This window comes from Rahnella sp. PD12R, from assembly GCF_019200965.1.
GTDB classification, from domain to species: domain Bacteria; phylum Pseudomonadota; class Gammaproteobacteria; order Enterobacterales; family Enterobacteriaceae; genus Rahnella; species Rahnella laticis.
On the sequence record NZ_JAHTMS010000009.1, the window covers coordinates 169558 to 225569 of the forward strand.

The 56012-nt window shown below is 50.3% G+C and carries 66 protein-coding genes (2 of these 66 only partly in view); 21 read left to right on the forward strand and 45 right to left on the reverse strand.

From position 1 onward, the window contains the following. Together KWG64_RS18330 and pip are read left to right on the forward strand one after the other, a co-directional pair. Window positions 1-1783, forward strand: the 3' portion of a protein-coding gene (locus KWG64_RS18330) for a S9 family peptidase (protein WP_218522709.1). It extends 257 nt beyond the left edge of the window; 1783 of the gene's 2040 nt are visible here — the last part of the coding sequence; its start codon lies beyond the left edge, outside the window; it ends in the stop codon at window positions 1781-1783. Window positions 1784-2235: 452 nt separating this feature from the next. Further along, window positions 2236-3192 carry a prolyl aminopeptidase gene (pip, locus tag KWG64_RS18335; protein ID WP_195822895.1) on the forward strand — a complete coding sequence of 319 codons (957 nt, stop codon included), beginning with the start codon at window positions 2236-2238 and terminating at the stop codon, window positions 3190-3192. 37 nt (window positions 3193-3229) lie between these two features. On the opposite strand, the gene KWG64_RS18340 is transcribed toward pip, so the two are convergent. Further along, window positions 3230-3460, reverse strand: a complete 231-nt coding sequence (locus KWG64_RS18340) for a DNA polymerase III subunit theta (RefSeq protein WP_152325660.1) — start codon at window positions 3458-3460, stop codon at window positions 3230-3232. 407 nt (window positions 3461-3867) lie between these two features. On the opposite strand from KWG64_RS18340, the gene ftnA reads away from it, so the two are divergent. From ftnA to KWG64_RS18360, 4 genes are all read left to right on the forward strand, one after another. Further along, window positions 3868-4374, forward strand: a complete 507-nt coding sequence (gene ftnA, locus KWG64_RS18345) for a non-heme ferritin (RefSeq protein WP_104922633.1) — start codon at window positions 3868-3870, stop codon at window positions 4372-4374. Between the two features lie 139 nt (window positions 4375-4513). Then, window positions 4514-4900 carry a copper homeostasis periplasmic binding protein CopC gene (copC, locus tag KWG64_RS18350; protein WP_370530261.1) on the forward strand — a complete coding sequence of 129 codons (387 nt, stop codon included), beginning with the start codon at window positions 4514-4516 and terminating at the stop codon, window positions 4898-4900. Between the two features lie 3 nt (window positions 4901-4903). Continuing rightward, window positions 4904-5788, forward strand: a complete 885-nt coding sequence (copD, locus tag KWG64_RS18355) for a copper homeostasis membrane protein CopD (protein WP_218522710.1) — start codon at window positions 4904-4906, stop codon at window positions 5786-5788. Window positions 5789-5825: 37 nt separating this feature from the next. After that, window positions 5826-6161, forward strand: coding sequence for a YebY family protein (locus KWG64_RS18360; protein WP_218522711.1), 336 nt, complete (start codon window positions 5826-5828; stop codon window positions 6159-6161). A 314-nt stretch (window positions 6162-6475) separates the two neighbouring features. On the opposite strand, the gene KWG64_RS18365 is transcribed toward KWG64_RS18360, so the two are convergent. Further along, window positions 6476-7531: a tyrosine-type recombinase/integrase gene (locus KWG64_RS18365; RefSeq protein ID WP_218522712.1), complete on the reverse strand. Its 1056-nt coding sequence runs from the start codon at window positions 7529-7531 to the stop codon at window positions 6476-6478. Window positions 7532-7737: 206 nt separating this feature from the next. Here KWG64_RS18365 and KWG64_RS18370 point away from each other — a divergent pair, with 206 nt between their 5' ends. Beyond that, entirely contained in the window at window positions 7738-8106 is a 369-nt protein-coding gene (locus KWG64_RS18370; protein WP_255562222.1) for a hypothetical protein, read from the forward strand. Between the two features lie 40 nt (window positions 8107-8146). Here KWG64_RS18370 and KWG64_RS18375 read toward each other — a convergent pair whose 3' ends face one another. After that, on the reverse strand, window positions 8147-8368 hold the full coding sequence (locus KWG64_RS18375) for a DNA-binding transcriptional regulator (protein ID WP_013573939.1): 222 nt from the start codon (window positions 8366-8368) through the stop codon (window positions 8147-8149). A gap of 141 nt (window positions 8369-8509) precedes the next feature. Here KWG64_RS18375 and KWG64_RS18380 point away from each other — a divergent pair, with 141 nt between their 5' ends. After that, window positions 8510-8728, forward strand: coding sequence for a hypothetical protein (locus tag KWG64_RS18380; protein ID WP_218522713.1), 219 nt, complete (start codon window positions 8510-8512; stop codon window positions 8726-8728). Here KWG64_RS18380 and KWG64_RS18385 read toward each other — a convergent pair whose 3' ends face one another. From KWG64_RS18385 to KWG64_RS18450, 14 genes are all read right to left on the reverse strand, one after another. Further along, window positions 8729-9868 (reverse strand): phage late control D family protein, encoded by a 1140-nt coding sequence (locus KWG64_RS18385; protein WP_370628721.1) that lies wholly within the window; start codon window positions 9866-9868, stop codon window positions 8729-8731. 8 nt (window positions 9869-9876) lie between these two features. Continuing rightward, window positions 9877-10347 (reverse strand): phage tail protein, encoded by a 471-nt coding sequence (locus KWG64_RS18390; RefSeq protein WP_218522715.1) that lies wholly within the window; start codon window positions 10345-10347, stop codon window positions 9877-9879. A gap of 12 nt (window positions 10348-10359) precedes the next feature. Beyond that, window positions 10360-12834 (reverse strand): phage tail tape measure protein, encoded by a 2475-nt coding sequence (locus tag KWG64_RS18395; RefSeq protein ID WP_218522716.1) that lies wholly within the window; start codon window positions 12832-12834, stop codon window positions 10360-10362. Then, window positions 12827-12946: a GpE family phage tail protein gene (locus KWG64_RS18400; protein ID WP_218522717.1), complete on the reverse strand. Its 120-nt coding sequence runs from the start codon at window positions 12944-12946 to the stop codon at window positions 12827-12829. Before KWG64_RS18400 ends, KWG64_RS18395 begins: the two co-directional genes overlap by 8 nt. 32 nt (window positions 12947-12978) lie before the next feature. Then, window positions 12979-13260 carry a phage tail assembly protein gene (locus tag KWG64_RS18405; protein ID WP_218522718.1) on the reverse strand — a complete coding sequence of 94 codons (282 nt, stop codon included), beginning with the start codon at window positions 13258-13260 and terminating at the stop codon, window positions 12979-12981. A gap of 58 nt (window positions 13261-13318) precedes the next feature. Beyond that, on the reverse strand, window positions 13319-13828 hold the full coding sequence (locus tag KWG64_RS18410) for a phage major tail tube protein (RefSeq protein ID WP_217152439.1): 510 nt from the start codon (window positions 13826-13828) through the stop codon (window positions 13319-13321). A 13-nt stretch (window positions 13829-13841) separates the two neighbouring features. After that, a complete protein-coding gene (locus tag KWG64_RS18415; RefSeq protein WP_218522719.1) occupies window positions 13842-15011 on the reverse strand; it encodes a phage tail sheath protein in 1170 nt (389 codons plus the stop codon). Between the two features lie 160 nt (window positions 15012-15171). Beyond that, the gene (locus KWG64_RS18420; protein WP_167457458.1) at window positions 15172-15312 is read right to left on the reverse strand and encodes a hypothetical protein; all 141 of its coding nucleotides are present in this window, start codon (window positions 15310-15312) and stop codon (window positions 15172-15174) included. 105 nt (window positions 15313-15417) lie between these two features. Then, window positions 15418-15936 (reverse strand): tail fiber assembly protein, encoded by a 519-nt coding sequence (locus tag KWG64_RS18425; RefSeq protein ID WP_112168787.1) that lies wholly within the window; start codon window positions 15934-15936, stop codon window positions 15418-15420. Window position 15937: 1 nt separating this feature from the next. Further along, on the reverse strand, window positions 15938-18223 hold the full coding sequence (locus tag KWG64_RS18430) for a phage tail protein (RefSeq protein WP_218522720.1): 2286 nt from the start codon (window positions 18221-18223) through the stop codon (window positions 15938-15940). Between the two features lie 9 nt (window positions 18224-18232). Then, window positions 18233-18760: a phage tail protein I gene (locus KWG64_RS18435; protein WP_218522721.1), complete on the reverse strand. Its 528-nt coding sequence runs from the start codon at window positions 18758-18760 to the stop codon at window positions 18233-18235. Further along, window positions 18753-19661, reverse strand: coding sequence for a baseplate assembly protein (locus tag KWG64_RS18440; protein WP_218522722.1), 909 nt, complete (start codon window positions 19659-19661; stop codon window positions 18753-18755). The genes KWG64_RS18435 and KWG64_RS18440 overlap by 8 nt, the downstream gene beginning before the upstream one ends. A gap of 3 nt (window positions 19662-19664) precedes the next feature. Further along, window positions 19665-20015, reverse strand: a complete 351-nt coding sequence (locus KWG64_RS18445) for a GPW/gp25 family protein (protein WP_218522723.1) — start codon at window positions 20013-20015, stop codon at window positions 19665-19667. After that, complete coding sequence (locus tag KWG64_RS18450; protein ID WP_218522724.1) at window positions 20012-20653, reverse strand: phage baseplate assembly protein V; 642 nt, start codon at window positions 20651-20653, stop codon at window positions 20012-20014. Before KWG64_RS18450 ends, KWG64_RS18445 begins: the two co-directional genes overlap by 4 nt. 672 nt (window positions 20654-21325) lie before the next feature. Between KWG64_RS18450 and KWG64_RS18455 the strand changes: the two genes are divergently transcribed. Together KWG64_RS18455 and KWG64_RS18460 are read left to right on the forward strand one after the other, a co-directional pair. Next, window positions 21326-23107: a hypothetical protein gene (locus tag KWG64_RS18455; RefSeq protein ID WP_218522725.1), complete on the forward strand. Its 1782-nt coding sequence runs from the start codon at window positions 21326-21328 to the stop codon at window positions 23105-23107. Between the two features lie 91 nt (window positions 23108-23198). Then, window positions 23199-23702: a hypothetical protein gene (locus KWG64_RS18460; RefSeq protein ID WP_218522726.1), complete on the forward strand. Its 504-nt coding sequence runs from the start codon at window positions 23199-23201 to the stop codon at window positions 23700-23702. 123 nt (window positions 23703-23825) lie between these two features. Here KWG64_RS18460 and KWG64_RS18465 read toward each other — a convergent pair whose 3' ends face one another. The 13 genes from KWG64_RS18465 to KWG64_RS18520 form a co-directional block, all read right to left on the reverse strand. After that, entirely contained in the window at window positions 23826-24002 is a 177-nt protein-coding gene (locus tag KWG64_RS18465; RefSeq protein ID WP_218522727.1) for a hypothetical protein, read from the reverse strand. A gap of 117 nt (window positions 24003-24119) precedes the next feature. Further along, window positions 24120-24431: a hypothetical protein gene (locus KWG64_RS18470; RefSeq protein WP_218522728.1), complete on the reverse strand. Its 312-nt coding sequence runs from the start codon at window positions 24429-24431 to the stop codon at window positions 24120-24122. 182 nt (window positions 24432-24613) lie between these two features. Beyond that, window positions 24614-25072 (reverse strand): phage virion morphogenesis protein, encoded by a 459-nt coding sequence (locus KWG64_RS18475; protein ID WP_218522729.1) that lies wholly within the window; start codon window positions 25070-25072, stop codon window positions 24614-24616. After that, window positions 25065-25532 carry a phage tail protein gene (locus tag KWG64_RS18480; protein ID WP_218522730.1) on the reverse strand — a complete coding sequence of 156 codons (468 nt, stop codon included), beginning with the start codon at window positions 25530-25532 and terminating at the stop codon, window positions 25065-25067. Before KWG64_RS18480 ends, KWG64_RS18475 begins: the two co-directional genes overlap by 8 nt. Next, a complete protein-coding gene (gene lysC / locus KWG64_RS18485; RefSeq protein WP_255562223.1) occupies window positions 25495-25734 on the reverse strand; it encodes an Rz1-like lysis system protein LysC in 240 nt (79 codons plus the stop codon). The genes KWG64_RS18480 and lysC overlap by 38 nt, the downstream gene beginning before the upstream one ends. Beyond that, a complete protein-coding gene (gene lysB, locus KWG64_RS25730; protein ID WP_255562224.1) occupies window positions 25628-26053 on the reverse strand; it encodes an Rz-like lysis system protein LysB in 426 nt (141 codons plus the stop codon). The genes lysC and lysB overlap by 107 nt, the downstream gene beginning before the upstream one ends. Next, the gene (locus KWG64_RS18490; protein ID WP_218522732.1) at window positions 26053-26562 is read right to left on the reverse strand and encodes a lysozyme; all 510 of its coding nucleotides are present in this window, start codon (window positions 26560-26562) and stop codon (window positions 26053-26055) included. The genes lysB and KWG64_RS18490 overlap by 1 nt, the downstream gene beginning before the upstream one ends. Beyond that, window positions 26543-26752: a holin gene (locus KWG64_RS18495; RefSeq protein WP_047609759.1), complete on the reverse strand. Its 210-nt coding sequence runs from the start codon at window positions 26750-26752 to the stop codon at window positions 26543-26545. The genes KWG64_RS18490 and KWG64_RS18495 overlap by 20 nt, the downstream gene beginning before the upstream one ends. A gap of 5 nt (window positions 26753-26757) precedes the next feature. Further along, window positions 26758-26961, reverse strand: a complete 204-nt coding sequence (locus tag KWG64_RS18500) for a tail protein X (RefSeq protein ID WP_120506017.1) — start codon at window positions 26959-26961, stop codon at window positions 26758-26760. Beyond that, window positions 26961-27431 (reverse strand): head completion/stabilization protein, encoded by a 471-nt coding sequence (locus KWG64_RS18505; RefSeq protein ID WP_218522733.1) that lies wholly within the window; start codon window positions 27429-27431, stop codon window positions 26961-26963. The genes KWG64_RS18500 and KWG64_RS18505 overlap by 1 nt, the downstream gene beginning before the upstream one ends. Window positions 27432-27526: 95 nt before the next feature. After that, a complete protein-coding gene (gpM, locus tag KWG64_RS18510; protein WP_218522734.1) occupies window positions 27527-28183 on the reverse strand; it encodes a phage terminase small subunit in 657 nt (218 codons plus the stop codon). Window positions 28184-28186: 3 nt separating this feature from the next. Then, on the reverse strand, window positions 28187-29326 hold the full coding sequence (locus KWG64_RS18515) for a phage major capsid protein, P2 family (RefSeq protein WP_218522735.1): 1140 nt from the start codon (window positions 29324-29326) through the stop codon (window positions 28187-28189). Window positions 29327-29361: 35 nt separating this feature from the next. Next, window positions 29362-30210, reverse strand: coding sequence for a GPO family capsid scaffolding protein (locus KWG64_RS18520; RefSeq protein WP_218522736.1), 849 nt, complete (start codon window positions 30208-30210; stop codon window positions 29362-29364). 23 nt (window positions 30211-30233) lie between these two features. Between KWG64_RS18520 and KWG64_RS25735 the strand changes: the two genes are divergently transcribed. The 3 genes from KWG64_RS25735 to KWG64_RS18530 are packed head-to-tail and all read left to right on the forward strand — an operon-like array spanning window position 30234 to window position 33130. Next, on the forward strand, window positions 30234-30356 hold the full coding sequence (locus KWG64_RS25735) for a hypothetical protein (RefSeq protein WP_255562226.1): 123 nt from the start codon (window positions 30234-30236) through the stop codon (window positions 30354-30356). Next, complete coding sequence (locus tag KWG64_RS18525; RefSeq protein ID WP_218522737.1) at window positions 30353-32116, forward strand: terminase ATPase subunit family protein; 1764 nt, start codon at window positions 30353-30355, stop codon at window positions 32114-32116. The genes KWG64_RS25735 and KWG64_RS18525 overlap by 4 nt, the downstream gene beginning before the upstream one ends. After that, the gene (locus KWG64_RS18530; RefSeq protein WP_218522738.1) at window positions 32117-33130 is read left to right on the forward strand and encodes a phage portal protein; all 1014 of its coding nucleotides are present in this window, start codon (window positions 32117-32119) and stop codon (window positions 33128-33130) included. A gap of 21 nt (window positions 33131-33151) precedes the next feature. Here the strand turns inward: KWG64_RS18530 and KWG64_RS18535 are convergent, their stop codons facing one another. The 11 genes from KWG64_RS18535 to KWG64_RS18585 all read right to left on the reverse strand — a co-directional run bounded on the left by KWG64_RS18535 (window position 33152) and on the right by KWG64_RS18585 (window position 41497). Further along, on the reverse strand, window positions 33152-34255 hold the full coding sequence (locus KWG64_RS18535) for a serine/threonine-protein kinase (RefSeq protein WP_218522739.1): 1104 nt from the start codon (window positions 34253-34255) through the stop codon (window positions 33152-33154). After that, window positions 34252-35325, reverse strand: coding sequence for a protein kinase family protein (locus tag KWG64_RS18540; RefSeq protein WP_218522740.1), 1074 nt, complete (start codon window positions 35323-35325; stop codon window positions 34252-34254). Before KWG64_RS18540 ends, KWG64_RS18535 begins: the two co-directional genes overlap by 4 nt. Before the next feature lie 26 nt (window positions 35326-35351). Then, a complete protein-coding gene (locus KWG64_RS18545) occupies window positions 35352-36515 on the reverse strand; it encodes a PP2C family serine/threonine-protein phosphatase (protein WP_218522741.1) in 1164 nt (387 codons plus the stop codon). A 335-nt stretch (window positions 36516-36850) separates the two neighbouring features. Continuing rightward, a complete protein-coding gene (locus KWG64_RS18550; RefSeq protein WP_218522742.1) occupies window positions 36851-37018 on the reverse strand; it encodes a hypothetical protein in 168 nt (55 codons plus the stop codon). A gap of 141 nt (window positions 37019-37159) precedes the next feature. Then, the gene (locus KWG64_RS18555; RefSeq protein ID WP_218522743.1) at window positions 37160-39409 is read right to left on the reverse strand and encodes a replication endonuclease; all 2250 of its coding nucleotides are present in this window, start codon (window positions 39407-39409) and stop codon (window positions 37160-37162) included. 79 nt (window positions 39410-39488) lie between these two features. After that, a complete protein-coding gene (locus tag KWG64_RS18560; protein WP_218522744.1) occupies window positions 39489-39713 on the reverse strand; it encodes a TraR/DksA C4-type zinc finger protein in 225 nt (74 codons plus the stop codon). Between the two features lie 2 nt (window positions 39714-39715). Beyond that, window positions 39716-39994, reverse strand: a complete 279-nt coding sequence (locus tag KWG64_RS18565) for a DUF2732 family protein (RefSeq protein ID WP_255562227.1) — start codon at window positions 39992-39994, stop codon at window positions 39716-39718. Between the two features lie 65 nt (window positions 39995-40059). Next, window positions 40060-40362, reverse strand: a complete 303-nt coding sequence (locus KWG64_RS18570; RefSeq protein ID WP_121020104.1) for a hypothetical protein — start codon at window positions 40360-40362, stop codon at window positions 40060-40062. A 7-nt stretch (window positions 40363-40369) separates the two neighbouring features. Beyond that, the gene (locus tag KWG64_RS18575; protein WP_218522745.1) at window positions 40370-40540 is read right to left on the reverse strand and encodes a phage filamentation protein Fil family protein; all 171 of its coding nucleotides are present in this window, start codon (window positions 40538-40540) and stop codon (window positions 40370-40372) included. Between the two features lie 2 nt (window positions 40541-40542). After that, on the reverse strand, window positions 40543-41049 hold the full coding sequence (locus KWG64_RS18580; protein WP_104922599.1) for a phage regulatory CII family protein: 507 nt from the start codon (window positions 41047-41049) through the stop codon (window positions 40543-40545). A gap of 31 nt (window positions 41050-41080) precedes the next feature. Further along, complete coding sequence (locus KWG64_RS18585; protein ID WP_218522746.1) at window positions 41081-41497, reverse strand: hypothetical protein; 417 nt, start codon at window positions 41495-41497, stop codon at window positions 41081-41083. A gap of 117 nt (window positions 41498-41614) precedes the next feature. Here KWG64_RS18585 and KWG64_RS18590 point away from each other — a divergent pair, with 117 nt between their 5' ends. The 3 genes from KWG64_RS18590 to KWG64_RS18600 are packed head-to-tail and all read left to right on the forward strand — an operon-like array spanning window position 41615 to window position 44344. Next, a complete protein-coding gene (locus KWG64_RS18590) occupies window positions 41615-42481 on the forward strand; it encodes a phage repressor protein CI (RefSeq protein WP_218522747.1) in 867 nt (288 codons plus the stop codon). Between the two features lie 14 nt (window positions 42482-42495). Then, window positions 42496-43122: a hypothetical protein gene (locus KWG64_RS18595; RefSeq protein WP_218522748.1), complete on the forward strand. Its 627-nt coding sequence runs from the start codon at window positions 42496-42498 to the stop codon at window positions 43120-43122. Window positions 43123-43159: 37 nt separating this feature from the next. Next, window positions 43160-44344, forward strand: a complete 1185-nt coding sequence (locus tag KWG64_RS18600) for a hypothetical protein (protein ID WP_218522749.1) — start codon at window positions 43160-43162, stop codon at window positions 44342-44344. Window positions 44345-44585: 241 nt separating this feature from the next. On the opposite strand, the gene KWG64_RS18605 is transcribed toward KWG64_RS18600, so the two are convergent. After that, window positions 44586-45194: a phosphatase PAP2 family protein gene (locus KWG64_RS18605; RefSeq protein ID WP_218522750.1), complete on the reverse strand. Its 609-nt coding sequence runs from the start codon at window positions 45192-45194 to the stop codon at window positions 44586-44588. 264 nt (window positions 45195-45458) lie between these two features. Here KWG64_RS18605 and adhP point away from each other — a divergent pair, with 264 nt between their 5' ends. Continuing rightward, window positions 45459-46472: an alcohol dehydrogenase AdhP gene (adhP, locus tag KWG64_RS18610; protein ID WP_152325665.1), complete on the forward strand. Its 1014-nt coding sequence runs from the start codon at window positions 45459-45461 to the stop codon at window positions 46470-46472. Between the two features lie 337 nt (window positions 46473-46809). On the opposite strand, the gene KWG64_RS18615 is transcribed toward adhP, so the two are convergent. Then, entirely contained in the window at window positions 46810-47991 is a 1182-nt protein-coding gene (locus KWG64_RS18615; protein ID WP_218522751.1) for a M20 aminoacylase family protein, read from the reverse strand. 362 nt (window positions 47992-48353) lie between these two features. Beyond that, window positions 48354-48611: a DUF1883 domain-containing protein gene (locus KWG64_RS18620; RefSeq protein WP_152325668.1), complete on the reverse strand. Its 258-nt coding sequence runs from the start codon at window positions 48609-48611 to the stop codon at window positions 48354-48356. A gap of 516 nt (window positions 48612-49127) precedes the next feature. Between KWG64_RS18620 and KWG64_RS18625 the strand changes: the two genes are divergently transcribed. The 4 genes from KWG64_RS18625 (at window position 49128) to KWG64_RS18640 (ending at window position 55965) form a co-directional block, all read left to right on the forward strand. Beyond that, the gene (locus KWG64_RS18625) at window positions 49128-51890 is read left to right on the forward strand and encodes a WG repeat-containing protein (protein ID WP_218522752.1); all 2763 of its coding nucleotides are present in this window, start codon (window positions 49128-49130) and stop codon (window positions 51888-51890) included. Next, entirely contained in the window at window positions 51890-54730 is a 2841-nt protein-coding gene (locus KWG64_RS18630; RefSeq protein ID WP_218522753.1) for a WG repeat-containing protein, read from the forward strand. The genes KWG64_RS18625 and KWG64_RS18630 overlap by 1 nt, the downstream gene beginning before the upstream one ends. Before the next feature lie 96 nt (window positions 54731-54826). Then, the gene (locus KWG64_RS18635; RefSeq protein ID WP_165056871.1) at window positions 54827-55219 is read left to right on the forward strand and encodes an ASCH domain-containing protein; all 393 of its coding nucleotides are present in this window, start codon (window positions 54827-54829) and stop codon (window positions 55217-55219) included. A 95-nt stretch (window positions 55220-55314) separates the two neighbouring features. Further along, complete coding sequence (locus KWG64_RS18640) at window positions 55315-55965, forward strand: hypothetical protein (RefSeq protein ID WP_218522754.1); 651 nt, start codon at window positions 55315-55317, stop codon at window positions 55963-55965. Window positions 55966-56008: 43 nt separating this feature from the next. Here the strand turns inward: KWG64_RS18640 and KWG64_RS18645 are convergent, their stop codons facing one another. Then, window positions 56009-56012, reverse strand: partial view of a YebV family protein gene (locus tag KWG64_RS18645; protein ID WP_152325673.1) — the end only. The gene runs 239 nt beyond the window's last position; the window shows 4 of its 243 coding nt (coding positions 240-243); its start codon lies off the right edge, out of view; it ends in the stop codon at window positions 56009-56011.

Genomic DNA, 56012 nt, shown 5'->3' on the forward strand with positions numbered 1-56012 from the left:
TTATCAGACCCGCTACGAGCCGGGCAACGAATACGCGATTTATCTGCGTCAGCCCGTCACCGAACATGAAAAATGGCAAACGCTGATCGACGGAAATGAACGCGCCAGCGACGGCGAGTTTTATACGCTGGGCGGTTTAGACATCAGCCCGGACAATAAACTGATGGCCGTGGCCGAAGATTTCCTGTCCCGCCGCCAGTACGACATTCGCATTAAAAAGCTGGATGATGAAACCTGGACTGACGACCTGCTGAAAAACACGTCCGGCAGCAGCGAGTGGGCAAACGATTCTCAGACGCTGTATTACGTCCGTAAGCACAAGAAAACGTTACTGCCGTATCAGGTTTATCGCCACGTTGTTGGCACGGATCCGAAGACGGACAAACTGGTTTACGAAGAAAAAGACGACACGTTTTACGTCGGGCTGGATAAAACCACGTCAGAAAAATACATCCTCATCCACCTGGACAGCACCACGACGTCCGAGATCCTGCTGCTGGATGCCGATGATCCGCAGGCGACGCCGGAAGTGTTCCTGTCGCGCCGTAAAGATCATGAGTACGCGCTCGATCATTATCTGGGCAATTTCTATATCCGTTCGAACAAAGACGGTAAAAACTTCGGTCTGTATAAAAGCGAAAACGGCACCGAAGCGCAGTGGCAGACGCTGATTGCACCACGCATTGAAGTAATGCTCGAAGGTTTTAGTTTATTCCGCGACTGGCTGGTGGTGGAAGAACGCCATCAGGGACTGACGCAGCTGCGCCAGATCCACTGGACCAGCGGTGAGGAAAAATCACTGGCATTTGATGACCCGACGTACACCACCTGGCTGGCGTACAACCCGGAACCGGATACGTCGTTGCTGCGTTACGGCTACTCGTCGATGACCATGCCAAGTTCGCTCTTTGAGCTGGATCTCGACACGCATGATCGTACGTTGCTCAAACAGCAGGAAGTGAAAGATTTTGATGCGACGAATTACCGCAGCGAACGCGTCTGGGTCACAGCGCGCGACGGCGTAAAAGTCCCGGTTTCACTGGTTTACCGCCGTGAATTGTTCAAGCCAAACACCAATCCGTTACTGGTTTACGGCTACGGCTCTTACGGCAGCAGCATGGATCCGGCGTTCAGCGGCAGTCGCCTGAGCCTTCTCGACAGAGGATTTGTTTTCGCACTGGCCCATATCCGTGGCGGCGCAGAACTGGGCCAGCAATGGTATGACGACGGCAAACTGTTTAACAAACTCAACACGTTCCACGATTTCATCGATGTGACAAAAGAACTGGTGGCTGAAGGTTACGGCGACGCAGGGCAGGTTTACGCGATGGGCGGCAGCGCCGGTGGTTTGCTGATGGGCGCGGTGATTAATCAGGCTCCCGATTTGTTCCACGGCATCGTTGCGCAGGTTCCTTTTGTCGACGTTGTCACCACCATGCTCGATGAGTCTATTCCGCTGACGACCGGCGAGTATGACGAGTGGGGTAATCCTAACGACAAAGCGTATTACGACTATATGTTGCAATACAGCCCTTATGATCAGGTGCGTGCGCAGGCTTATCCGCACATGCTGGTGACTACCGGTTTGCATGATTCACAGGTGCAGTACTGGGAACCGGCGAAGTGGGTGGCGAAACTGCGTGATGTCAAAACTGACGACAATCAGCTGCTGATGCACACGGATATGGATTCCGGCCACGGTGGTAAATCTGGCCGCTTCAAGGCTTACGAAGATATCGCGCTGGAATATGCCTTTGTTCTGTCGCTGGCAGCGAAGAACTGATATCGCTTTCGCTAATGAGTTTCTGCCATAAAAAAACCCGCATTCAGCGGGTTTATTCTACGAAGTAATTTTATCAGGCAGCTGCTTTCTTGGCTTTTTTCTCAGCCTTCTTCTCAGCAGGGGTCTTCAGTGGCTTTTTCTTCGCATTTTTTTTGCTATCCATTCCTTTACTCATAATCGCCTCTCTTTAAAGCTGGTGGATTGGGTTGCTCTGCTATTTACTGCCTATTTCGTGTCAGTTGCAAGCAGCTTTGCACGTTTTTCTTCTGTCATCTTCGCAGTTTTCGTTTCGCGGGCAGTCAGCCTGCAGGCGAAATTGCGTGTTAAGTATGCGAACAGCATATGAAATAACGATTTTTGGTCATTACAACTTGTCGTGGCGGAACCGATGCGCTGTTATTAACAGGCGAGCACATCAATCAATACACTGGCCGAATAGAACAGGAAATGTCATGCCAAAATTAAAAGGGTTGTATCCGCCTCTGGAAGCGTATGCCAGCGGCATGCTTGATACGGGCGATGGACACCAGATTTACTGGGAACGCAGCGGAAACCCGGAAGGTAAACCAGCGGTATTTCTACACGGCGGGCCGGGCGGGGGCTGCTCATCGGTTCACCGGCAACTTTTTGATCCCAATGATTATGACGTCATGCTGTTTGACCAGCGTGGTTGCGGGCGTTCAAAACCTCACGCCAGTCTCGACAACAACACGACCTGGCATCTGGTCGAAGACATTGAACGCCTGCGTAAATTAGCGGGTGTCGAAAAATGGCTGGTGTTTGGCGGTTCGTGGGGATCAACGCTCGCACTGGCTTATGCCGAAACGCATCCGGAACATGTCAGTGAACTGGTTCTGCGCGGTATTTTTACGCTGCGTAAACAGGAACTCACCTGGTATTACCAGGATGGCGCATCCCGTTTCTTCCCTGAAAAATGGCAGCGTATTTTGTCGATTTTAGATGATGAAGAACGCAAGGATGTCATAGCCGCTTATCGTGCACGTCTTACCTCGGCAGATCGCGCCGTTCAGCTGGAAGCCGCGAAAATCTGGAGCCTGTGGGAAGGGGAGACTGTGACGCTTCTGCCTGCGGAAGGTTCGTCATCTTTCGGCGAGGATAACTTTGCGCTGGCGTTTGCCCGCATCGAAAACCATTACTTTACGCATCTTGGTTTTCTGGACAGCGACGATCAGCTTTTGCGCAATGTGGAACGCATCCGCCACATTCCCGCCGTTATTGTCCATGGGCGCTACGATATGGCCTGTCAGGTGCAAAACGCCTGGGATCTGGCACAGATCTGGCCGGAAGCGGAACTGCACATCATCGAAGGGGCAGGGCATTCGTTTGACGAGCCTGGGATCCTCGATCAATTGATCCGTACTAACCAGCGTTTCGCCGCCCGGCGTTAACGGCTTCTGTGCTCCCGTTTACCCGCAAAGCCGTCGCTTATTTTTGCTTCGGTTCGTAAGGTAAACGGGAGAATTTATGTGATTCCCCGCGATAAAACATGACCCGTTCACGGAAGTAAGTGCGCAAATGCGCCGGCTGCTCGCGTTCCGCCATCTCAGCTACAACGGGCATATTGTAACGTTCCTTAAAAGCGACGGCTGACGCGGCGAGATCGACGTTAATGCGGTCCATCTCGTCTTTGCTGATTTCGGCCAGATTGATGCTCATTGTTGTTTCCTGCTAAACCATTTCGCCGCATTGTACCCGACACTCTGCGCAGGGTGAATGTTGTCTTTAGAATTTTATTATCCCCCGTGTTGTTGGCGCGATTCCCTGGTGTTAATGAGTAAATAAGAATTATTCCCGAAATCTAAGTGATAATTATATTCAACTGAAAGATTAAAGCAGGATATTTAAATAAGAATGATTCTTTTTAATAACATTCTTTATGTTAATGATTATCATTAATGTATATTTTTATGAAAATAAACTTCATTTAATTCAACGTGTTAATTTATATTGTTGCCTGCATGATTAATAATGTGAATCGGGTGTTTTTATTTTGTATTGATGCGGGCATAATGCGTGTAAATAACCCCATTCATCTGCCTTAATTTATTTTATGGAGCCGCATCATGCTTAAAAAAGAAATGATCGACCAGCTGAACGAACAGCTGAACCTCGAGTTTTACTCTGCCAATTTATATTTGCAGATGAGTGCATGGTGCAGCGATAAAGGCTACGAAGGCGCAGCGGCGTTCCTGAAACAGCACTCCATGGAAGAAATGGATCACATGCATCGCCTGTTCAAATACGTCAGCGATACCGGCGCATTACCTTTGCTGGGTGCGATTGCTGCTCCTCCGGTGGCGTTTGAATCTCTGACCGATTTGTTCAAACAAACCTATGAGCATGAGCAACTGATCACCCAGAAAATCAACGAACTGGCCGATTTGTCCATGACGCTGAAAGACTATTCTTCTTTCAACTTCCTGCAATGGTACGTTGCTGAACAGCATGAAGAAGAAACGTTGTTCAAATCCGTTCTCGATAAACTGGCTCTGGTCAGCAACACTGGTAACGGCCTGTTCTTCGTGGATAAAGACCTGAAGAACATGGTGGCACAGGCTCCGGCAGGCTAATTTTCCTGTCGTTGTGGTTCAAAAAAACGCAGAGTGCTCAGGCCTCTGCGTTTTTTTATGTTTTTTTGACAAACGTTTTGGAGCGGTTTGCGATAAAGTGACGGCGTTATAAATTCATCGTTAAGCAAGCCAAGGAATTATCGTGTTCAAAAAAACCACTTCTCTTTGCCGTGCACTGGCAGTCTCAGCTGTTTTGCTGGGCGGATTTATCTCACAGCAGGCTTCTGCCCACGCACACCTGAAAACAGAAACGCCCGCCGCCGACACCGTTGTCACCGTCAGCCCGTCCGAATTGTCACTGGGTTTTAGCGAAGGTATCGAACCTAATTTCAGCAAAATTACGCTGACCGATGCAGATAAGAATACCGTTAAAGCCGGCGCTATGACGCTCGCCGCGAATGACAAAACTCAGGCGGTTCTCCCGCTTCCGGAAACGCTGAAGCCGGGTAAATACCTGGTAACGTGGAGCGTTGTCTCCGTTGATGGTCATAAAACACACGGTCAGTACAGTTTCACCGTTAAATAAACGATGAGCCTGACTGCCATGTTTGTCCTGTGCCGGTTTGTCCACTTTGCTTCACTGATGCAAATTTTTGGGTTGAGCGTCTTTTGCTCCTTACTGGCACCGCAGGGCTTTTCTGCCGTATTGCTGCGTAAAAATCAGTCTGTGATGATGTGGTCTGGCATTCTGGCGGCGGTGACGTCGGTGGGAATGCTCGCAATTCAGGCCGCGCTGATGGGGAATGGCTGGGGTGACGGGCTGAACCTGAACGTCTGGCTGCTGGTGCTCACTACGTCCTTTGGTGACGTCTGGCGGTGGCATCTGTTACTGACGGCAGCATTATTGCTGGTCATGCTGATGGACTGGTTGCCGGGACGCAACGTGATCATCTTTTTGTGCGCCCTCGGTTTACTGATGAGTCAGGCGCTGATCGGCCATGCGGCGATGCATGACGGCGCGCTGGGGCTGTTACACCGAACTAATCATGTCGTGCATCTGCTCAGCGCGGCTTACTGGTTCGGATGCTTATACCCGCTGCTGACCTGCATGTTATATACGCGACAACCTGCGACGCGCCCTTATGCGATTGCCACGCTTATCCGGTTTTCGGTCTGGGGCCACGCCGCCGTCGCGCTGGTTATCCTGACCGGCATTCTGAATACCGCGATTATTTTGCAGCGCTGGCCGGTCGATATGACCTCGCTTTATCAGCGTCTTCTCGTCATCAAAGTGGCGCTGGTCGGGATCATGTGCGGCGTCGCCATTTTCAACCGTTACCGGCTTGTGCCGTTAATGGGTAAACAGCCGGAGCTGGCCCAGCGCCGTTTCATCATGATGACGTGGCTCGAATGGGGGCTGGCGTTATTGGTTTTACTGGCGGTGAGCTGGTTTGCAACCCTTGCGCCGGGCTGAAAAGCATGAAGAATTTACTATTTACTGAGGAAGAATCATGAGGAAAACACTGTTCGCCTGTGTGTTGCTAACCTTATCTGCCAGCAGTTTTGCGGCGCCGCAGGTCGAAACGATCAGCCGCCTGCAATATGGCAAGGCCTGGGCATTCACGCGTGAAGAAGTCATGCTGCAATGCCGTCCCGGTAACGCGCTGTATGTCATTAACGACAGCACACTGGCGCAATATCCTCTGAACGACGTCGCTAAAGAGCAGGTTAAAAACCGCCAGGTTCAGGCCGTGCCATTGGAGAAAATCTGGCTAGACGACCCGGCTAATCCGGGGCAAAAAATGAGCCTCGCGCCGTTTATCGCCAAAGCCGAGACACTTTGCTGAATCGCCGTGCAGCCGGTAACCGCCTGATGTTAATCCCATTTTTTGCGTATGTTGTCACACAATGAGAATAATACATCATTGTTATTATCACTATGTTTCAAACTGGGTGGAAAATAGTCAGGCCTCGGCTACTCTTTAAGTTGTACGGCTTAACCGCCTGCATTAATGCCAACTTTTAGCGCACGGCTCTCTCCCAAGAGCCATTTCCCTAGACCGAATATAGGAATCGTATTCGGTCTTTTTTTTGCCTGTTTTTCATAACAATCACTTATAGTAAAAACAATCACTTAGGCTGTTTTCACTTACCCTCAATCTTACTCATTTGGATTCTCCATCGCCATTTTATCGCCACTGATTTGAGCCAGCGGATTCAGGTGGATAGCGTCTTCAAGGTGATCCGGAGCAAAGTGCGCGTATCGCATAGTGACCCGGATATCTGAGTGCCCGAGGATGCGTTGCAACACGATGATGTTGCCACCAGCCATCATGAAATGACTGGCGAACGTATGCCGGAGAACATGCGTCATCTGACCTTCCGGCAGCTCGATGCCGGCCAGCCTGATCACCCGATAAAACTGCTTATAGCAGGGCGAGAAGGACGCGCCTTTACGGGCGATCAGTTCGTCATAGAGGGGGCGGGCGAGGGGAACGGTACGGTTCTTTTTACCTTTGGTATTGATGAAAGTGAGTTTAAAGGGGGAAATCTGCGAGCTTTTGATTTTTGCCGCCTCGTTCCAGCGTGCGCCGGTCGATAGGCAGACTTTGACGATTAGCGTTAATTCGTCATTTCCATGCTGTTCACATGCCGCCATGAGCAGCAGAATTTGTTCCTGAGTCAGCCATGCCATTTCACGTTCCGGCTGGTCGAATTCGCGGATATTTTCCAGCGGGTTAGGTAATGACCATTCTCCCAGGCGTTTCAGCTCATTGAACACCGCCCGTAAAAAAGCGTGTTCGCAGTTCACCGTGCCGGTGGAAACTTTACGGGTTGCCAGGCTGGTACTGTAGCCGTTATCAATCTCACCTCGCAGCCGCTGATCACGATAGTGTGCCCAGTCCTTCGGGGTAATCATGCTGGCTATTGGGTCACCCAGTCCCGCGCTGATAATCTTCAGTTTGCCCAGTCGCCCCTTTTTATCATTCAGAGAGCAGCCGTGCAGGCTGTACCAGAGATCGACCAGTTCGCTCAGCTTCCGCCGGTCTTCTTTCTCACCCAGCCAGGGTTTGTTCTTCGCCTGTTCCATGGTGTAAGTCTCAAATGAAACGGCTTCTCCCTTTGAATCGAACTGCCTGCGGCATCGCTTACCTTCACGTCCGTTCGGGTAGCACTCACACAGCCATTTGCCTGTAGACAGCTTTCTTACACTCATCACATTCTCCTTTTTGAGAATGTGAATTTTACTGTATATAAAACCAGTGTAAATGTTTGATTTAGTCAGTCGTATACATGCAATGGCAGCAACCGGTCTATTTGTCTAAGCAGTATCTTTTGGAAAGGTTGCGGCGGAAATCGTGAAATTTTGATTCCAGATTGTTAAGATTGGTCTTAACAGTTTGCTTTCACTATAAGGACTTAATGATGAAGTTTGTTCTGGGATTTGCTGTTTTGGTGCTTCCGTTTGCCGCGAGTGCTGCATTTGTTAACCCGATGGAATTCGACGGTTCCGAAGCGCAGAAACAAGAAGTTATTGAATACATCAAGGCGAAGGTAAAGGCGGATTACTGTGATGGTGCCGTTGATATGTGCCAACCAACAACGCTTCGAATGATGGAAAAGCAAAATCTGACCGCTTTTAAGAATCTGACCAAAGTCAAAAATAAAGAAATACTGAATAAGGTAATCGGGGATTATTGTGAAGGTGCGTTTGATATGTGCACTTATGCGACTCTGGATATGATGTACAAACAAAATCTGAAAGCCAGCGGTGAACAACTTAGCTGGTAATCATTAAAACAAGAAACCCGCCATTGGCGGGTTTCTTGTTTTAATGCATCTGCAAAGATTGTTGCTGATGCTTATCCGGATGCAACTGAACCGCGTGGACGGTGCCTGGTTCAACAATGATGTCGGCGATCGATTCATGCGTTTTGAACGTACAGCTGCAATTGATATTCTGACACTGGTGGTAACGTTCTTTAGTATTGATGCTCAGATAACGGCTGGAACGGGCGTGTGCGGCGTGCTGGCATTTCGGGCAGTGCATCATAACAATCACCATGTAATCATTTTAATCAGTTGCGGTCATTGTATGTTATGGCTGGAAACATACATCTGATATTACAGTGATTTACATATCTTTTTCAGCGTCTTACTCTGCGTATGTCTGGATTATGATTAAGGATTATTTATGCTGATTTATGACGTCTTTGGCCGGTTTCTTGGCGTTAAAAAAACACCGGATGGCTGGCAGGTGTTCCGTGCTGACATGGCCGAAAGAAAGTTTTCTAGGCTCTATGACATCATCATTCCCGATGATATGACCGAGGCTGAAATTCCTGGCTGGCTCGGCGATATATTTCATGAAGCTGCTAGTGAACTCCATCCTGACGTCAAACGGGTCGAATGATCAGCTTTCCGTCGCCTCATAACTCACATCCGACAACAACACCTCCAGATTTAACGTCGTCACAAACCCGCTGCCGCCCAGGCTGTGCGTCACCTTACTGATTATCCAGGGCTGCGCGTCGATCACAGATTTAAATCCGGACACGGCCACCGGCGTCTCAGGGAATAAATCAGCGCGCCCGCGAGCTAGGGAGATCGAGAACTCCGCGACACCGCGCTGGAGTTTGTCCCACTTTGCCTGGGCTGCCCGCATGGCGGCCTTTTGCGTAGCGTAGATGGTAGTGAGGGTAAACACATTGTCTTCGCTGCCCGCCAGGTAATCGCCTTCCTTTGCCTCCGGTGTTTTCTTCACCTTCGCGCTGACCTTCCTGGCCTTCGGATGTTGCAGGGCGCGCAGGTACTGCACTTTCGGTTTCCGCTGCACCTTCACCTTTTTCGGTTTCGGGTCTTTGGTATGCAGCCAGCTTGCCGACACGCCGGTATACGCCCCACGGTCAGCAATATTAAACGTGTGCCCGTCGCCGTCGCTGCGGACAATCGTCATCTGCGGGATAGGCTTCCCGCTGGCCGTCTTTGCCGCCCCTGGTTTGATAAACAGCAGATTGCCGGCCTTGATGGCGACAACCGCGCCGTTCAGCTCCGCCAGGCGGGTAATAAACTTCGCGTCGGTTTCCTGCGTCTGGTCGATATGAGACACCGGCACGCCCCTGAAAGGTTCAGCAATTGCGGGCTTTAGGTTGTTGCGCGCCGCCACGGCAGACACCACCGCCTCCAGCGTCGTATCGTGATACGAGTTGTCGCGGCGGGAATTCAGGCTGCCGCGATAGTCTGCACTGCGGGCGCGGATAGTCAGCGTGTCCGGCGTTCCGCGATGCTCCACCTCATCCACGGTAAAGTCGCCCTTGTTCGTCAGTGCCTGGCCTTTCCAGCCCAGCGCGATATTAATCACCGCACCGCGTGGCGGCATATCCAGCAGGCCGTCGGTGTCGCTCAGCGCGATATCGAGCTGGTCAGCCTCAAAGCCGCGGTTATCCGTGAGCGTCAGCGAAATCAGCCGGTTGCTGACGTCCTGGGTGATGTCTTTGCCGCCGACGGTCACCGTGAAATCCGGTGCAAACTGCGCACCGGCACCGATGGTCATATCCGTAATCACAGCARRCCTCCTAACTGACCGGTTAAACCACYAGCCTGATCCAGCAACCCGTCGGCCTGGGCTTTCATGTCGCCGAACATCGCCGCCAGGGATTCATCSACGCGGGTCAGCGTCAGCGTGAATTCAATCCGGCGGGCGGCACCGTTGGAAAAATGYTCCGTGTGGGTTTCGCTSACGCTGTTCACCACGAACATCCCGTAAATGGTGCCRCTGCCTTCCAGCAACGGCCACGCCTTGCCTTCGTCAGCCATCAGGTTCAGTGCGAGCAGTGACAACTTCCCGCCGGTGATTTCCGGCATCAGTACGCCGGACAGGGTAATTTTCTCCTCATTCACCCCGAGGAACTGCGGCAGCGGRCGCAGGCCGACGCGGTTGTTTACCGGCCAGCGGTAAWCGACATCGCGCTGCAAACTTTGGTAAGGGACGGTYTGCAACTGAAACACAAACARCCCGAGCGTTAACATCATGCGGSRYTCTCCTTAATCGTTATCCATGCGGGAACGYTGCTGYGCRRCGCGGGCGCGGTCACGGGCTTCCAGCTCGGCGCGGATCTGGCGRCTGGTATCCTGGRCACCCAAACCGGCACCGGCGGCAATRGTGTAATTGTGYGTGCTGCGGTCGATRTAGCTGCGCCCGCCGCCGACGGACACCGGYGYATAACCGCCRCCCAGCAGGCCGCCAGGCGGTGGCGTGACCGGCGCGGGRTTRTCCAGCGGATGCGCTTGCGGATCYGCATCGCYRTTTTGTTTCGTGCGCCGGTCAGCTTTGTCKGCTGCYTTATCAATGTCTGCGGATTCATCCTTGATGATGCCGAGCTTCTCCAGCAGCCAGACCACGCTGYYACGCAGCTTATTCGCCACCTGYAACGGKGCGGTCAGKGCGTTAGCGACCAGRTGACCRAACGACACSCCCGCATCTTTACAACTGTTCAGCGTTTCCTGSGTGGATTTMACCGGYTSRATCAGGTCTTTGAACCACTGCCACAAGACTTTGAGCTTGTCCCCAAGCCAGTCAAACACCGGCTKGAGCGGCGCAAACATCTCTTTTACCGGTTCGAACGCAATCCCYARGCCTTCAATGACGCCCGCAAAGAAGGCGCTGATCGGCTCCCAGTAYTTACGGATAAGCAGGGCACCGGCGACAATCGCCACGCCAATCGCSACWATYGGCAGCGTAAGCCCGCCGATCAYCGTCGCAATCGCACCGCCYACSGTGCCGAGGATTGTCCAGAGCACACCGGCAGCGGCGACRATCAGATTRATGCCGCTRATMACCGGACCGGCYACCAGGCCAAACACGCCGAGCGCGCCGATAATCAGCAGCGCACCGCCYGCCACCTTGCCGAGSGTCGCCGCCAGGGCTTTATTGTTCACAATCCACTTATCCAGTTTCAGCACGTAGCCGGTGGCGGTCTGCACCAGRTTGCGCAGKGAWGARTCCTGCTGATCGAACAGGTCAGTSCCGACKGCCTCATARGCWGACTGAAATTCCTTAAAGTCGCCGCCCAGGTTGTCCTGCATSAYCGCCACCAGCGCCTCGGTTTTRCCGTCYGAKGTTTTSARTGCCTGRSTRAGTTTGTCKAGYTTGCCSGAYGWYGCRYCKTCCATCAGCACCRWCGCCGCCGAGCTGGCCTCCTCGCCAAAGAYGGCCTTCATGTACTGCGCYYGCTGYGYATCMCCGAGYTTGTTTTTCKCAAAGCTCTTTTGCATTTCCTTCAGGATGGTAAACARCGGGCGCATGTTGCCTTTGCTGTCCGCCGTCTTCACCTTCAGCTCACCGAGYGCGGCGGCGGCGGTGCCCGTCGGTGCCTGYAAGCGGGTAATGACMGCRCGSSYRCCKGTGCCCGCCATYGAGCCGGTGATTTTGGCATCSGCCAGSGCGGCGGCCATCGCKGCSGTTTCTTCGACGCTGATACCGGCCTGYTTTGCCACCGGYGCGGCRTAGGTCATGGTGTCTGACAGRCCKTCAAAGGTGGCGGCAGACTTATTCATGGCCGTKGAAAGCACRTCACCGATGTGTGACACSGTGTCATTCGTCATGCCAAACGCGGATTTCACGCCCATCAGCAGGGTGGCGTTCTCCTCCATGGTGCGCTTATTCGCCAGGGACAGATTCAGGATGGTCGGCGTCGCCGCCAGAATGCCGTCTTTGTCCGCACCGGATTTGGCRACGATGATTTGCGCGGCGGCAGCATCGTCAGCAGAGGCGGCGGTGTTGTCGCCGAGCTGCCGCGCCTGGGTGYGCAGCGCGGTCATGTCGGCGGAGTCTTTTTCCAGGCCAAGCGTCGCCTGGAGYTCTGAGTTTTTCAGCGCAAAGTCATAGCCGGGCTTGAGCATCCCGGCACCGGCTACCGTGCCCGCCGTCGCWATSSCRACACCSGCMGCMCCYGCKCCGGTCACGCTACCGGCSARYTGTTTACCGGWCTGRTAMCGSCCTTTGACCGCGTTGAGTTTGGCCTGCTGCGCGCTSACSCGTGCCAGGGATTCRCGCTGSCGGTTGAGCTGCGCGGTGGTTTCACTGATRGAGGTTTTCAGGCGGCGTTCWGAYTCRGAMARSGTGCGGGTGCTGATGCCCGCCTGGGTRAGTTCSGTGCGCTGACGCTGCACCGACTGCCGCAGCCCGTTGAACTGGGTCTGCAACTGCGCGGCGGTRCGCTTCGCGGACTCCATSGCCTGCGCCTGGGCACGGGTCGGGTTGGCGGTGTTTTTCAACTGGATAGCCAGCGCCGCCGCTTCCGCTTTGGCRTCTTTGAGTTTCTGGCTGGTTACACCCAGCTGTGCGCTGGATTTSCTGAAACCGTCAATCTTTCCGGCCTGGGCGTTCAGGTCTTTGAGSGYGKTYTGKGARTTKYKRATRTCKCCGGACAGCGCCTTRCTGGCGTTCTCCACCGATTTAAACGGGCGGGTCGCCTGGTCAACCGCCTTTAACAGCACCTCTACTTTTAAATTACTCACTGTCGGCTCCGCTGCGCTGCATGGCCTTATGACGCCACGCGCAAAGCTCGGTCAGCGTCATCRGGTTCAKTTCTGACGGCGGCCAGTGAAARATCACCGCGATRTCCGCCATCAGGTCATCGACCGTCAGGGTCGGGGGAAGTTTTACTGTTCCGATTTCGGCGATAAAAAACCAATCACCTTACCCGCCAGGGCAATCAGGTCGGGCAGGTTCAGGCTTTTGCASTCCTGGGCGGTCAGGTTCGGGGCGGTAATGCGCGGCAGRATKACGGTCAGCGCGTCAACGTCGGCATTCGCCAGCGCCGCCAGGCCAATGCCGCGCAGGTGTCCAGCATTGGGTTTAATGACTTCAACCTGGTTAATCAGCGTGTCGCCGCGTTTGATCGGTTCTTCCAGGATGACGATGTTTTCATTGTGTTCTGACATAGCGGTGTCTCTTATTCAAAGGGAAGTTTTCGCGCCGGAGTCCGGCGCGGGGTACGGGTTACAGGCCGATGTTTTTGCGGTGTTCCGCCACGCGGTCAACGCCGCCGACGATTTCCACCATGTTCACGGTATCGACTTCAATCATGTCTTTGCCGTCAATCACCAGCTTGAAATAGGTGCATTGCGTGGTGATTTTGGTTTCGGTGTCTTCGCCCTGTTTGTACTCGCCGAAATCCATTTCCTTGTGGCGTCCGCGCATCGTGACTTCCACGGCGGAGGTTTCGCCGGTGTCGTCGCGCTGGAAGGAACCGGCAAAGCGCAGCGGTACGGCATCGACCGCGCCCCACTGCTGCAACACCAGTTCATCCAGCCCGCCCACCGTCCACTCAAAGCTCAGCGCATCGTCGTCCAGGCCGAAATCAATGGCGGCGGAACCGGTCATGCCGCCGCCGCGATAGTTCTCCAGCTTGCGAGTCAGCTTTGGCAGCGTCAGCGCGCTGACCATGCCGAGGTAGCTGTTCCCGTCGTTAAACAGGTTCAGGTATTTCAGTTTCTTAGGCAGTGCCATGGTTTAGCGCCTCTTAGCTGTTGATGGCCGTGGCGAACGTCGCCAGGTACTGATCGGTGATGCGCTGACGCAGGGTTAAATCTTCCAGCGGCGGCACCGGCGTATAGTCGTAATCAATGAACAGCTTGCCCGCTTTCAGGGTTTCGACGGTGTTAGCCTCCGCGTCGTACCAGCAGGTGCCGTCGATGATCAGACCGGCGGTTTTCATTTCGCGCAGTTTGGCGTTGATGCCCGCAATCATGTCTTTGATAAGCGTCGGGGTCATTGGCCTGTCCATTGCCCACAGGTGCGCTTCGGCCATGGTGTCCGCCAGCACCTGCGCGGTGCGGGTGTAGTTCTCAAACAGGAAAAGCGGATCGTCAGAGCAGGTGCGCTGCCCCCAGAACTTAAAGCCGCCTTTGCGGATAAGCGTGGTAACGCACGCCTGATTCAGTAGGTCGGCGTCGGTGCCGGTGGTTTGCAAATCCCAGTAGACGCTGGCAGACAGGCCAGTCACGCCGTTGATGCCGACGTTGGACAGAGTTTTATGCCAGCCGGTTTCGGTGTCGATTTTGGCACGCAGGCCGAGGGCATAGGCGGTGGCGGGCGCGATGTCGCTGGCGTTCGTGGTGGTGTTCCAGGCGACGAAATCCGGCCAGATGACCATCAGCTCACGCTGGCTGAAATTCTCGCGGTACTTGATGGCATCGGACACGGTCTTGCAGCCGTAGGCGCTGACATAGCCGAAGGCGCGCAGCTGCTGACAAACGGCACCCAGCGCCGTCGCGACCTCCAGATTATCCAGCCCCGGCACGCCGAGAATGCGCGGCTTCACACCGAGTTCAGTCTGAGCAGACAGCAGGGCTTTCATGCCGGTATACATGCCGGTGGCGTCGGTGCCGCCGATGATGTTCGAGGTGGTTTCCGCCTCGGTGTCACCTTCCGCCACGCGCACAACAACGACAACGGGTTTCGCCTGGTTGGCAATTGCCATCAGTGAGGCGCGGAGTGTGCCGGTTTTACCGGCCTTGCCGGCGGCGGTCAGTACGTTGGTGATAAGCACCGGCGTATCGAGCGGGAACGCGTCGGCGTCCGCATCATCGCTGGTGCAGACCATCCCGATGATGGCGGTGGAAACGGTGGAGATAACGCGGGTGCCGTCATTGATTTCAACAACGCGCACACCGTGATGATAATCAGCCATGGTGTTTTTTCCTGTGATTGGGGTGAGGTCAATCATCGCGTGTTGTGTACGCGCAGGCACGGCGGGCGGGGTGTGTGGGGAATGGCACAACGTGGTGAAGGCCAGATACAAAAAAGCCCCTCGTGGGGGCAGTGGTCAATAGAATTGAAAAGCGGGGGAGTTAATTCTCCAACCCTAATTTTTCAGCCAGCCGGTGCAAAGCGCAAACGGATATCACACCCTCAGCGGCTTGTGAAAATGCCGCCCAGTTTGCCGCGATAAATCCCGCAACCATCTCCGCTTCTTCCTGGTTTAATTCCATTTCATCCTCCTAAAAAGTCTGGGGATATCCTTAGACATATGCGGGATATGTTCAAATAGTTACTACTGATCAATTATCCGTAATTGATCGTTTTCAGCGATCAATTTACTCAGGTACAGCAGGCCAGTCGATATCCGGCGCAGCGGATAAATCCAGGCGATTCAGCGCAACTCGGAATTTCTTCCAGGCTTTCAGGCTCGCCAGTTCCTCGTCGGTGGCGTCGTCAACATCAACCGCATCCTGTAGCGGAGCAATGGCGTCGGCGGCCTGGCTGAGCAACGTATTTTTTTGCTGCGCGGCGACTTCAATCGCAGGCTGTACAAATTTCACGAACTCGCCGTTTGCATAGCTGTAAGGGTGTTCACTGACATCTTCCGGCAGCGCTTCGCGGCTGATTTCGTAAATGCTCACGCCTTCAGATAGGGTGAGAAAGTTTGGGTTATCCGACCAGGTAGAAATAAATCCGTCAGCACCAACGGCAATGAAACAGTTTTCGCCCTGCCATTTTTCATCTCGCAGTTTGTACCAGTCCTGACCCGTTTCATCTTCGAAATACATCACGGGCAGGGGAATGCCTTCCTCTAACACCTGCTTAGAAATTTTGATATTTTTAAATGTGATCATCTTAGTTACCCACCTGACGCCAGCTTCCACTGGCCGTTCTAATCATTAATGCGCGGTAGTATTTCCCCATCATTCGGCAGTCGCCCATATCCGAGCGGATATTTAACCCCGTCATGAAACAACCGGTAGGCGCTTCCCAGTTCTGTTGCGCCGTCCATCCCGCATTCTCCAGCGCCTGGCTGCCGCGCTGCACGTCATAAATAAAGCGAGAGTCCGACCAGGCGCTGGTTGCTAAATAAACCAGCGCATTATTTGATGCACGCCTCATGTAAGGGGCATTTGGGTTATCAGCCTCGAGGCCAACATAGGTGATCCAATCACGGCGAGCATACCCTGACAAATCTTGCTGCGGCGGCGGGAAATTGGTGGTGTATACCTCTCCCATATCAGAAGCATCTACCTGAATTTTGACCTTAGAACCCGTCCAGCCGATATAGACTTTATTGCTCTGCATACCGGCACCGCCGCCTTGCTGAACGGCGGCAAAGTTCCCGACATTCCCCAGCCCGACATTCGAGTTGGTGAGGTTGATGTCTTTGGTGCCGTCAAAGGCTACACCGGCAATCTTCCTGGCGGTGGCGAGTTTGGACGCTGCCACGGCCGTCCCGCCCGCCGGTAACGCGCCGACGTCAGCCGGTGTCGGTTTGTTGGCCTGACAGTAAATTTCATTCCAGGCAGACCATGGACCATCGACACCGTTCCACGCCCCGGTCATAGAGCGGGTGAATTGCCGCCCGTTGTTATTGAAAGCAATTTGCTGCGTCGCATTCGGACCCCAGGTAACGAAAATCACGCCGACAAAATTATTTATCGGATAGCCTTTTTCCGTGGTCGCCGCAGCAGCACCTGGCACGCCGTAATGCCCAAACATACTGCTGCCGCGCAAGGTGTTCGGGGTATCCGTTGCGGTTAAGTTGGTGCGGATTTTAAAGGCCGTGGCAATTTCATCAGACAGCGCCTTTTCACTGGCGGCGCTCTGCGTTGCCGTCCATGCGCCTACGTCTGCGGCCGTCGGTTTATTGTTGGTGCCATACAGAGCAACCCATGGGCGCCATGGTCCATCCTTCCCGTTCCAGTTGGAAGAAAGCCCGCGCACCCAGATGTTGCACGTATCAAAAGTAATAAACATCTGCTGGCAGCCGTAAGCGCTGCCGGTAACAAACAGCGTGCCCGCTTTGGCCTCGGGGTAATTTCTGTCTGCCGTCGCGGATGCGTTGGCGGACTGGTGATAGATCGCCGCCTGAACAGCCGTCAGACTAAATCCCACGGTGTTCAGGTCAGTTGAGCCGAGGGCAGAGTTTGCGGCAACAGAACCGACGGTGCTGGATTGCACCCAGTCACTCCATGGACCATCTGTCCCGTTCCAGACGTTGCTCGATGCGCGCTGCCAACATTTACCGGAAAGGTGTTCGGTGTAACGCTGGATCACGCCGTTAGTGTAGGTACCCGGAAACACTTCCAAAATACCGGCCAGCATTGCAGGGTAGCCGTTGGCTACCGTTGCCTGCGTAGGGGATGTCTGCGAATAAATGCCGAACTTGTCACGCCCAAACGTGTTGATATTGGTGTTGCCGAGATTGGTAGACGATAGTGGCATCCCTCCCACGTCCACCGCCGTCAGAGTTTGGTCTGCGCTTAACGCCTTACCGTTAATTTTGCGCGTGGAAGGTACGCGGGTATTGGCGTTGTCGTTGGCAGCCTTCACCGCTTTTGGCGTGGCGGCCAGCGCTTCGCTGGTACTGCTGACCGAGCTGCTCAGCTGAACAAATCCCTTTGCCGCCGTTGTGCCGTCAGGATGATTGCGCGATTTCTCATGCGCGGCCAGCAGGTCATTCACATACTGCTCAGTAGCCATAATCACCGAGTCGTCGATCAGCAAGCTGATTGCCTCGGTGTTGCTGACCGCAATCACCATGCGCAACGTCTGCGTGCGGCCTGACCCCTCCGCAAGCGTCGGTTTATAGGTGTCCGCCATGTTGCAGACGGCAATCAGCGCGCCGTCGCTGCTGAACAACCCCATTTCGCGCATCCAGAAGCCGCCGACGCTGGCAGACAGCACCGCTTCGGCAATGACCCAGTTTCCGTGCGACGGGTCAAGCTTCAATGAGTTGAGCGGCGTGCGGTAGACCTCTTTCACCAGTTTGGTCTGTGAGGCAACAGGCGTTGTTGCCTTGCCGTTGCCGTCGCCGACGGCCAGCTTAGTGATGTTGATGTCAGTCCCCGCCGCAATGGCCGCCGCGATGCGCGCCTGGCCGAGCGTGGTGACAACGGATTTAAATGTGCTCATATCGTCCTCTTATGCGGGGTAAACGGTCAGCAGCTCGCCGACGTACTGCGCTGCGCCAATGTAAACGTCGCCTTTAATATCCTGGGTGATGGTCAGCCCGATCAGGTGGCGGCTTGCGGGTTTGGCGTCGGCAATCAGCCGCTCCATCTCTAAATACATTTCTTCGGTGATGCCGGTTTCCAGCACGCCGATGTCCAGGCGAAACGTTCCTGGTTCGTCGTTGGTTTCCCACCACTCGGTCACGTTAATCAGGTAGCCGAGCGGCTCCACCACGCGGCGAATAGCACCAATGGTTCCCTTGTGGCAGTGAATGAACCAGGCCGACTGAATCACGCGCCGCTTAGTGGCAACCGGCCAGTGTTCATCCCAGCGGTCAACCGACAGCGCCCAGGCCAGATAGGGCAAGAACTTCACCGGACAGGCCAGCGGATCCCAGAGCTGCCGCAGCGGCACCGGCACGTTTTCAAGCGCGGCGCAGGCGTCGGCGGCGGCCACCTCCAGCGCGGATGAACCGACGGGCAGCAGGCGATCACTCATCGTAGCCACCCACTTTTAAGGTGTAGGCGGTGCAGAATGACGCCTGGGTTTTATCCAGCTCGATGTCGGCCTTCGGGCTTTTCAGCTCCACCCGCTGGACGCCCTCAACGTGCAGCGCGGCGTAAATGGCCGACAGCCGGATGTCGCGGCCTAGCCGGTGCTGCGCGGTGGTGTATGCGATAAGCTTCGCCTCGGCGGCTTCGCGAATGGGTTCGGCTTCGGGACCAGGGAACAGATACAGCACGGCATCAATGGTGTAATTCACGACGGTGGCTGACTGGACGGTCACGCGGTCGGCCACGGGGCGCACGTTTTCATCGTTGAGCGCGGCCTGTACTTTCGCCAGAAGGTCGGCGGGCGCGGTGCCGTTGCCGGTCTGTGCCAGTACGGAAATCGTCACGCAGGCGGGCGACGGACTGATCACCGAAATATCCGCCACGCGCCCGTCGGCAGAGCGCCCGTGATACTCATACGCGCCGACCGGACCCGCCACGCTCAGCCCTTCAAACGCCTGCTGCGCGCGGATACGCAAATCGGCATCGCTTTCCATCACCGCCGCCACGGCGGGCACGCTGACCGTATCCGCAGGGGTGATCGTCAGGCGTTGTACGCTGAACGTCGCCGCGATGTTGTCGAGGTCTGCGTCGGTGGCGTAGGCCAGCATCACGGCCTGCGCCGCCTCGTTAACCCGCTGACGCAGGATCACTTCGCGGTAGGCGTTTTCCTCCAGCAACTTAACAATCGGCTCAGACTCCAGCGTCAGCGTGCGGGCGATGGCGGCCTGCTGGTCTTCGGGGTAAAGCGACGCCAGCGTGGCTTTGCGCTCGGCCAGCAGAATTTCATAATCCAGTACCTCCACCACGTCGGGGGCGGGTAACTGGCTCAGGTCGATAGTTGCCATAATTCAGCTCACTGGAAGGGTTAAGGAGATGGCGGCGGACGTGTCTTTGCGGATGCCGGTGAGTTCAACCACCGCTTTCCCGTCGAACGTCGTTTCAAAGGTGATGCCGGTGAGGCTGACGCGCGGCTCCCACTTAAGGATCGCGCTGTAACAGGCCGCCATGATTTGCAGCCGCAGCGCGGCATTCTGCGGGCGGTCAGTCAGTTCAGACAGCAGTGAACCATAGTCACGGCGCATGACGCGGGAACCGACGGGCGTGCGCAAAATGTCGCTGACCGACTGCTGGATGTGCGCCAGGTCTTCGACTGCGCGCCCGGACACGCGCGCCATGCCGATGTATTTTGCGTTACTCATGACGGCACCTGTGTTTGACCGCCGCCCGTCTGGACACCGCCGTGTTTATGGGTATGCACAACCACGCCGTTTGATGTGATGCTGCCGCCGCTGTGTGTGAGGTTGCCGGTCATGGTGCCCCCCTGTTTAATTTCGATAGTGCCGGTGGTGAGTTTTTTCGTGCAGACCACCTCCGGTGTGTCGAGCGTGATACGGGTTTTCGCCGTGCAGGTGATCAGCGGGGCGGTGACAGCCACCTTATCGGCAGCGTTCACCGTTGCACACTGGATACCGGTTGCCAGCAGCGCGCCGGTTTTGGGTTCGTACTCGATCACCGCACCGTCCGGGAAAGTGATGTGCATGGCATCGGCTGACGCCGATGGCGCAGGGAATTCATCAGAGAAAACGCCGGGCATCACAAAGGCGGTGTCGAGTTCACCGCCCAGGCAGAACAATAAAACCTGCTCACCGGCGGATGGTGCCCACCAGGAACGCGAGCGCCCTGCGCGGGAGGTCAGCCAGTGCAGCCTGTCGGTGATATTGCCGCCGGTGCTCACGCGACAGGTGCCCGCAACTAAATCCACCTCGGCAACGGTGCCAATGCGGATCAGATTGCGCAGCAGGCGCGGAATGTCGTGTTTGGGAATGGATGTATTCATGGATAAAAGAATGCCGCCCTGTCAGGCGGCATACAATTTGAGGCAGGTTGATGGCGGGTGGCACAACGTGGGGATCACTGACTGAGGAGTATTAGCTCAAACTTGAGCTGTCTCAGCTCGTAGGTAGAACATCATCAAATCTGACAGCTTGGTTTGAGCGAGAAGCGGACATATAATTTTTTAGCAACCGCACAGTTTGAAGCTATGCAATAAAGTAAAGATGATTATTTCCGATCTGCTTGACGGCATCACTGAACATTATTTTCGAATGTGCTCTTTCGTCCAGACAGAACAGCACGATTTGCTCGGGGTGTCGCGGGTGGGAAGGACCCTTGCGGCACGACGGACACCATATGTTGTGTGTCGGTCAGATGCCAGAGGCACTAGATATTGATTATCCGCAGATTGGGAGATATGGATATGGGTAATGGACAGAATTACCATAATGTCCAATGTGGGGAAACGGCGCTGCGGGTTAGGGGAATGCTAAACATAAAAAAGCCGCAACAAGTGCGGCTTTTTGAAAGTTTGGCTCTGCACCTTTCCGGGAAGAACCACAGACAAAAGGCCGAGCCGTTTTTTTCAGAATCAATGACTTCGATGATTCAGTCACTGATTAAAATAGGTTAGTATCAGATCATTATAGAGATTTTTACCTGGGATACAAGAAAAATGCGTATAGATACCCGTCTGGAAAGGGAGGGTCTGACAGTTAGACAATTGTTTTTCATAGAGTGTTGGGCCAACCTTAGCCATAAGAATAGTATAGATACTGACCGGGTGGGTTTTAATAATGTATTGAACTCATTACAGGAAATTGATTTTCTATATAAGTTTGGTAATAAATACGGCGGAGATAAAAAGAGAGAGAGAGCTGTTACTGAACTGTTAGAAATATTAAATCAAGATGAGCTGTTAAACAATGAAGCTTTTTCAGGGGTCCATGGGGAAATTTGCGGTCTTTTTCCTAAGTCAGGTTTAATCAAGGACCCAAATAAGAGTCCTGTAGAGCAACAAAAAAAATTATTTAAGAGTTTGTGCAATCAGTTAAGAATAAGTGTCGAGGATAATTATGTTAACTTGATGGTCGAAAAGATAAAAAACATTTTAGACTTACAAGACCCACCTAATGATGATGAGCTCTTGAAGTTATATAATCAAATTAATAACTTAATGAGTGTGCTGTTAACTAAAGGCATGCCGTTAACTGAATGTTATTTGTTGTATAATAATATTCTTTTAAAGGATGACAAAGGGAGTTTCGAAGAACGTTATCAATCGTGGCGGGAGAAACTCACCCAAAATAAATTAATACATCGAGTGGCTTTTGTTCTCGAAAATGAAAATCTATACGACCTAATATCTAATAATGCACAAGACATTGAATTCAATGGTTGTTTATTTACCGCCCACGCAACTGAAAAAGGAAGGCGAATTATTCAAGTTAGAATACATGCTGAGGCCACGACACAGTTATCAGCAAGAGTTAAGGCAAAACAGATATTGGTTGAATCACTAGACGTTATAGCTTACATGATAGGTAAAGGGAATATTGAAATAAAAAACAAGTTTAGTGTAAAAACTGGTTCTGAAGAAGTTAATATAATAAATTATTTTGATGATGAGATACATGTAAATTCAGATAGACTAACAAAGGATGAATTTACGCATTTTATTAAGGCTATGGATTCTTTATATAAAAATGCATCTGTAGATGCAAAAAAGAAAATTAGTTCTGCGTTTCATTTTCTTCGAAATGGAATTGATAATAACTCAAAGGAAAGTAAATTTACATCATATTGGTCAGCTCTTGAATCTTTAACTCTGGGCGTTTCTCAGGAAGACATAAAACATGATGAGCACATCATCCTTTCCGTTGTTCCTTGTGTTGGGCTTGATTATGTTGTAAAACAAATGTTTGCATTAAGAGGTATTATCCGCTATTTGAAAATTGAAAATATTTCAGATGGTGTGAGGGAATATAATTTAAATAGCATCGGCTTAGGTGAACTTTATCGGCTTTTAAAAAATGATAGCATTTCGGATACATTGTCACAGAGTATGTCTAAGTACCCATATGCTTTATTTGTTTTGAATAAGATGATTAATCTTTGCAAGAATCCGGCTGCAATGGGGAGTAAAATAGATAGTCATACTAAAAAGGTAACTTTGCATATACATCGTTTATATATATTGAGGAATTCCATTGTTCATAATGCTGAATCAAATCCTAATATAAACTTTCTTACATCAAACCTTGAGCACTATCTGCGTGGTACAATAAATGCCATGTATTATATGGCTCTTCTTCTTCCTAGTATTTCTTCACCAGAAGAAATATTTATAAGATGTAACTTTATGTTTAAATCGATGCAGGAAAATCTAATTAGGTCTAATGGCAATGGCGGGCCTTGTGATAACGATCTAATTAAATGGCTTGATTTACATAACTGACTGCTAGGTTTTAATTATATAGTGATAATATTTTTGTTGTATTATTTGTCATAAGTATATAAGCGGGGTGATTGATGTGTCGAAAATAAGTATGAAAGAGAATATTCAAATAATTAATGAATTAGTGATCAATGTTCTTGACTCTTCTACTAAGAAAGAAGGGACTTGTTTGTATATGGGGGCATTATTGTTTGCACAAATAAATGATAATTTGAAGATAAAATCAAAGCTTGTAGTCGGAACTTTGACTGTGAGTAATAAACTAGTCTTCTCGCATAAACCTATCCAACCTTTATTGAAATCTGAAAAAGATTTTTCAGGGAAGTGGGATGGGCACGCTTGGGTGGAAGTAGAAGGGATAATAATCGATCCATCAGTTTTTTGGACAATTAACTCTCCAGAAGTATCCCCGGATTTTAGAAAGCTTTTTGAAAAAACGTTTAAAGGAACACCTGACTATTTAATTGGTTCGCGCGTTAACCTAGAGAAAATCGGTGTCTTTTATAAACAGCATGAAGAACTATCGGATGCCGATGCGACACTTTTAATAAAGAGCGGGTTGCAGGCCGGATTTATTGCTGCACCCCGAAACTAGTCCTTGCCTGCTGCACTGGATAGAATCACCAGAACGTACAATGTGGGCGAAGAATTAAATGGGATGTGTAAAAAAGGCCGCTGACGCGGCCTATAGAAATGAGTTAATTATTTGTTTAATTTCTTACATTCTAGATAAACGTACAACTTGGCGGCGTAGCTGCTCACCTCTTTCTTCATGGCGACGATCTTGAACCATACCTCCATCCTCTCGGATAAGGTCACGTTCTTCCCATTGTGATAATGCAGCTTTGGCATCGGCAAGCTGGGTTTCAAGCGATTGAGCTGATTCTTGGTTCATTGGTATGTTCCTCTTTAAATGGAGCTAAATTTTACATCAGTGGATGGACAGAGAGCGCTGTGTGTACAATTGTCTGAGGAATTAAATGAAAGACGTAAATAAGGCCGCATAAGTGGCCTACTCAGGTTCAGGTGGCGGTGTCCATCCTTCCTGGCGTGCGATTACTTGCCATTCAGGTATTCGGGCTTGAATTTTAGGCAGGCAATAACGATAAACCGCATCAAATGGTGCGCCGCTGATAAAATTCCGTGGCTGTTTTCTCACCAATGGTGTTGATAATGTGCTGTGCTCAGTTAACGCAATAATGACAGGGGTTAACAGTTTTTTAAGGTCATCATCTTCAGTTTGATTAACTATCTTTGTGATGTCTGTAAGGTGCTTGGAAGATGGTTTAACTTCATTGAGAGAACTTATTACTTTTCCGTACATTTTAACGAACTCCATATTAAAAAATAAATTTTGCCAAAATTGACTAATGTTTGCGATCGCACTGAACAGAATAACCTGAACGTCCAAAGAGCGCGTAGCTTAATGCCAAAATAAACAGCAGAACACTGCTTTTGGCACAGAGTTGCCCGTCAGATTAGGTTTGGCTCTGTGCCGTAGTTATGTCAGGTCAAGCCTGAGCTAATACGCATTAGCAACTCATCCTCCACAATCTTCAAATCTTCTGCATCCAGTCCAAGCAGCGGGCGCGAAGGATAAGGCGCTTCTTTAGCCCAGACGTTCGGACGGTCTCGCAGGCCGTACTGATGCACTTCAGCCATTTGTTTAACTCTGCTGGTGAACTCCACCACCGCATCATTATTTGAGCCTTTGGCCTTCATGTACTTGGCCGTGCGCAGCTTGCTAAACATCTCACGCTTGAGTCGTCCTTTTTTGCTGCGGAGGATCTGATCCTGTCGTGGGATGAAGGGTTTCCCTTCCGGCGTAACCTGCCGCTTGATGCGCTGCTGTTGGTGTTTGCGCAGACGCTTTGCAATCACTGTCGCCAAAGCTTTTCGGCGCTGGGGTGAAAGCGCTGCAATCAGTGCATCGATACGGTTATCAAATGCGGTCAGCTCACTCATTCCACTGATTCACTAACTCGCCGTGCAGGTACAGTTTACGCGGCCTTTCCACCGGCTCCGGCAGCGGCGGTTCAGGAAAATGCTCAACGTGCAGACCGGCGTCAATCTGTTTGACGATCACACGCTCGGTGAGCTGCAAATGAATAGCGATGTCATAGCTCCCATCATTGAGCATATCGGCCTTAAACGTGTATCCATTCTGCTGTTTTTCCGGCGTCGCCATGATGTCCGGCTGATGCTCACGCAGCCAGGCCAGAATGGGCACCACGATCAGATCGCTGTCCTGGGTAAAGTCGGTGATCAACAGTTCGACCTGATACTGATATTCAAACGACAGCGAACTGGCTAACGTGGAAACGATGCGCCCGTTATCCACAAACATCCTCAGCTGGTCGGGACTGGTTTGCAGCACCGGCACGGCGTCAGTGAGGGCTTTTCGTAGCTGTGCGGGTTTTAACACGGTGTTCCTCCTGGCATTGTTTGACCGCTTCCACCTGGAGGCCGCAGGCTGTCAGCGCGGCCTCCAGGTTTCTGACATCACTGCTTAAATCGCCGTTAGTGGCGGGTGAGCTTGCCGGTATCGGGCAGCTCGTCACCGCCGGACAGCCAAAGTAAATAATCTGCGGCGCTGGCGAAGGCGGGACGGGCGTGCATCCGGCCAATGCCGTCAGGCAGGCGAGCGCTATACCAATCACGCATTTCCTGATTTTCATTGAGTAACCTTTGAATTGTGTATTCACGGACGCGCGCCCGCTGACCGGCCCGCGAAAGCTGCGCGCGCAGGCTTTGCTCCTGGCGTTCCCGCGTCACGGCCTCATCGTTCAGGCGGTGAATGGCGTTGTCGCGGCTTTCGATACCGGCGGAAAGCGTGCCGATGATCCGCTGTGCCTGGTCTGCCTCGTTTTGCAGGCCGCCGATACGCCAGGTTTGCAGCCCCGCCAGCGCGCACGCGGCCAGCATTAACAAAATTAAAATGCGCATCAGACACCCCGCAGGCAGTAGGCAAGCTCATTCGCGCGGCGGCGTTCCAGCCCGGTGATGCGCACGCCGTTCACAAACACCCAGCGCGGCAGTTGTTCGCAGGCTTTTCGCCATTCGCCCTTGTTGATGAAAAACGTCAGGGTGGATTTACACGCCGCCGTCACGCCGACGTTGAACGCAAAGGACGCCACGGCGTCATATACCGGCTGCGGCATGTCGATCGGCATACATCGCGCAATGCCTTGCTCCACCCGCATCACGTCTTCCACCAGATTCACGGCGGCCTGCCGTTCGCTGATGTGCGTTTGCGGTTTCACGCCTGCGGTGTGCCCGATGCCGTTTGTCCAGACGCCCGCGCTGCACTGATAGGCGGACAGGCGGCAGCCTTCAAAATCTGCGATAAGTGCCAGACCGGCGGCGGATGTTTTCAACGTTGGCGTTTGTGGGAGCATTGCGGCAATCGCCAGGACGGCGGCGACGGCGCAGCGTCTAACGATTGATGGCTGCATTAATGTCTCCTCTGACGCCCATAGCTTTCAGCAGTCGGTAAGTTTTGCGCCGGTAGTACCAGTTCACCAGGAAGGTCGCGACGCCGACGGCGGCACCGACTAAAAAGGCAATATCCTGCGGCGACATTGCGCCGAGCCAGGCAAGAAAGGCCGCGACGCAGTAACAGATAAACGAGGTGATGCGCTCCATGGTCATCAGTCCCAAAGTGAGACGGTTTCGCTGACTGCGGCCTGAGTAATATCCGGCAGCTCCACCGCGTAGCCATGGGGCAGAATTGCCCCCTGTGCGGCTAAGCCAACGTTAGCCGCGTAAACCTGTTCCATCACCGACTCGGTGCGCCCGTAGTAACGCCAGCAGAGCGAATCCACGGTGTCGCCCTGTTCGGCATAGACTTTCATCAGAGCAGCCCGATCACACAGTGCGACACACCGGCGACATCGCTGATCGCATTGCGGCCATCACGCCACAGTTCATCAACCGTATTTTCGACAATCTCCGCCTTTTTACTGCCAGCATCGGTGGTGTCACTGTTCGGGTATCGTTCCGCAAGAATGGCTGCCGTAATGGATGAAACCGCCCGCAGGTAGGCACAGACTTTGATACTTTCGTCATCAATCTGGTCAGCCGGGACATCAGCGAGAGTTTTGTATCCCTGAGCCAGTTGTGCGACGCGGTAGCTGTAAAGCTCGGCATTCACTTCGGTCAGAGCGTACTTAATGACGGCGCGCAGACGTTTGGCGGTCACCGTTCCTTCCAGGCGCAGCGTGTCGCGTAACTCCACCGGATTGATATCAGGCCAGAAGTGCGTGTTTTTAATCGCGGGCTCCGTCGCGGCGTCCGGCTTTGGTGCAGGTACAACAAGAGACATAGTGACCTCTGAATAGGGGACGGTGGACGCCAGCGTTGAACGAGGTCACAGACCTGTCGCGGCTGGCGTGCCGTCCGGCGCGGGGCGCGTTCTGTTTAGCTGCTGGCAGCCTTTTTGATGGCTGATTCCAACCGCTCAATATCCTTTTTGACGCCGCAGTTGCTGTTCAGCTGGAAGGCGCGTTTCAGGTGTTGCAGGGCGAGCGGCAGTTTCTTCGTGTCCCGATACAGGTAGCCGGTGATTTTGTGCAACTTGGCGCGCACTTGATCCGGCATGTCCTGGCTTTCCGTCAGTTCCATCGTGGTCATCAGTACATCGAGACTGACCGGCTCACCGGCAGCATGAGCTCGGGTGCTCATGTCGGCGATTTCCTCCGCCAGCGCATAACCGGCAGGGCGTTTGCCGAACGGCATCGCCAGCTTGTAATGCAGCGCGTAGCGGGCGATTTCCAGTGCACCGGCGTAGTCACCGGCATCAATACGCCAGATCATGATGGTCATCAGAATGGCGTCCTGTGCGCCTTTCCCCTCGGCGAGAACGCCCGCCACCCACGGCGCATACTCGGGCAGCATCTTGCGTTTGAGTTCTGCCTTTTTCTCAGCGGAATAGGCTTTTTTCAGGGCTTTCTGGTCAGCATTAAGCTTTTGCAGCAGCAGTTCATAGCCGGTGGCATGACGCAGCAGGCTGGTATCCTGCTGCGCGGCTTCGATCGCTGACTGCCGCAACAAATGACGTCGGGCAGGGCTGGTCATGATTTACTCCTGAGCTGTCGGTGCGGTGGTCCCGGATGCAGTTTTGATGGCATCAACGATCGCCGAGGTGAATTTACTGAGTTCGGCCTTTTCAGCGGTGTCGTCTTCTCCGGCGGTTACTTCGATGTTCTCGATCAGACAGCCGCAGCCGTAATCTTCCACCACGTAATCCTCGTTAATGGATTCGTAGTTTTCGATGCGATCACGTTTTGGTACTTCCTCAACGTGGCGGCGGTGCGTGCCGTCCTGCCAGTAAATAGACAGGTTATCCAGGCGGGTGATCAGCATGGCGTTAGCAGGGAAGCCGGGCACACGCACGGCGGGCAGATTGCCGATGCGTTTCTGGCTGACAATCAGGTCGGCGGCCATCGCCTCAGTGTTCGGCTGTTGTTTGTTGATCAGCGGGAAATACTTATCCGCGAGCAGCTTGCGGCCACAGATAACCACCAGTTCGGTGTCGTCCTGATAGATTGGGTCGATCAGTTCATTCACCGCATCAAAGACCAGCGCGTCGAGGTTTTTGTATTCACCTTCGCCACCGACTTTCACCGCCTCATTGGTCACGGTACCGTCTTCGGCGACAATCATGCCCATCACTTTGGACGGGGCATTCAGGCGGTATTTCTGCAGCCAGCCCACACCGACATCCTGCAACAGCGGATTCTGAACGCGGTTAGAAGTCGGTGCGCGGGAAACACCGTTAAAGCCGACCAGGATGCGATCCAGCGCCTGACGCTTGATAATGGCGTCACGCAAACGGGTCTGAAAATCGTTATAGCGCGCCCACAAATCCAGCTTGCTGTACATCCAGTGGAAGTCGTAGTTGGTTTTGGTGCAGTGATAGCCTTCCTGATCGAGCTTGGTGAAATCAGCGGTTTCACGCTCGTCACCCGCGTCAGTGTTGGTGGTACTGGCAATCGTGCCGGTGACGCCGACGCCAACTTTCGCGCCCATCATTTCGTCCACCGGAATGATGTTGATACGGGTCAGAAACTCTGAGGATTCCTGTAATCGGGTCATCAGCGTCTGCGTGACGGACGGCTCGACGTTAAATTTCTTGTCCAGCGTGCCGACGTCAACGTTGTTGAGTTTGGCGAGCTGAGACAGGAACGCATTAAATTTAAAGCGCGTTTCTTTTTTCATGACTTATTTCCTGAGGGTGAATTAAATGTGTCGGATCAGCAGTCGGTCACTGTCTCGTCAGCGCCTGTGCCGCCGGTGGCGTGCGGGCGCTGGTTAAAGTTCTGCGCCGGTGTCTGCGCCAACTTGCCTTTCAATTCACTGAGGGCTTCATGTTCGGCAGCGGTGGATTTTTCCAGGATATCGACGCGGCTCAGCAGGTCGGTCAGGCTGGTTTCATGCTTATCCAGTTCAGTCTGAGCGTATTGAGCGACCTCGCTGACGGCTTCGTGAACATCAGCCAGGCGGGCATCGTCGGACGCCTGCTTTCGTGAAAGCTTTTGTTTCACCAGGGCGAAAAGAGAAGGGGCAGTTTCCGGCGCATCTTCAAACTCAATCAGTGCCTCGGTGGCGACGGTGAAGAGGCTGTCCGGATCGGTTTTACGACCGGCGAGCGGGTTCTGTTTTGCGGTACGGCTGAACTCCAGCATTTCAGTGCCGAGGCTTGCGGGGTCATCGGTGACGGCCAGACCGACCAGGTAGGATTTATTGGAATTGGCGAAGTTGCGTTTGATCTCCATCGAGGTGTAAACCTTCTGCCCGTCGCCGACCATCTGCGTTAAATCCGCGGTCGGGCTGATCATCGCGTACAGCGCCCATTTGTCATGCAGCAGCGGTTCAGCCGCGTCATCAATTTGTTCGGCTTTAAGCTGGATCACGTCGCCATAACGGCGGAAATCACTGGTCGGTAAGATGCCTTTGATGTGTTCCAGATTGACGCGGGCGCCATAGGCTTTCGCGCTGTACGTCTCCGCCATTTGTTTGATGTCGTTAGCATCAATTTCGCGGCCATCGCAGGTGTCGCCTTCGACCCCGATGCGGAACCATTTCGATACTTTCTTTGCCATGTGACTGACTCCGGTAATGAGTGTTGTGGACGGGAGTTAGTTTCCAGACAGTCACCGCAGGCCGCCAGCCGATGCGGGTTGTTGCCCGATGGCACAACGTGGGCAGCGCGAAAAACGGCTGTCTGGCCGGTAACGTGGCGGCATGAATATTTCAAACTCCACCATTATCAGCGACCCGCGCCGACAGGCGGCACTGCTTTACTGGCAGGGCTTTTCTGTGCGGCAAATCGGGGAGATGCTGAGCCAAAAAACGCCGACCGTGCAGAGCTGGAAAACTCGCGATCAGTGGGAGGCAATTGCGCCCATTTCTCGCGTGGAAACCAGCATGGAAGCGCGGCTGATCCAGCTCGTCATGAAAGATGTGAAGGAGGGGAAGGACTACAAAGAGATCGACCTGTTAGGCCGACAGATTGAACGCCTGGCAAGGGTAAACCGTTACAACCACACCGGCAGCGAGGCTGATTTAAATCCGAACGTCGCTAACCGCAACAAGGGCGAACGAAAGGCACCCGATAAGAATGTATTCAGTGAAGAGGCCATCGAAAAACTCGGCGATATCTTTATCGAGACATCGTTCGAATATCAGCGCGGCTGGCATCAGGCCGGACTTCAGCACCGTATCCGCAACATCCTCAAGTCACGCCAGATTGGCGCAACCTTCTACTTTGCCCGGGAAGCTTTGATTGACGCGCTGACTACCGGACGCAATCAGATTTTCCTGTCGGCAAGTAAGGCGCAGGCGCACGTCTTTAAGAACTACATCATCGACTTTGCGAGACAGGTGGATGTCGATTTAAAAGGCGACCCGATTGTGCTGCCGAACGGCGCACGGCTGATTTTCCTCGGCACCAACGTCCGCACCGCGCAGAGTTACACCGGCAATCTGTACCTGGATGAATACTTTTGGATCCCCAAGTTTCAGGAGTTGCGCAAAGTCGCCTCCGGTATGTCGCTGCATAAAAAATGGCGAAGCACCTACTTCTCCACGCCGTCCAGCCTGGCACACAGTGCCTATCCGTTCTGGTCGGGTGAACTGTTCAACAAAGGACGTCGTAACAAGGCCGACAGGATTGACCTGGATCTGACGCACGCCCACCTGTCGAAAGGCGTGCTGTGCGACGACGGCCAGTGGCGGCAGATTGTGACGGTGGAAGATGCGCTGTCAGGCGGTTGTAACCTGTTCGACCTGGAACAGTTGCAACTGGAATACAGTCCCGCCGAATATGAAAACCTGCTGATGTGCGAGTTCGTGGACGATCAGGCGTCGGTGTTCCCGTTCGCCGAGTTGCAGGGATGCATGGTGGACAGCCTGGACGAGTGGGAAGACTTCGACCCGTACCTGAAACGGCCATTTGCCTATCGTCCCGTCTGGATCGGTTATGACCCATCGCACACCGGCGACAGTGCAGGCTGCGCGGTAATTGCTCCACCAGTAGTTTCCGGAGGCAAGTTTCGCGTACTTGAGCGTCATCAGTGGAAGGGCATGGACTTTGCTGCGCAGGCCAGAAGTATCGAGGAACTCACCAATCGTTATGCCGTTGAGTACATCGGCATCGACGCCACCGGTATCGGGCAGGGCGTATTCCAGCTTGTTCAGCAGTTCTTTCCTGCGGCGCGTGAGATCCGCTACAGCCCCGAGGTGAAAACCGCATTGGTACTGAAAGCAAAAGACACCATCAGCTCAGGCCGTCTGGAATATGACACCGGCCATACCGATATCACTGCGTCGTTTATGGCGATCCGCAAAACGATGACCGCCAGCGGCAACCGTTCAACCTACGAAGCCAGCCGCAGTGAAGAGGCCAGCCACGCCGACGTCGCGTGGGCAATCATGCACGCCCTGTTAAACGAACCACTGACCGCCGCCAACGGCGGACAAAGCCCAAACATTTTGGAGTTCTACTAAATGAGCAAGCGCAAATACCGTAAAGCCACGCAGACCACGACCACTGAAAGCCAGCAGGGCGCAGAGGTATTCAGCTTCGGTGATCCGACGCCGGTTTTAGACCGCCGCGAGATTCTGGATTACATCGAGTGCACCGGCAACGGCCGCTGGTATGAGCCACCGGTCAGTTTCGACGGACTTGCCCGCAGTCTTCGCGCCGCCGTTCATCACAGCTCACCGATTTACGTGAAGCGGAATATCCTCGCCTCGACGTTTATCCCGCATCCGCTGCTTAGTCAGCAGGAGTTCAGCAAATTTGCGCTGGATTATCTGGTGTTCGGGAATGCGTATCTGGAACTGATCCGCAACCAGCTCGGCGAACCGTTACGATTTGAGGCTGTGCCGGCTAAATATGTGCGTCGCGGAGTGGAAGAGGGGACTTACTGGTTTGTGCAGGGCTGGAAGGAACCGCACCAATTCGCGGCGGGCAGCATCTTTCATCTGATCGAACCGGACATAAACCAGGAGATTTATGGCTTGCCGGAATACCTCAGTGCGCTGAATTCCGCCTGGCTAAACGAAGCAGCTACGCTGTTCCGCAGGAAGTATTATCAGAACGGCGCACACGCGGGTTATATCCTGTATATGACCGACGCGGCGCAGAGCAGCAGTGATATTGATTCAATGCGCAAGGCTATGAGGGATACAAAAGGCCTGGGCAACTTCCGCAACCTGTTTATGTATGCGCCGAACGGCAAGAAAGACGGCATTCAGATTCTGCCGCTGAGTGAGGTCGCCACCAAGGATGATTTCTTCAACATCAAGAAATCCAGCCGTGATGACCTGCTGAGCGCGCACCGCGTTCCGCCGCAGATGATGGGGATAATTCCTGATAATGCCGGTGGGTTTGGGGATGTGGAGAAGGCGGCGCAGGTGTTCGTAAGGAACGAGCTGACACCGCTGCAGGAGAGGATGAAGGATCTAAGTAAATGGATTGGAAATGAAATAATTGCATTTGATCACTATAAATTATAAAACGCTTATAGTATGAAAAAATCATTTCAATAATAATAATGGAGCGCATCTTGCATTCGGGACGCCCTCATAGTAACTAAAATTAACATTTTGTCCCATCTCGGGTTTTACATTTCCGAAATATTCAGAGCGATGGAAAAAATAAGAATTACCATTTTTGTGGTCAACAAAACCTGTTTTTGGGTATGGTTGCCCATAAACTTGTACTGTTCCTGTTAATCTTTCAGTAATTGCATAACAGAGGTTGTCTAATATAGCTAGTAACTTATCGGAAGTAAGTCTTGATAAAGGATTAACAATTAAACATGCTTGTATTATCTCCCATAATGCATCTTCTAAAACTTCTACACTTTTATGTTTTCCAAAAGTTTTCGGTTTATCAACAGAGAAGGCACCTTGCTGGTATTTAACAACGTTTATGATTGCAGGCCTGCCGGTTCCAAAGGGTGTTATCCCTGATAATAATTGATAGGCAACACATCCAATAGCCCAAACATCCATCGGTTGACCTGCGCCTTTCCAATTGTCCCAACACTCAGGAGCCATATATGGCACTGCACCTAAAAGGGTGTTTGAGCTTGTCAAAGTTGATTCATCTTTGTCAAAAAGCTCAATTTCTGCCGCAATTTCATTTTCGGCTAATTTTGCAATCCCAAAGTCAGTCAGTTTAACCGTTGTGAGACTAGGATCGTTAGAAACCATGATATTTCCTGGTTTAATATCCCTATGGCAAATGCCTACTCTATGGGCTTCAGATAACGCTTTTGATAAATGATGTAACACATGAGCTGCTAAAGATGGATCTAGGTAATGAAAATTATTTTTGAATCTGTCACCCAAGTCAGTGCCGTCGATAAATTCTTCAACTAAAAATGTAGATTCCATTTCTTCGAAGTAATCAAAAGTTGCCGCGACATTGGGGTGATTAATTCGGGCTCCCATTTCAGCTCCACGCTTAAATCTCCGGTCAGCAACTCCGTTCTTTGGAGTTTTAATGGCAACAATTCGATCAAGAGTCGAATCATAGCTTCTGTAGACTTCCTGCATCCCTCCTTCAGCATGGAAATTCAGAATAATATATCTATTAACCAATGTTTGATTGTTCTGCAATCTACGTGTAGTCATAGTACAACCTCAGGATTCGATGAAGAAAATGTCATATATTGCCTACCGGAACCTACCGTCGGGGCACCAAAAGTAATTAGGCATGATTCGTGAAGTATATTATTTATTGCTGCGCGATTGTTATTTATGTATACGTCTCCCGTAACCTCGGAAATTATGAAGTTTAATCCATCATAATAAACTTTTAAAGAACCAAGGTTTGCTAGAGAAATATTTACATTTTTTGATGTGTTTGAAAGTTCATAAATAGATCTTTCACCATGAACAAATAACCCTTTATGACGAGCGAAGTTCAAGTGTCTACTAAAAACATCCACAAGCTGAGCTGCACTAGGTCGGCTTTGGGGATTTAAGGAAAGACAATCATCAATAGAATTAGCTAGTTCCGGATGTAATGGCATCGGGGAAGCGGTATTAATACTTGGAGCTCTATTCTGTTGTAGTGGTGGTCTTTGCAGTAAAGTTTGTGGGAAATTCCTAAAGTTTTTCAATAGCGCCCATGCACAAATGCCTAGCGCGTAAATATCCATTGCAGGGCTTATTGTGGCATTTTCTACATATAATTCTGGTGCCGCATAAATAATAGTCCCACGATTAAGTTTAGTAAAATAATTGTCATCATTGACTGATAAACCGAAGTCAAATACTTTAATTAGCCCAGAGTCAGAAGCCTTGAAATTTTCTAGTTTTATATCCCTATGTATAATGCCAACACTGTGCAAATCTAATAATGCTTTGCTAATTTGGAATAGTATTTTAATGAATTCAGTCATATTTTGAGGCTGAATTATATTGTAATTGGTATAATCACGACCTGTTAAGTATTCAATTATGATCCCTTGTAACACTCCATCAGCATCTATAATTACGTCATAAATTTCAATTATATGTCGAGATCTTGCCTTAGATAGTTGCTTTATCTCATTTATTAGCTGAGCATTATTTTCGGGATTTTGCATGGATTTAAAAAGAACTACTCGATCTAAATATTTATCTCTAACTTTAACAACAATGCCATAACCACCAGATAAAGCATCATCGTCAATAACTTCATAGCGATCCGGAAGCATAGTTACTCCTTTATAAAAAAAATACTTTATTCAAAATCATCATCAATAGAAATGTCGATTTGTATTTCTTTATCTTCAGGTTTTACTTCTGTTTTTTTAAGGGATTCTTTTTTTGTTCGCCCTTTTTTAACGGTGCGAGGGTTTCTTGTTTTCTTTCCGCTAGGAAGATTGGAGTCATCGTTCTGAGGAGTAGGTAATGGCTTATTTTCAGTATTCAATGTGTCGAAATAATGCCTGGTATGAAATTTTATTTCCTTGGATGGAAGCCATAATTTTATTTTTGGATGGTTGTTTTTAATAATATTTATTTGCTTCTGCAGGTAGTCTTTCACCAAACCAATGTTTTCAATAGATAGTATAGATATATTGTCACTACCGCCAGCCCATGTTGCGGTTGCTAAAGATCTTCTAACTGCATCAACGGAATTCCTCGAGTTTTTTAATATTTCCTCAAAAACGCTCCCCGTATCTTTCCATGCACCATCTGAGGCTAATATTAAACCAGCACTCCCATGAAAAGAAGAATGTTGTATATGATGAATATTCAAATCACTAGAATCTCTTCCAGTTTCACCAATTGCCTGAGATAAACGGCCTCTCAAACCATGTGCATTTAATGCCGAAAGATCGACTTTATTGACACGTTTTAATTCATTTTCTATGGTGTCATCTTCACTTATTTGAACAATATTTTTATCAGGTATATCCCAACTAAATATTCTGCTATCACCGATGTTAACTGCTGAGAAACTACTGACATTGGCAATGAATATACTTAGTGTAGTTGCCCCCTTTCCCAATAAAGTATCCGAAACTTTTTTGTCTGCAAATCGTATGGCATTTGTTAAAATTAATTCGAGGTTTCCACCTTTATTGGTGTTTTTGCTTATTTCACTAATGATATTACTGATGGTCAATGAGGCTGCGACATCTCCCATCTCAGTACCGCCTACACCATCACATAGAATCGCGAGAAAAATGTCTTGCAGACCGATAGTTGTAATGTGTGCCATACAGACTCTATCTTCATTACGAAGTCTTTTTAAGCCTGGATGTGTACCTAATGAACCACTCGTTTCATCAATACGAACAGTTACCGCAGATTTTGGCTCAGCCCAAATCTCGCAGAAAAGCTCAACCTCAAGGGGGGAAGATGAAAATGTCGATATTGTATCAATGATATTATCCATAAGATAACAAATGTACCTTTTACGTAAACTATTGGCTGAGAAAAGTGACAATCCATCAATGACTCTTGGTTTATTTTTAACCCCATTTTCATGTCAGGTAAATAACTTTTAAGAAATATTCAACGAATTGGGAACTAAAGACAAAATCGTTGGCGCGCAATGCTATCCCCGCCACGCCTGCCCGCTTTATAGGTCGCTTTTGATGCACTTGCGTGATCCACTGTGATCCACGCCAGCACTGGTGTCACGGTGAGAAAAGAGCAGGGCGATCACAATGCAAAATCATGCACTCACTGCATGCAGAGCTAACAAAGAGAGATCGCCCGCGTTCCTGGCTATTCTTCATCGTCGTAAACAGAGAACGGCAGTGACGGCGTGTCTGCTTCATCCAAAACGCTATCGGCCATATCAGAAATCATTTCCATCACCAGTGCGTACTCGTCATTTCTGCACTGGGCTGACTGTGCGATGTCAGCCATAAGCCGGATTTTTATCAAAGCCATCTTAAGCTCATGAGAGGGGTCCATTACTCACTCCAGTGCACTGGTTATTTATACAGTATAATATTACCATTTCTTAACAAATTCCAATAAAAACTGAATGTTATTGTTTAACCAATAGCTTAGATGAATGTTTCGCCAGTCTTAGTCGTCATAAAATTCCTGCCAGTCCATAAGAGGGGGATGATGGATCACAACGTCACCAAAACTGATTTTGGCTCCCCGGGTTAATGCTTCCAGCTCCCATCTTTGAGCTTTGATATCGCTTTTCAGCAATTCCTGTTCAATCTGAGGCAATCGCGCCCGTTCTTCAGCCGTCAATCTTGCTGATGGGGCAACATCGCGCCCCTTTGTTGGGTCAAAACTTCGCTGCGCCTTGCTGACTCTCGGTGTTTCCTCCCTTATACGCGCCACAATCGCCCTCACGGCGGCTGTGTCTGTCCAGTCAATAACTCGCAGGCTGTCAGAATTAGACGCTGTAGGCGCGTTCCCAGCCTGGCTATCACGCCAATTTGTAGCCTGTTTCTTTCCACCTAACCCACAGTTATTGACAGGACTCCGAGGCGCGCCGTGGGCGCTTTTTGAGGTCAAAACCTCAACGTCAACGGCGGAAGAAACGATTCTCCATTGTGTTGTGCGGGTTTCATAAACGTGGGAGTCGCCGAGGTGAGGGGCAAAAATGCCCACAACCTTTTTCACCTCTTCATCGTAGGCATTCAGTTCATTAGCAACGCGACGTGCTACGCGCACCGTCTGATCTTCACGCGGTACATTAGCGCCGCCCTGGGCAGTCATGTACGCCATAAAATCACCGGCATCAGCAGCTGCGCGAACGGCTTCCACTTCTTCGTCAAAGGTTTCAGTCAGGCTGATGGAACGGATGCGGCGGCACTCACGGTATGAACCCATGGTAGGCAGGCCGATTGGATGAAACTGCGGAATACGCCAGGTAGCAGCCCAGGCAGTAACGGCGGCAGCGGAGTCTGTCAGCAACTCGCCTGTTTCGTGGTCGCGCTCGCCTTCCAGTGAGTAACCGTCGATATTCTTTGCAATGTATTTGGCGATGTAGCCAGCAGCGCCGCCACGGTTCAGGTGCTTACAGTCAAAGCGGTTTTTGGCTGCGCCGCGTTCGTCACCGTCTTCTTTCATGGCATATTTGCGCATGATGTCGATCACCTGCTGACGCATGGCAGGTTTAGTGAATAACATCATGTGCCAGTGCGGCGTCGCATCGTGGTGTGGTTCAACTACCCGCATACCGTAAACAGACAGACCGCTATCCTTGAACGCGGTGCGCATTTTGCTCCAGATCCCGCACAGATAACGCTGCGCATCTTTCGGGGTATAGGCTTCTTTGTCCCAGGCGTGATTTCGCTGAACGCGCTTTTTAACGCCCTTACCCACCATGCGGGTCGGGTGATATTTGGAAGGAGTGGTGATGGTCAGGAACATCCCGACGTCACCGTTTGTAGCGGCATATTTTTCGGTGCCGGCGATTGTGCTCATTAACTCCATGCGGCGGATTTCAGGGTTAGAAATACTCGCCATCACTTTGTCGATCAGACTGAAACGCTCGCCGGTTTCGATGTTTTCTAGGTCGCAGCTTTTCAGATAGTCGAGATTCGACAGACGGCGCGCACGTACTTCACGGATAGCCTGCTTACTTGCATACGGGGAAGCATCACGGTTCACTTTGCCGATGGCGATCAGCAAAGATTCACGCCAGCGGGTGCGCTGGCCTTTTAACTGGCGTAACCACCAGTCCGGATTAACCAGCCGCGACATTGCAGCGATAGCGGAAACTGCATCCAGCTTGCCTTTGCAATACCTTGTCCAATACGTCGGCGTGATATTGAAAGCCTGTGACATACCTGCAATTTCGCTGTACAGGTCGCGCTGGGTATCACTCTCAAAAAGAATCGAATTTTCCCCGTTGTACTGTGCAAGCAACTGATCGCAACGTTCTTCGTAAATCCCTTTCAGATGTCCGGCGATGTCCTGAGCGAACCGGCGCAACGGTTTATCGCCCATACTTGGCAGGCTGTGATAGGTGTCGGCCTCTGACATGAATTTCATGGAGGCTTTAACGTTCATCGCGTGAGCGGTATTGACCGCTTCGACGCGGGGAAGAATGCTGCGACCAAGGGTATAAATCAGGTATTTATTGGCGGCGTGAATGCCCTGTGTTTTCAGCAGATACGCATGGCGACCTGTGAATATTTCCCGCAGGTCGGTAGAGAGGTTTTTTACTCTGATTAAAACAGCTTGCCCCTGATCGTATTCATCACGGGTAAGCGGTCTTTCCAGGCCAGAAACGGCCTGGCGTGGTTTGTTCCAGGGAAACGCCCAGACTTTGGGCGTTTCAATTTGCGGAGTGAAGCGACTGGCCTGCATTACATGCCGTCTTTGATATCAATGACCAAATAGCCCGCATTGATACCGGCCAGGATGAGTAACGCCACAGAGAAAACGATCACTTATTGCCTATGTAATGTCTGGCGTTCAACTCAGCGAGTTCTTTGCAACAGACACAAAGCTCAACCCCTGGCAGAGCTGCACGGCGTTCCTCCGGTATCGGGCGGTCACAGTCGAAGCAGAACATTGCGGAAATGCCCGCAACAGTTGCGCGGGCGGCTTGGATTTGGGCGGAAAGAATGAGGTCAGCGCGTTCCTGGGCGGTGTCGATCACATCAGCCATTGTTACGCCTCCGATTCACTTTGGATTCGGTTAGCTTCAATGCGGAGTGCTTCTGCAGCTTCAATCCCAGTCATTTCACGTTTGAGGATAAAACTGGCAATCGCTTCCAGGCGGCCAGCAAATACCACCGCTCTATTAGCACGTTCTTCATTACGAGCAGTGTCGAGCATCAACGACAAATCAAGAACTGATGTGTAATAGTGTTCTGGTGAAGCTAAATCAATGCCCATAACTGGCAAACCAACAATATTTTGACGGGTGTTATCAATCATATTTGTCATGCAGAACTCCTGTTTTTGGGCAAACGAATGCCCGGCGAGTTGACGCCAATTAGTTTGAATACGGGTTAGTGTTTAATATTTATCTTGCAATCATCATCACTGATAAATTTCGGCAGTGATTCAGTTAAACCAAGCAAAGAATTTAGCGCCGCAACTACTTGATGCCTTTCCGTCGGCGTTAATTCAGCAAACTTCATCTCAAGATGGCGACGAGATAAGCCAGCATGAAAACAGATTGTTCTACGCATATGCAGCGGCTGAGTATCAAATGTTTCCTGCGCTACGTTCTTTCTGAATTCAAACATCTCTTTAATTCTGGAAAGATGTTTTTTGCCTATTTGAATATGTTCTTCATTCACTAAAGACATGATCACCTCAACTAAACAGACGCTTTAAAAGCGGTTTTGAATTTCTCACGGCCAGCGGGGCAGTGGCTTGTGACATTGAAGGGTTCCAACGCTTTCCACCTGGCAATTCAATGCAACCATGGCCGAAATGGCGAGAAGGACTTTGCTGTTTTAAAAATGGAGCAATAGAAACAGCCATATTCACATCAGCCCATTTGTCGTGACGCTTGCAATAGCACCAACTGCGGATGCCAGGGCTGGCGATGCCTGTACTCGGCCTTGAACAACTAAACCGATCAGCGATAGATGGCGAATACCGGCATTAACACCTTCGAGTAAGGACATACGACGCTGAGAGCTAACCGCACCACCTTTCACTGCATCAGCTGCAATAGAACCTACGGCGGCGGTTGCCTGTAATGCGTAGGTAGAAAGATTAGAAGTAGCAATCTCATTAACCGGAACTGACGGCAGGCAATTTATTTGTGCCAACATGCCATCGAGAAGGGTCGCGTCCTCAGTCAGGTCAGTGATTAAAAGAACTTCCTCACAAGTGAGTTTGTGGGGTTGTTCAGGGTTGAACTTATTGCGCAGGATTTGGGGTTTAGTTCCCATTAGCGCGGCAAGTTCGGTAAGGTTATGACGATTCACAAATGCCTTACATGCATCGTCAAAGTGAGCGTGTTTGGAAACGCGATAATCAAACATTGTTAGTCCCTGCTAGTTTGAATAATCTGACTCAACGATTTATGTAGCGGCACTTGATGGCTTGCTGACGGTTTTTCTCACGCCAGGCCTCAAGATTGATCAGGGCATTGCCATGACGTTCCATAATGACAGTTTGCATTTGACCTGTTTTTCGGTTTTTTCGTTGCTGTGTGATTGTGGTAGAAGGCGTGGGTGCAAGCAGGACTACGCCATTCGCGATCCATTTTTCGAGGACTGCGGAGCTGATGCCGTTAATTGCAGCAAAATCTTTTTTAGAGATTGTCGGGGAGTTAGCTAGTGTGGTCAGTTGCAAACTTATTGAGTTCACAATAGTTGCAGACAGAGCTGATTCTAAAGCCGGTAGCAACTGGGATACTACAGAGTTTAACAATTCCTTTGAAACGGCAGTCTTATCAACGGCTACTTGAATTGCATTCTGATGAGACATAAAGCAAAATCTCCTTTTAAGCAGTTTGAGTTCTACTGTGTAACATGTGGTGTGTTGTCACTTTAGAACGCTTTATTTGAACTGTAAATCTCTTTTAGCGATTTATTGGTAAAAAAAATGCGTCTAGAAAATGCTGTAGCGGCTGATGTGCTGGAAAGAATCCTTTCGGCATATGGGTTTACGATGCAAAAAGAACTGAGTGATAAGCTCGGCATTGCTAAGAGCAATGTTGCAAGTTGGCTTCAGCGTGGGCAGGTTCCAGGGAATGTGTTGGTGCAGTGTGCGCTTGATACCGGCGCGGATGTTCAATGGTTAGTGACTGGTATATTTGCAAATGCAAATAAAAGCATATCCCAGGTAGCGCCAAGACATTCATTACTCAATGGGCAGTCTTTGATTACGAAAATGCTGCAATCAGGTGGAAAACCTGCGCTACAGCGCATCCTGGAAGCTTATGGTTTCAAAACTCAGAAAGAGCTTAGTGAATATCTCGGAATCTCCACAGGAACCATAAGTACGTGGGTGCGTAGAGGATTTTTTCCTGGTGATGTCGTGATAACTTGCGCATTAGATACCGGTTATTCACTTGAATGGTTGGCTACTGGTGAAATAAATTCCTCATCACTGGAGAAGACTGCGCCTCCACAAATACCGATGATCAATAGGAAAATACTACTGGCTGGAAAGCTTGATGATGACGGTTTTTGTTACATCGATCAGTCATTTGTCCCTGACGGTGTGAATCTTAAAAACTTAAACTTTGTACGGAGTGGAAAATCGTCTTGGTTGATTGAAATGGGTGTGAACGAACTATCAAACGGATCTTGGCTGTTAGATATCGATGGGATATTAGATGTGTATGAAGTTTCTAGACGACCAGGTAATAAATTGAATATTACCGGTGCGAATAACGGTTTTGAATGCAAGGTTGAACAAGTTACAGCAAAGGGAATGGTAGTCGTTAAGCTAGAATTAAAAATATAAAGGAATGGTAATATATGGATGCAATATTGGATGTGTTGATAAAATATTATCTTCCAATCTTAGTAACAATAATATCCATTGTTACGCTATATAAAGGATGGGTATTCCCTTCTGATAGGTTTTTTGATCAAAGAGTGAAAATTAGTAAGTTTGTTCACGATCTTTATAAAATTTCTGGAGAGAAATATCTCAAGGATTTAAGCGTGGAATATGGATATTCAGCTTTAACTCGGGAAAGTTTTTTAACTACAGAGCAACGGAGGGCGCTGTTAAGTAGCGTTGATCCTATGAGTGATCTAGAGAGTTTTCGAAAATGTGGGAGTCTAATTACTATAAATCCCTTTCCATTTGGATTTATGTGGGTTGCCAAGAGGCATAATTATAAAAGTTATCGCCTTTTTGTAAAATTCATGATGTTAAATTTTTATTTTTCAGGAGCATTTCTCTTAATGCTTCCATTAACATACCCAGTTTCAGTTCCAGATAGTATTTTTATAAAATATACTAATTATAATCCGGCCGTTCAGGTTGGAGTTTGTGTATTTATTATTGTATATGGTGCCATTTGTGCAGGCTATGGTTTAAATGGTTTGTCTAGAATTGCTATCGCTGAAAAATTAAAAAATAAATACAGTCACTAGTGGGTAATTGCTGTTGTTAATAATGAGGTTAATTATCATGGCGAATAATTTTGAAATGACTTACTCAAATGAATTAAATGACTTTTGCCGGAAGTACATTATTATTGGTGAGAGACCTCTCACAATGGAAGATAAGGTGAATTTCCCTAAAAAATATGATGAAATTAAGCAATCGATATTTGAAGATCTTTTATTATTCGATGCAGTTAACTATAAGGTTCACGGTGAAAATATCGCGTTGGCGATACTAATTCATGAGATTGGACTCAGTGGTGTGGAGGATTTAATTGAAAAGGGGGCTTTAAATTTTACCTTGTGGACATCAATGATTGGTGTTTTTCAGGACAATCTTGATGGCGTTGACCCATTAGTTACTGGACGATTCAACAATCCGGTTCATTCAGATCCGGAAGAGTCTATAATTGCTGGACTTAACTTTATGAAAAACAAACTCAAAAGAAAAGATGCGAGGAATATTGTTAGAAAGCTACGCGATAACTATATCGTTCTCCCGAAAGGTATTGAAAATAATGTTAAATCTATGACAATGTCTGCCTTTGATAGTGGGAAGTTAGCAGTGCTTGGATTGAGTAACCAAGAAGTAGATATAAGAAAACTAAGTAAAAGCCAGAAGGATGTATTAGTAAAATGTGCAGGTGATTTGTTGGAATATAAATTTCTAATTGAAAGAAGAATCAACTTTAACGTATCAAAAAACTTGGGTTTATTATTTTCTGATTCCTTTGATAAAATTTCTAAGCTTAAGCGAAGAGATGTTTTTTCTGTGTTATCGGAAGTTGAGAATTTTCCAAATTTAAAAGAAGTAAGCACAATGATAAAAAACCCTCTCCAGGATGTTGTGAAAATAAGAAACAAAAGAACTTCAAGGAAATTTAGGAATTGGCTGACAGAGGTGGAAACTTCATGTGATATGAAAGATGTCTCTAAATATTACATTGATAGTATTGTTAATAGAAAAGGCTTCCTTGACACATTTCTTGGAAAAACAACTAAGAGCGTAACTATGATGAGTATCGGTGGATTGTCTGGAATGGCACTGGGCGGCCCTGTAGCAGCAATAGCTGGTTCTGTTGGTGGTATGATTCTTTCTCCCACTATTGATTTTGCACTTGATATGCTTGATGAATATCTCATCAGTGAGGTGACCAAGGGGTGGACTCCTCGAATGTTTTTTGACCATATGAATAAAATAAAGAGGTAATTAAATAAATATGACGATTTTTATTGTTGAGTACAGACTGCGTATTCTTTAGTTAAACGATGGTACCGACGCCATTTCATCGCCAGTTGATTGCATAACAACTTGATTTATAAGGTGTTTAAAAGTATTCGGTCTTTTTTTTACCTGTTGTTTAAATCAGTAAGTTACATCTCTTCATGCTTCTTCCGAACCTGCAAATCAGTGCTCTTAGCCGTAGCCTTTTCCCAGTGGATTTCGCCAGTCATTTAAGCAGTTTTGCCCGCGTCCAGGGTTGTTTGCCTGTGATTTGCGTGGCGAGATGTTCGATGAGCTGCTGCGTGGGTGCCTTCTTGCCAATGCTCATAAGGGACAGAGGAAGAATAAGAAGAATAACTAATGGAGTGAACGTGAAATAGCGCATGTCACGGCTGCGCTGTGTATATAAAAAGATTCCGCTGCAAAGACTGCCGAGGATTAAACCTGAGATCACTTCGCTGACGGAATGAGCATGCAGTGCGAGCCGGCTGATACCTACCATAATGGCAATGAAATACCCAACAGCAATCATCAGCCTGCGTCTGTCAGGCTGAAAACGTTGGCTTATCAGCCAGAGCATCACCGGCCATAAAGTGGCAGACATCGTGGTATGTCCGCTGAAGCCTGTAAAATTAAATGTACTGCTGCCAATACCCCAGGCGAGAAACAGTAGTTTTGAGATGCTCACTGCAAGACCCGAAATACCCAGAGTAATCAGCCAGATTAATGTCGTTGCCGGGCTGTCAGCCTTCCATAACATAAATAAAGCGAGGGTTATTCCGGTGGGTAAAATGAGCATACTGTCACCAAAATAGGTCAGGATATTCCAAAGCAAGACGTAGCCCTCGACGATAAATAATAAATTCTTCAGAAGAATCAATCGGAAAGTGTATCAGCAGAGGGTTTTTAACTAAAAGGGATTAGCTTCTCTCACTCCATTTTCAGACTGCAACCCGATTTTTTGACAGGATTACACGCTTTGTAAACCTGGTAATACAGTCCTAATTTATTGTATTACATGAAATAATTGTTATTTGTATTGCAGTTACAGAGTGACAGTTTTAACTTTGATATTCCGCCACAATGAGAGGAAAGGAAAATGAAAGCTGCTGTTGTCAATAAAGACCATTCTGTTGATGTCGTTGAGAAAACTCTGCGTGCATTGGAGCATGGTGAAGCACTTTTACAGATGGAGTGCTGTGGTGTTTGTCATACGGATTTACATGTAAAAAATGGGGATTTTGGTGACAAGACTGGCGTGATCCTTGGCCATGAAGGCATTGGTATCGTTAAGAAAATTGGTCCGGGTGTTACTGCGCTGAAAGTGGGTGATCGCGCGAGCGTCGCCTGGTTCTTCAAAGGCTGCGGACACTGCGAGTACTGTACCACCGGCAATGAAACACTCTGCCGTCAGGTTGTGAATGCGGGTTATACCGCTGACGGTGGTATGGCTGAAGAATGTATCGTTTCAGCTGATTATGCAGTGAAAGTGCCGGACGGTCTGGAATCTGCTGCAGCCAGCAGTGTGACTTGCGCAGGTGTCACAACGTATAAAGCTGTGAAAGTTTCAGGTATCCAGCCGGGTAAATGGATTGCTATTTATGGATTAGGTGGCCTGGGCAATCTGGCGTTGCAGTATGCCAAGAATGTGTTCAATGCAAAAGTTATCGCAATCGATGTGAACGATCTGCAATTAGAGTTTGCTGCCGAGATGGGCGCAGATCTGACCATCAATATGCTGAAAGACGATGCTGCAAAAATCATCCAGGAAAAAGTGGGTGGTGCTCACGCCGCCGTTGTCACGGCAACAGCGAAATCAGCATTTAACTCTGCCGTTGACGCCATGCGTGCCGGTGGGCGTATCGTCGCAGTGGGGCTGCCCCCTGAATCCATGAGTCTGAACATTCCGCGTCTGGTTCTGGACGGTATTCAGGTTGTAGGGTCACTGGTTGGTACGCGTGAAGATCTGGCGGAAGCATTCCAGTTTGCCGCAGAAGGTAAAGTCGTACCAAAAGTCACTAAACGTCCATTGGGCGATATCAATGCTATTTTCCGCGAAATGGAACAAGGCAAAATTAAAGGCAGAATGGTGATCGATTTTACGCATAAGTAAAATTCCCATCATGTGGGTGGCGCTGCTGGAAATATTTCGGCGTCACTCATGGCATATCATCGTGATGATGCCAGTGATTCTGCAGATAAAAAAAAGCCCGCTCGGGGCGGGCTGAAAGGGGTATTGCGAGGGTCTTACACACTATGAAGGACAGTTCATAGTGGACACAGGAGAAGGAATGTTTTCCTCGGGAATAAAGGTAACAAACCTAATGTCGATTTATGTCAAACCTGAGTAAGTTTACTCTGCAACATGTAACTCCCGCCGATACCGCTTTACATTGAACGTTAAAATCAAACTTTACTTTGGCCTGCGCTTGTTTTGTTTTTGCCGCTAGTCATTCATCGGCTAAATAACGCTCGGCGAGACGTGCCCAGTACGCCGCACCGAAATTCAGACTTTCATCATTAAAGTTGTAGGCAGGGTTATGGAGAACAGCGCTGTCGCCGTTTCCGAGGCGCAGGAAGCAGCCGGGTTTTTGTTGAAGGAAATACGCAAAATCTTCACTGCCGGAAATAGGGGCCAGATTTTCGACAACGTTCTCTTCACCGACCAGCTCTTTTGCAACCTCCAGTGCGAACGCCGTCTCTTTATCATGATTAACCAGCACCGGATATCCCGGTACATATTCAATCTCAGCACGTGCGCCATAACCTGCGGCATGGTTAGATACCAGCGTACGGATACGTTCCTCCAGTATTTTGCGCACACCTGCATCAAATGAACGAACGCTCATTTCAAGGCGGGCAGTTTCCGGGATCACGTTAGCCGCATGTCCTGAATGTAAAGAGCCGATGGTGACAACGGCGGTTTCATTGGGATCGATGTTTCGGGAAATAATGGATTGCAGCGCCACAACCAGACTGCTGGCGACCAGAATCGGATCAACGGTCATATGGGGGCGCGCAGCATGACCGCATTTGCCGTGGATCGTGATATTTACCGTATCGCAGGCCGCCATGAACGGGCCTGAGCGGAACATCATTTTTCCAACCGGATACCCGGGGTGATTGTGCAGGCCGTATACCGCGTCACAGGGAAAACGCTCGAACAATTGTTCGGCCAGCATACGTTCTGCGCCACTGTTGAAACCAATTTCTTCAGCGGGTTGGAAAATCAGGTTCACTGTGCCTGAGAAATTTTTGCTGCGTGCAAGTTGCTCGGCGGCTCCCAGCAGCATGGCGGTATGGCCATCGTGGCCGCAGGCGTGCATTTTCCCCGGTGACTGACTCGCATAACTGACACCTGTCAGTTCAGTGATGGGCAGGGCGTCCATATCTGCGCGAATGCCGATACTGCGTTTACCTGTCCCCAGAGTCATCGAACCGATAACCCCGTGACCACCGACGCCGGACGTGACTTTAAAGCCCAGAGACTGCAGCTTTTCAGCGACTAAAGCGGCAGTGTCGGATTCTTCATTAGAAAGCTCAGGATTCTGATGCAGGTGTTGACGAACTTCACGCAGCCCCGGAACAAGGTCGGCCACGTCAGCGATGGTGCAAAATGATTTATTATTCATTATGAGTATCTGTTTTTGCCTGGAAGATATCCGTCCTCAGGACCGGTGCCACGTCATTACAGGGAACAGAATGCAATGCGAAAACCCGGCTGGCAATCAATTAATCAGTAAGAAAACCGGGTTTTTGAAATTATGGAATGTTCAATTCAATCACGGTATGTAATTGATGTAACAAGCTAAAGTTTTTTACGCGATGTTGCGCAAGTAATGATTTTGACTCTGGACGCTCTGGTAGCATGTCTATACCGTTGTATTGCTTGTACCGGCACAGGCAGATTTTTATAAATATCAGGCAAATGCTATGCATCCGCCTGATATGACGTCTCAAGATAATGAAGGTGTCGGAGAGGAGATAAAGAGGATTAAGCGGGCATGTAGCTAATGGAATGCTCCAGAGAATCGCATTGGGAATCGATAAGCACATTCCAGATCCCTTTATAAGGGATGCCAACGTAGGCCGTATTTTGATCGTTAACCGTCAAAATATCGCCGAAACCTGAGTGGCGTCCATTTCGCTCAATATCATTTTCACACATCAGATGGATGTGGCATTTTTCTGAACAACGAATGACGACAGTGTCGCCACCAAACAGACTCAATCTGGCTCGAACGATAGGCATGACTTTCCCCCAATGAAGATAAAGCACCTGAAATACGCTGTAACCGAACACTGCCAGGTTTTACGTCACCCAGACCAGGAGTGATTTTGGTCACATAACGCTCTTTAACCTATAAAACCAGAGTAAAGCAGGGGGAATAATGACATTAATCAAAACTTGTAAGACTCTTCTGAAGATTAATTATTCGTCAGTCATGCAGCTGTAAATGAAAATGACCATACTTTTACCAATGCAGCGTGAATGTAGTTGCGCGGTTAATGACCGGTGAGAAATTAAATTGAATGGTAACATCCGAAGATTATCTTTCTATGCAGTGATGAAGTGTATTCATTCGTTACAGGGTAATAAATTAGCTGCTTTTTCTTTCGCAAGCTGACACCCTATAGGCGTATAGCATGTGCGTGCGCTTGAAATTGATTATTATCGGATTTTTTACCGTCTCACACGCGCACAATGCGGGTGATGAAAAAAACGTGCGCTACACTTTCTTATTTTCTCCAGTTATAAGGGCATCGGATGATTTGCTCCGAAAAATTCAAACATTTCAGAAACTTCAGCGCATTAGCCCTGGTTCTGAATGCGACTTTTAGCCTGCCGGTACACGCGGATGACTCGCAGTTACGGGCATGTGGCAATGCAAAAACGGCCAAAGACTGCCAGTTACCTTTTCAACAGGGGCTTTCGGCTGTTCAGGTAGGGTTATCACGTGAGCCACTATGGGGCTATCTTGATACCACCGGGCACATGGCAATCAAACCTGATTTCAGCGACGCGCGCGGATTTGTTAATGATCTCGCCGTTGTTAAAAAAGGCGATCAATACGGCTACATCGATAAGAAAGGCCACTGGGTCATTGAACCGCGTTTTACCCGCGCAACCGATTTCAATGCACGGGGTACGGCGCTGGTCGTCACGGATAATCGTCTGGCAATCATTGACCGCAAAGGTGCCGTTGTGAAAACGCTGCCGTTTGCTGTTTCTCTCGACACCCATGGTTTTGCGGACGGACAGGCGCTGGCAAGCGTCCAAACTCAGGTATCCCCGACGCTGTGGAATGCTGCAACCGATCGTTCCCTTTCCCTGCCTGACGATGTTATGGCGCTCGATCTGCCGCAGTCCGGTCTCATCCCTGCTAAAAAGCGTGATTCCGCAAATGACGGTTACTGGGGATATCTGGACGAAAACGGTGACTGGGCAATTGATCCGATGATCCTGAAAGCGCGCGATGAGCCTCAGCTCAGCGGCGACGTGGTTGCTGTCAAAATCAAAAACGTATGGAGTTTCGTTGATCGTCAGGGCGTTTCATTAAATAAAGAACAGTATAAATCTGTACGTCCTCTCTCCTCTGGTAGCTGGCTGGTTACCGGCAACGATAATTCCAGGCAGTTGCTCAGCAGCAAACTGGAAAAAGTGCAGGATATTCCTGCCGATCAGTCCGAAAATATTATCGTCTGGGGCAAGGCAACGCTGGGAACAGGCAGCAAAGGTATTGTCATTGTTGGGGCCGATAACCAGGTTGTCTCCCTTAAAATGAATAAACCTCAGTTCCTGCAACAGGGCAACCGCCTCTGGGTTATGCAGACTGAAGGTAAAACTCCGCAGGTTGTACAGGTATATGACAACAATGGCGTTGCATTACTCAATGATGCCACGCTCGCGGCGCTGAAAGATTATCAGGTGAAGCCACTGGGTACCTCGGTGCTGACCGATGATATCGCCACATTGCCGGAAGTCACTGCGGATGTAGCGCACACGCTGCCATGGGCGGTTCTTACGCCTGCCGATACCACAAAACCACCGGCAATTTTGACCTCGCAGGGGAACGTTCTCTCGGATCCTCAGTGGGCCGCTATCGATGGCGATGCGTCTCAGGCTCCGCTGATAGTCCATACCCAAACCCAAAAAGTGGGGGCGGTAGACGGCGCGGGTAAATGGGTTATTCAGCCGGTTTACCAGCAGATCAGCGCGTTTGCCGGTGACTACACCTGGGCTGTCGAAAACAGTAACAATACCGATACCAAACGGCTAATTGACCGCAATGGCAGCGCAACGGATGTGCCAGCAGATATCTTGCAAAACGCCCAGCGTCTTTCCGGCGGTCTGTTGTATTACACCGAAGGTGCTAATGATGCCCGTCGCTGGGGCTTATGGGATATTGCGAGCAAGAGTATTAAAGCAGCCCCTCAGTTTACTCAAATCGAATCCTTCAATGAGGGGTTCGCTCTGGCGAAAGCCGATGCCGGATGGGGTGTTATCGGCACCAACGGCGTATGGGCAATTGCGCCGGATTCAAGCCGCAGCGGGAAGTTGCAATATATCGGACAAGGCGTTTTCACCCTGTCAGATAACGATCAGCCAGGCGAACGCAGTGATCTTTCGAGTCATTACAGCCTGTACAGCGCAAACAGCGGTCAGGCAATCGCCGGGGATCTGCTGGCAAGACCACAATCCGTTGGGCAGGGGCATTGGCTGGTCCAGCCTTCCGAAGGGGGCGTAGCGCTGTTAGACAGCGCGGGTCGTTATCCTGTCAGCAAAGCCATTGCAGCTTCATCAAGCTCAGTGCAGGGCGATTGGGTAATGCTCAGTTTCTCTCCTCACTTTGGTGCCATTAACGCGCAGGGTGACTGGCAGATTCAGCCTTTTTACACGACAGAATTCAATTTCATTTCGCCACTGAACTGGAGCCGTGCCGTCAGCGACGGGCATACCACGCTGATTAACGATCACGGTGCTGTTCCGCTGGATGGTTTCGAGCAGGCTCAACCGTTGAATTCGCTGGTGCGTCTGACTATGAATGATGACGTGACTGGCGAAACGGTGCTGTATGACAATGACGGTAATGAGATCCAGCGTTTCGCCGGGCTCGACAGCTTGCAGGCAGATAAAGCCAGTGCCGGTGTTATCCCGTTACGCGACAGCAAAGGGCTTTATGGTTTCGTTGATCAACAAGGTAAGAAACTGATCGGTTCTTATTTTGATCAGGTTGGCGCTATGAATAATAACTTTGCCACAGCCATGAAGAAATCGACTTACGGCAATCTCTTTGGTTATATCAGCACGACCGGCCGTTTCGCTATCTTGCCTAAATTCGACTGGGCCGATAATTTCAGCGAGAAACACGCATGGGCAGGCGGCAAAGGTGTCGTCAGCTTGCTGAACGCGGAAGGTGCCGTTCAGGCGAAAATTCAGGTGCGTTGTAATCAGCGCGTAATCGTGGACGCAAAAGGCGCTTATCTCTGGCCTGCAAAAGCGCCTTCATGCGGTACCGGGGGTAATTAATGATTGTCAGCAAACCTTCAAGGCTACGGATAGCACTCCTTTGCGCATTGAATACCAGCAGCGCACTGGCCTTATTGACGCTGACAGCTTCTGCAAATGCGGCTGAACCTTCCGGTTGTTTTGCTCCGTTGCCTGCTTCGCAAAACGATGTACAACGGCGTAACGCGTTGCCGGTTGTTCAAAACCTGTGTATCCGTGATGTTCGTGAAGGGCGCGCGGCTGTGCTTTTACCGGCTGCTGACGCAGCCAGTGAGCGCTGGGGCTTTCTGGATAATCAGGGGCAACTGGTTATAAAACCTGTCTTTGAAGATGTCGGTGATTATCACTACGGCGTCGCAGCCGCTAAACAACAGGGAAAGTGGGGGTTTATTGATACCACCGGGAACTGGCTGATTCAGCCGGGTTTCGATGCGGTACAACCTTTCACTGAATCCGGTTTAGCCGTTGTAACGGTAGCCGGGAAATCGCAGATTATCGATCGTAAAGGCGCGCAGGTTGGAAAAGCGCTGGATTATTTAGTGGACGAGGCCATTCTAAGTAATGGACTTCCGGCACGTTTACAATTGTCGTTTAACAGCGTGCTGCTTTCCCCCGATGGTGTTCGCCATGTAGCAACAGACAAAATGGAAGTTGCTGAACCTTTTGGTACTCAGGGATTATTCATCGCCTTCGATGCCAGCAAAGGTTATGGCATCGTGGATGAAAATCTGAGCTGGCGCGTTGCACCACAGTACGCCGCAATTACTCTCGACCCGCGTAATCCGGCAGTGGCACTCGCGAAAAATTCCGACGGAATTACGCTAATTCGTGCAGACGGCATTCAGGATGAGCAAAAGTATTTATCAGTGAGTGAAGAAACCGGCGCTTTCTGGCTGGCGAAAACGGTTGATGGTGTGAAGTTACTGGATAACTCCGCCGTTGTGATAGCAACGTTTAGCGATTCTGATGCCGCCGCTCTGCGGGTTTCGGGGGACTATGTCCTTAACCCGACACCGAAAGAAAATCTCATCGTATTTGTTCCCGGCCGTAAACAACCTCTGACGTTGCCTGCCGCCAGCGAGCCGTGGGGGCAGACTACCGGTGAGTTTCTGGTGACCACCCGCGGTGAGCAGAAAAAAGTGAACGCGATTGTTGCGCCTTCAGGTGGAATGATTGGTGGTGCACAGAATGTCGGCTGGCTGGCGCAAATTTCCAGTGCGGAAGTGATCAATCACCGTCTGTGGCTGCGCAATGATCAGGGCGACGTCGTGAATGTTGTTGATGCGACCGGAAAGGCGTTGCTGAATCAGAAGACGATCAGCGCGCTTGAAAATAGCCGGATTGAACCGCTCAACGGTGGCGGTGATCACGTTACCCCGCAGTCGCCATTGGCTCTGATCCGCCCTGAGGCAGGGACCAGCAAAACAGGAGCTGGTTTCCTGAAACCGGACGGCTCTCTGCAAATTGATAACAAATGGCAGGATATTGAATCAGCGGACAGCAGCGAAGATATCGGGCAATTTATTGTCAGAACGGCCGATGGCACCGGCGTGATTGATGCGCAAGGGAAAGTGTTTATTCCTCTGACAGAAGACAACATATCTCCGTTTGTACAGGGCTACGCGCTGGATTATCTGGACGGCAAGCTGACGGCGCTCGACCATGCCGGTAAGCATTATAATTTGCCGGATGTGTTCGATCTGGAGTCGGTCGGTAACGGCTGGTTCCGTTACCACGAAACGGCAGCTGAAGGGGCATTGTGGGGAATTTACGATGCCATTAACCAGAAAATGGTCATTCAGCCTTCCTATCAGGATGTGGGTGATTATGCCAACAATCAGGTAGCTGTTCAGACGCCAAATGGCCTTTGGGGGATCCTTGACGGTCAGGGTAAAACCATGGTGGAAGCTAAATACGCCAAAGTTAAGCGCATCAATTCTGCTTTGTGGCTGCTGACACAACCGGCAACGGACGATCAGCCAGAGTCCGGTGTGATCGCAGAAATCATTGGCAATGATACGAAAACACGGATTGCGCCGACGGCCGGTCTGGCGGTAAATCAGTTCAGTGATGGTCGCATTCTGGCAACGTCTGCCGCCGGGCAATCCTGGCTTCTGGACGCCAAAGGCAATATCCAGCTTCATGAGCAGCAAACCCGAATCAGCGCACTGGGCGACTGGGTGAAACTATCCCGACAGCCGCAGGAAGGTTATTTATCTGCGCAAGGTGACTGGCAGATCCAACCTGCTATCGATACCCGGGGCTCCGCCTTTGCACAGGGGCGCGCATTGCGTACAACAGCTGCCGGATCTGAGCTGATTGACGACAAAGGTGCGCGTGTCGCCGCGATGCCTGAAGGGAAATGGAGCCTGCCTTTGGGCAGCACGTGGTCTGTTTCTTATGATCCGCAAAACAGTGAGGCCACAACACGCTATGTCGATAATACCGGAAAACTGGTTCTGACTGTGGCAGGTTTCGCCAGCCGTATGGTTGACGGACATGCTGTTCTCACACGTGCTGATGGCACAAAAACCTGGATTGACGGGCAGGGGAAAGCCGCTGACGCTGTCTCTTACGCCGATCTCGGTTTGCCTCATGACGGTCTGGCGTTCGCTAAAGCGGATACTACCTACGGCTTTGTGGATGCGCAGGGTAACTACGTGATCGCGCCTGTTTACAGCGCAGTTTCACCGTTTGACGGTGGGGTGGCGATTGTATCGACACCGGCAATGTCGATGATGATCGACAAGACTGGCAAGCCACTCGCACGCTTAGATAAAGAGTGCGGCATTTCTGTTTTATACGGCGCGGGCAGCTCGCGCCAGTGGCCACAGAAAATGCCGGATAATTGCAAACCCTGAGTCTGATGCTGGTGTTCAAAACCCGCTGCGGCGGGTTTTTTTGTGCTAATGTTTAACTGTAATGGCAGTGAACTATCTCAATTGAAAGGATAAATTATGATCCCGCAGATCCCGCTTAAATACAGGGACGCAGAACGCTGGTCTTTTGGTGATACTGAATCGTCAGCAGATGAACTGGCCAAACGTGTCATGGCCGGTACCAAAACAGCGACCTGCTCAAATCTCGATGATGATCCGGAACCTGAGCCGGGCGAAGTGTTTGTTGTAGTCGATGGCCGCAACAATCCGGTTTGTGCCGTACAACTGACCGAAGTGAAACAAGTTCCGTTTGATCAGGTAACAGAGCAGCATGCCTGGGAAGAAGGTGAAGGTGACCGCACGCTGGCTTACTGGCGTAAAGAGCACCAGCGTTTCTTCGAAGAATATGAAATGTTTGAACCGACCATGCCTCTGTTGCTCATGAAGTTCCGGATGATCGAAAAGTTCTAACTTCATCATGTGGCCTGATAAGGAAAATCAGGCCAATAAACCCCCAAGGCATAAGATCTACCTGATGTTGTCGATCTGTCGTTCAGGAATGAGTCATGTCCGCCAATACAGCAAACCCTCCTACGTTTTCACCCCTTTGCGGAGTACCGTATTTCAGCCAGTGGGAAGATCCGTCCTGCGCTGCGGGGATTATCGCCGGTGATATTGCGCTCAGCGATATCCGCCTCTGGCGCCAGTCTGGCGCGGCTTCTCAGGAAGAATTTATCGAATGGGCCAACCATGTCTGCGGAATGTGTTGCCTGAAAATGGTGCTTGCGGCAGTATCCGGAAACGTCGTGCCTGTTCTCGAACTGACCCGGCGCGGCCAGGCGTACGGCGCTTATGTCCGTGAAGGGAATAACATTAAAGGGCTTATTTACGCGCCGTTTGTGGAGTATGTCCGGCAGGAGTTAGGGCTGACCGCACAGGTCAAAGTGAATATTTCTGCGCAAGATATTGCTTCACAGCTCGATATTCACCGGTTTTTCATTGCTTCGGTGCATCCGTCGATTCGTATCCCTGAATCTGTTCCGCCGGGTAAGGGCGGACATCTGGTTTTGGTCACGCGGGCTGATGCCGGATCTGTGACCTTCCATAACCCGTCGGGTCACGATATTTCGTCGCAGCAGGATGTCACCCTGCCGGTTGAAACTTTTGCCCGCTTTTTTGCCGGGCGTGGAATAGCTCTGGTGTCTGACACTGACTGACCGCAAGCGGCATGGCGAACACAATTCCGTTCGCCATGCTGTGTTAC

Coding starts and splice junctions, on each gene's coding strand:
- KWG64_RS18560 (WP_218522744.1), bottom strand. CDS start 39,713: ATGGCTGATGTGATCGACACCGCCCAGGAACGCGCTGACCTCATTCTT.
- KWG64_RS18415 (WP_218522719.1), bottom strand. CDS start 15,011: ATGGCTGATTATCATCACGGTGTGCGCGTTGTTGAAATCAATGACGGC.
- KWG64_RS18475 (WP_218522729.1), bottom strand. CDS start 25,072: ATGAGTGAGCTGACCGCATTTGATAACCGTATCGATGCACTGATTGCA.
- KWG64_RS18640 (WP_218522754.1), top strand. CDS start 55,315: ATGTCCGCCAATACAGCAAACCCTCCTACGTTTTCACCCCTTTGCGGA.
- KWG64_RS18430 (WP_218522720.1), bottom strand. CDS start 18,223: ATGAGCACATTTAAATCCGTTGTCACCACGCTCGGCCAGGCGCGCATC.
- gpM (WP_218522734.1), bottom strand. CDS start 28,183: ATGACCAGCCCTGCCCGACGTCATTTGTTGCGGCAGTCAGCGATCGAA.
- KWG64_RS18465 (WP_218522727.1), bottom strand. CDS start 24,002: ATGAACCAAGAATCAGCTCAATCGCTTGAAACCCAGCTTGCCGATGCC.
- KWG64_RS18635 (WP_165056871.1), top strand. CDS start 54,827: ATGATCCCGCAGATCCCGCTTAAATACAGGGACGCAGAACGCTGGTCT.
- ftnA (WP_104922633.1), top strand. CDS start 3,868: ATGCTTAAAAAAGAAATGATCGACCAGCTGAACGAACAGCTGAACCTC.
- KWG64_RS18555 (WP_218522743.1), bottom strand. CDS start 39,409: ATGCAGGCCAGTCGCTTCACTCCGCAAATTGAAACGCCCAAAGTCTGG.
- KWG64_RS18370 (WP_255562222.1), top strand. CDS start 7,738: ATGATGAAGTTTGTTCTGGGATTTGCTGTTTTGGTGCTTCCGTTTGCC.
- KWG64_RS18440 (WP_218522722.1), bottom strand. CDS start 19,661: ATGGCAACTATCGACCTGAGCCAGTTACCCGCCCCCGACGTGGTGGAG.
- lysB (WP_255562224.1), bottom strand. CDS start 26,053: ATGCGCATTTTAATTTTGTTAATGCTGGCCGCGTGCGCGCTGGCGGGG.
- KWG64_RS18385 (WP_370628721.1), bottom strand. CDS start 9,868: ATGACCATCGGTGCCGGTGCGCAGTTTGCACCGGATTTCACGGTGACC.
- KWG64_RS18420 (WP_167457458.1), bottom strand. CDS start 15,312: ATGGAATTAAACCAGGAAGAAGCGGAGATGGTTGCGGGATTTATCGCG.
- KWG64_RS18455 (WP_218522725.1), top strand. CDS start 21,326: ATGCGTATAGATACCCGTCTGGAAAGGGAGGGTCTGACAGTTAGACAA.
- KWG64_RS18470 (WP_218522728.1), bottom strand. CDS start 24,431: ATGTACGGAAAAGTAATAAGTTCTCTCAATGAAGTTAAACCATCTTCC.
- KWG64_RS18495 (WP_047609759.1), bottom strand. CDS start 26,752: ATGGAGCGCATCACCTCGTTTATCTGTTACTGCGTCGCGGCCTTTCTT.
- adhP (WP_152325665.1), top strand. CDS start 45,459: ATGAAAGCTGCTGTTGTCAATAAAGACCATTCTGTTGATGTCGTTGAG.
- KWG64_RS18365 (WP_218522712.1), bottom strand. CDS start 7,531: ATGAGTGTAAGAAAGCTGTCTACAGGCAAATGGCTGTGTGAGTGCTAC.
- KWG64_RS18585 (WP_218522746.1), bottom strand. CDS start 41,497: ATGTCTCATCAGAATGCAATTCAAGTAGCCGTTGATAAGACTGCCGTT.
- KWG64_RS18565 (WP_255562227.1), bottom strand. CDS start 39,994: ATGACAAATATGATTGATAACACCCGTCAAAATATTGTTGGTTTGCCA.
- KWG64_RS18570 (WP_121020104.1), bottom strand. CDS start 40,362: ATGTCTTTAGTGAATGAAGAACATATTCAAATAGGCAAAAAACATCTT.
- KWG64_RS18425 (WP_112168787.1), bottom strand. CDS start 15,936: ATGATCACATTTAAAAATATCAAAATTTCTAAGCAGGTGTTAGAGGAA.
- KWG64_RS18525 (WP_218522737.1), top strand. CDS start 30,353: ATGAATATTTCAAACTCCACCATTATCAGCGACCCGCGCCGACAGGCG.
- KWG64_RS18520 (WP_218522736.1), bottom strand. CDS start 30,210: ATGGCAAAGAAAGTATCGAAATGGTTCCGCATCGGGGTCGAAGGCGAC.
- pip (WP_195822895.1), top strand. CDS start 2,236: ATGCCAAAATTAAAAGGGTTGTATCCGCCTCTGGAAGCGTATGCCAGC.
- KWG64_RS18580 (WP_104922599.1), bottom strand. CDS start 41,049: ATGTTTGATTATCGCGTTTCCAAACACGCTCACTTTGACGATGCATGT.
- KWG64_RS18540 (WP_218522740.1), bottom strand. CDS start 35,325: ATGCTTCCGGATCGCTATGAAGTTATTGACGATGATGCTTTATCTGGT.
- KWG64_RS18615 (WP_218522751.1), bottom strand. CDS start 47,991: ATGAATAATAAATCATTTTGCACCATCGCTGACGTGGCCGACCTTGTT.
- KWG64_RS18535 (WP_218522739.1), bottom strand. CDS start 34,255: ATGACTACACGTAGATTGCAGAACAATCAAACATTGGTTAATAGATAT.
- KWG64_RS18460 (WP_218522726.1), top strand. CDS start 23,199: ATGAAAGAGAATATTCAAATAATTAATGAATTAGTGATCAATGTTCTT.
- copD (WP_218522710.1), top strand. CDS start 4,904: ATGAGCCTGACTGCCATGTTTGTCCTGTGCCGGTTTGTCCACTTTGCT.
- KWG64_RS18545 (WP_218522741.1), bottom strand. CDS start 36,515: ATGGATAATATCATTGATACAATATCGACATTTTCATCTTCCCCCCTT.
- KWG64_RS18530 (WP_218522738.1), top strand. CDS start 32,117: ATGAGCAAGCGCAAATACCGTAAAGCCACGCAGACCACGACCACTGAA.
- KWG64_RS18445 (WP_218522723.1), bottom strand. CDS start 20,015: ATGAGTAACGCAAAATACATCGGCATGGCGCGCGTGTCCGGGCGCGCA.
- KWG64_RS18620 (WP_152325668.1), bottom strand. CDS start 48,611: ATGCCTATCGTTCGAGCCAGATTGAGTCTGTTTGGTGGCGACACTGTC.
- KWG64_RS18550 (WP_218522742.1), bottom strand. CDS start 37,018: ATGGCTTTGATAAAAATCCGGCTTATGGCTGACATCGCACAGTCAGCC.
- KWG64_RS18575 (WP_218522745.1), bottom strand. CDS start 40,540: ATGGCTGTTTCTATTGCTCCATTTTTAAAACAGCAAAGTCCTTCTCGC.
- KWG64_RS18500 (WP_120506017.1), bottom strand. CDS start 26,961: ATGAAAGTCTATGCCGAACAGGGCGACACCGTGGATTCGCTCTGCTGG.
- KWG64_RS18490 (WP_218522732.1), bottom strand. CDS start 26,562: ATGCAGCCATCAATCGTTAGACGCTGCGCCGTCGCCGCCGTCCTGGCG.
- KWG64_RS18595 (WP_218522748.1), top strand. CDS start 42,496: ATGGATGCAATATTGGATGTGTTGATAAAATATTATCTTCCAATCTTA.
- KWG64_RS18340 (WP_152325660.1), bottom strand. CDS start 3,460: ATGAGCATCAATCTGGCCGAAATCAGCAAAGACGAGATGGACCGCATT.
- KWG64_RS18450 (WP_218522724.1), bottom strand. CDS start 20,653: ATGAATACATCCATTCCCAAACACGACATTCCGCGCCTGCTGCGCAAT.
- KWG64_RS18625 (WP_218522752.1), top strand. CDS start 49,128: ATGATTTGCTCCGAAAAATTCAAACATTTCAGAAACTTCAGCGCATTA.
- KWG64_RS18360 (WP_218522711.1), top strand. CDS start 5,826: ATGAGGAAAACACTGTTCGCCTGTGTGTTGCTAACCTTATCTGCCAGC.
- KWG64_RS18600 (WP_218522749.1), top strand. CDS start 43,160: ATGGCGAATAATTTTGAAATGACTTACTCAAATGAATTAAATGACTTT.
- KWG64_RS18410 (WP_217152439.1), bottom strand. CDS start 13,828: ATGGCACTGCCTAAGAAACTGAAATACCTGAACCTGTTTAACGACGGG.
- KWG64_RS18590 (WP_218522747.1), top strand. CDS start 41,615: ATGCGTCTAGAAAATGCTGTAGCGGCTGATGTGCTGGAAAGAATCCTT.
- KWG64_RS18435 (WP_218522721.1), bottom strand. CDS start 18,760: ATGAGTGATCGCCTGCTGCCCGTCGGTTCATCCGCGCTGGAGGTGGCC.
- KWG64_RS18375 (WP_013573939.1), bottom strand. CDS start 8,368: ATGATGCACTGCCCGAAATGCCAGCACGCCGCACACGCCCGTTCCAGC.
- KWG64_RS18630 (WP_218522753.1), top strand. CDS start 51,890: ATGATTGTCAGCAAACCTTCAAGGCTACGGATAGCACTCCTTTGCGCA.
- KWG64_RS18380 (WP_218522713.1), top strand. CDS start 8,510: ATGCTGATTTATGACGTCTTTGGCCGGTTTCTTGGCGTTAAAAAAACA.
- KWG64_RS18515 (WP_218522735.1), bottom strand. CDS start 29,326: ATGAAAAAAGAAACGCGCTTTAAATTTAATGCGTTCCTGTCTCAGCTC.
- KWG64_RS18505 (WP_218522733.1), bottom strand. CDS start 27,431: ATGTCTCTTGTTGTACCTGCACCAAAGCCGGACGCCGCGACGGAGCCC.